General features: G+C 46.2%; 58 protein-coding genes, 2 tRNA genes and 1 pseudogene (1 of these 61 cut by a window edge). 39 read left to right on the top strand and 22 right to left on the bottom strand.

Translation table 11 applies throughout. The features are described 5' to 3' along the window. The 3 genes and pseudogenes from ileS to ARCVE_RS00280 form a co-directional block, all read left to right on the top strand. Positions 1-1530, top strand: partial view of an isoleucine--tRNA ligase gene (ileS, locus tag ARCVE_RS00290; RefSeq protein WP_013682777.1) — the 3' portion only. It extends 1611 nt beyond the left edge of the window; only the last 1530 of its 3141 coding nucleotides appear in the window; its start codon lies off the left edge, out of view; it ends in the stop codon at positions 1528-1530. Next, the gene (locus ARCVE_RS00285) at positions 1527-2132 is read left to right on the top strand and encodes a 6-hydroxymethylpterin diphosphokinase MptE-like protein (protein WP_013682776.1); all 606 of its coding nucleotides are present in this window, start codon (positions 1527-1529) and stop codon (positions 2130-2132) included. Before ileS ends, ARCVE_RS00285 begins: the two co-directional genes overlap by 4 nt. 273 nt (positions 2133-2405) lie before the next feature. Further along, positions 2406-3015 (top strand): annotated as a pseudogene (locus tag ARCVE_RS00280) (LysE family translocator). Positions 3016-3048: 33 nt separating this feature from the next. Here the strand turns inward: ARCVE_RS00280 and ARCVE_RS00275 are convergent. Next, positions 3049-3537 carry a VIT1/CCC1 transporter family protein gene (locus ARCVE_RS00275; RefSeq protein ID WP_013682775.1) on the bottom strand — a complete coding sequence of 163 codons (489 nt, stop codon included), beginning with the start codon at positions 3535-3537 and terminating at the stop codon, positions 3049-3051. Between the two features lie 141 nt (positions 3538-3678). Between ARCVE_RS00275 and ARCVE_RS00270 the strand changes: the two genes are divergently transcribed. From ARCVE_RS00270 to ARCVE_RS00255, 4 genes are all read left to right on the top strand, one after another. Then, complete coding sequence (locus ARCVE_RS00270) at positions 3679-4980, top strand: tryptophan--tRNA ligase (RefSeq protein ID WP_013682774.1); 1302 nt, start codon at positions 3679-3681, stop codon at positions 4978-4980. A gap of 55 nt (positions 4981-5035) precedes the next feature. Next, positions 5036-5356 carry a ribbon-helix-helix domain-containing protein gene (locus tag ARCVE_RS00265; RefSeq protein WP_013682773.1) on the top strand — a complete coding sequence of 107 codons (321 nt, stop codon included), beginning with the start codon at positions 5036-5038 and terminating at the stop codon, positions 5354-5356. Next, positions 5353-5742 (top strand): clan AA aspartic protease, encoded by a 390-nt coding sequence (locus tag ARCVE_RS00260; RefSeq protein ID WP_013682772.1) that lies wholly within the window; start codon positions 5353-5355, stop codon positions 5740-5742. The genes ARCVE_RS00265 and ARCVE_RS00260 overlap by 4 nt, the downstream gene beginning before the upstream one ends. A 468-nt stretch (positions 5743-6210) precedes the next feature. Then, positions 6211-6861 carry a hypothetical protein gene (locus tag ARCVE_RS00255; protein WP_013682771.1) on the top strand — a complete coding sequence of 217 codons (651 nt, stop codon included), beginning with the start codon at positions 6211-6213 and terminating at the stop codon, positions 6859-6861. Here the strand turns inward: ARCVE_RS00255 and ARCVE_RS00250 are convergent. Genes ARCVE_RS00250 through ARCVE_RS00240 form a run of 3 tightly spaced genes read right to left on the bottom strand, consistent with a single transcriptional unit; the run spans position 6848 to position 9980 of the window. Continuing rightward, on the bottom strand, positions 6848-8581 hold the full coding sequence (locus ARCVE_RS00250) for an aldehyde ferredoxin oxidoreductase family protein (RefSeq protein ID WP_013682770.1): 1734 nt from the start codon (positions 8579-8581) through the stop codon (positions 6848-6850). The two genes, ARCVE_RS00255 and ARCVE_RS00250, sit on opposite strands and share 14 nt — an antisense overlap. Beyond that, entirely contained in the window at positions 8575-9009 is a 435-nt protein-coding gene (locus tag ARCVE_RS00245) for a 4Fe-4S binding protein (RefSeq protein WP_013682769.1), read from the bottom strand. Before ARCVE_RS00245 ends, ARCVE_RS00250 begins: the two co-directional genes overlap by 7 nt. After that, a complete protein-coding gene (locus ARCVE_RS00240) occupies positions 9006-9980 on the bottom strand; it encodes a phosphoribulokinase (RefSeq protein ID WP_013682768.1) in 975 nt (324 codons plus the stop codon). The genes ARCVE_RS00245 and ARCVE_RS00240 overlap by 4 nt, the downstream gene beginning before the upstream one ends. A 261-nt stretch (positions 9981-10241) precedes the next feature. Here ARCVE_RS00240 and cbpB point away from each other — a divergent pair, with 261 nt between their 5' ends. Together cbpB and ARCVE_RS00230 are read left to right on the top strand one after the other, a co-directional pair. Beyond that, on the top strand, positions 10242-11507 hold the full coding sequence (gene cbpB, locus ARCVE_RS00235) for a peptide-modifying radical SAM enzyme CbpB (protein WP_013682767.1): 1266 nt from the start codon (positions 10242-10244) through the stop codon (positions 11505-11507). Between the two features lie 51 nt (positions 11508-11558). Next, positions 11559-12350 carry an HAD-IIA family hydrolase gene (locus tag ARCVE_RS00230; protein ID WP_013682766.1) on the top strand — a complete coding sequence of 264 codons (792 nt, stop codon included), beginning with the start codon at positions 11559-11561 and terminating at the stop codon, positions 12348-12350. Here ARCVE_RS00230 and ARCVE_RS00225 read toward each other — a convergent pair. The 3 genes from ARCVE_RS00225 to ARCVE_RS00215 all read right to left on the bottom strand — a co-directional run bounded on the left by ARCVE_RS00225 (position 12347) and on the right by ARCVE_RS00215 (position 15422). Next, on the bottom strand, positions 12347-12832 hold the full coding sequence (locus ARCVE_RS00225; RefSeq protein ID WP_013682765.1) for an Lrp/AsnC family transcriptional regulator: 486 nt from the start codon (positions 12830-12832) through the stop codon (positions 12347-12349). The genes ARCVE_RS00230 and ARCVE_RS00225 overlap by 4 nt on opposite strands. A gap of 87 nt (positions 12833-12919) precedes the next feature. After that, the gene (locus ARCVE_RS00220; RefSeq protein WP_013682764.1) at positions 12920-14203 is read right to left on the bottom strand and encodes an ABC transporter substrate-binding protein; all 1284 of its coding nucleotides are present in this window, start codon (positions 14201-14203) and stop codon (positions 12920-12922) included. Between the two features lies 1 nt (position 14204). Further along, entirely contained in the window at positions 14205-15422 is a 1218-nt protein-coding gene (locus tag ARCVE_RS00215; protein WP_232215807.1) for a phenylacetate--CoA ligase family protein, read from the bottom strand. 199 nt (positions 15423-15621) lie between these two features. Between ARCVE_RS00215 and ARCVE_RS00210 the strand changes: the two genes are divergently transcribed. From ARCVE_RS00210 to ARCVE_RS00195, 4 genes are all read left to right on the top strand, one after another. Continuing rightward, positions 15622-16143 carry an isochorismatase family protein gene (locus ARCVE_RS00210; protein WP_013682762.1) on the top strand — a complete coding sequence of 174 codons (522 nt, stop codon included), beginning with the start codon at positions 15622-15624 and terminating at the stop codon, positions 16141-16143. After that, positions 16140-17123 carry an amidohydrolase family protein gene (locus ARCVE_RS00205; protein ID WP_013682761.1) on the top strand — a complete coding sequence of 328 codons (984 nt, stop codon included), beginning with the start codon at positions 16140-16142 and terminating at the stop codon, positions 17121-17123. Before ARCVE_RS00210 ends, ARCVE_RS00205 begins: the two co-directional genes overlap by 4 nt. 61 nt (positions 17124-17184) lie before the next feature. Then, positions 17185-18024, top strand: coding sequence for a CBS domain-containing protein (locus tag ARCVE_RS00200; protein ID WP_052302940.1), 840 nt, complete (start codon positions 17185-17187; stop codon positions 18022-18024). An 8-nt stretch (positions 18025-18032) separates the two neighbouring features. Then, positions 18033-18656 carry a 5-formyltetrahydrofolate cyclo-ligase gene (locus ARCVE_RS00195; RefSeq protein WP_013682759.1) on the top strand — a complete coding sequence of 208 codons (624 nt, stop codon included), beginning with the start codon at positions 18033-18035 and terminating at the stop codon, positions 18654-18656. On the opposite strand, the gene tmk is transcribed toward ARCVE_RS00195, so the two are convergent. The 3 genes from tmk to ARCVE_RS00180 all read right to left on the bottom strand — a co-directional run bounded on the left by tmk (position 18631) and on the right by ARCVE_RS00180 (position 20949). Beyond that, entirely contained in the window at positions 18631-19203 is a 573-nt protein-coding gene (tmk, locus tag ARCVE_RS00190; RefSeq protein WP_013682758.1) for a dTMP kinase, read from the bottom strand. The two genes, ARCVE_RS00195 and tmk, sit on opposite strands and share 26 nt — an antisense overlap. Positions 19204-19312: 109 nt before the next feature. Continuing rightward, positions 19313-20470 (bottom strand): radical SAM/SPASM domain-containing protein, encoded by a 1158-nt coding sequence (locus ARCVE_RS00185; RefSeq protein WP_048085395.1) that lies wholly within the window; start codon positions 20468-20470, stop codon positions 19313-19315. Positions 20471-20844: 374 nt separating this feature from the next. Continuing rightward, positions 20845-20949, bottom strand: a tRNA-Asp gene (locus ARCVE_RS00180). Between the two features lie 81 nt (positions 20950-21030). Between ARCVE_RS00180 and ARCVE_RS00175 the strand changes: the two genes are divergently transcribed. After that, a complete protein-coding gene (locus ARCVE_RS00175) occupies positions 21031-22209 on the top strand; it encodes a DUF401 family protein (protein ID WP_013682756.1) in 1179 nt (392 codons plus the stop codon). On the opposite strand, the gene ARCVE_RS00170 is transcribed toward ARCVE_RS00175, so the two are convergent. Both ARCVE_RS00170 and ARCVE_RS00165 read right to left on the bottom strand, forming a co-directional pair. Next, positions 22181-24358, bottom strand: coding sequence for an efflux RND transporter permease subunit (locus ARCVE_RS00170; protein ID WP_013682755.1), 2178 nt, complete (start codon positions 24356-24358; stop codon positions 22181-22183). The genes ARCVE_RS00175 and ARCVE_RS00170 overlap by 29 nt on opposite strands. Further along, positions 24355-26199, bottom strand: a complete 1845-nt coding sequence (locus ARCVE_RS00165) for a COG1361 S-layer family protein (RefSeq protein ID WP_013682754.1) — start codon at positions 26197-26199, stop codon at positions 24355-24357. The genes ARCVE_RS00170 and ARCVE_RS00165 overlap by 4 nt, the downstream gene beginning before the upstream one ends. A gap of 69 nt (positions 26200-26268) precedes the next feature. Here ARCVE_RS00165 and ARCVE_RS00160 point away from each other — a divergent pair, with 69 nt between their 5' ends. Beyond that, complete coding sequence (locus tag ARCVE_RS00160; protein ID WP_013682753.1) at positions 26269-26937, top strand: TrmB family transcriptional regulator; 669 nt, start codon at positions 26269-26271, stop codon at positions 26935-26937. Here ARCVE_RS00160 and ARCVE_RS00155 read toward each other — a convergent pair. The 4 genes from ARCVE_RS00155 to ARCVE_RS00140 all read right to left on the bottom strand — a co-directional run bounded on the left by ARCVE_RS00155 (position 26934) and on the right by ARCVE_RS00140 (position 30952). Further along, positions 26934-27188, bottom strand: coding sequence for a hypothetical protein (locus ARCVE_RS00155; protein WP_013682752.1), 255 nt, complete (start codon positions 27186-27188; stop codon positions 26934-26936). The genes ARCVE_RS00160 and ARCVE_RS00155 overlap by 4 nt on opposite strands. A 37-nt stretch (positions 27189-27225) precedes the next feature. After that, the gene (locus tag ARCVE_RS00150; protein WP_013682751.1) at positions 27226-28758 is read right to left on the bottom strand and encodes a single-stranded-DNA-specific exonuclease RecJ; all 1533 of its coding nucleotides are present in this window, start codon (positions 28756-28758) and stop codon (positions 27226-27228) included. Positions 28759-28811: 53 nt separating this feature from the next. Next, positions 28812-29168 carry a hypothetical protein gene (locus tag ARCVE_RS00145; RefSeq protein WP_013682750.1) on the bottom strand — a complete coding sequence of 119 codons (357 nt, stop codon included), beginning with the start codon at positions 29166-29168 and terminating at the stop codon, positions 28812-28814. Between the two features lie 200 nt (positions 29169-29368). After that, positions 29369-30952, bottom strand: coding sequence for a vWA domain-containing protein (locus tag ARCVE_RS00140; protein WP_013682749.1), 1584 nt, complete (start codon positions 30950-30952; stop codon positions 29369-29371). A gap of 609 nt (positions 30953-31561) precedes the next feature. Between ARCVE_RS00140 and ARCVE_RS00135 the strand changes: the two genes are divergently transcribed. The 14 genes from ARCVE_RS00135 to ARCVE_RS00080 all read left to right on the top strand — a co-directional run bounded on the left by ARCVE_RS00135 (position 31562) and on the right by ARCVE_RS00080 (position 41746). After that, positions 31562-32308: an integrase gene (locus ARCVE_RS00135; protein WP_048085392.1), complete on the top strand. Its 747-nt coding sequence runs from the start codon at positions 31562-31564 to the stop codon at positions 32306-32308. 24 nt (positions 32309-32332) lie between these two features. Next, on the top strand, positions 32333-32590 hold the full coding sequence (locus tag ARCVE_RS00130; protein WP_013682748.1) for a type II toxin-antitoxin system CcdA family antitoxin: 258 nt from the start codon (positions 32333-32335) through the stop codon (positions 32588-32590). 322 nt (positions 32591-32912) lie between these two features. After that, complete coding sequence (locus ARCVE_RS00125; RefSeq protein WP_013682747.1) at positions 32913-33239, top strand: hypothetical protein; 327 nt, start codon at positions 32913-32915, stop codon at positions 33237-33239. A 6-nt stretch (positions 33240-33245) separates the two neighbouring features. Further along, positions 33246-33653: a hypothetical protein gene (locus ARCVE_RS00120; RefSeq protein WP_013682746.1), complete on the top strand. Its 408-nt coding sequence runs from the start codon at positions 33246-33248 to the stop codon at positions 33651-33653. Between the two features lie 55 nt (positions 33654-33708). Then, a complete protein-coding gene (locus tag ARCVE_RS00115; protein ID WP_048085390.1) occupies positions 33709-35526 on the top strand; it encodes a hypothetical protein in 1818 nt (605 codons plus the stop codon). Between the two features lie 37 nt (positions 35527-35563). Further along, on the top strand, positions 35564-37024 hold the full coding sequence (locus tag ARCVE_RS00110) for a hypothetical protein (RefSeq protein WP_013682744.1): 1461 nt from the start codon (positions 35564-35566) through the stop codon (positions 37022-37024). A 40-nt stretch (positions 37025-37064) separates the two neighbouring features. Further along, complete coding sequence (locus ARCVE_RS00105) at positions 37065-37445, top strand: hypothetical protein (RefSeq protein WP_013682743.1); 381 nt, start codon at positions 37065-37067, stop codon at positions 37443-37445. A gap of 41 nt (positions 37446-37486) precedes the next feature. Further along, positions 37487-39139: a hypothetical protein gene (locus ARCVE_RS11440; RefSeq protein WP_013682742.1), complete on the top strand. Its 1653-nt coding sequence runs from the start codon at positions 37487-37489 to the stop codon at positions 39137-39139. Further along, positions 39132-39506, top strand: a complete 375-nt coding sequence (locus ARCVE_RS00095; protein ID WP_013682741.1) for a hypothetical protein — start codon at positions 39132-39134, stop codon at positions 39504-39506. Before ARCVE_RS11440 ends, ARCVE_RS00095 begins: the two co-directional genes overlap by 8 nt. Next, positions 39490-40590, top strand: a complete 1101-nt coding sequence (locus ARCVE_RS00090) for a hypothetical protein (RefSeq protein ID WP_013682740.1) — start codon at positions 39490-39492, stop codon at positions 40588-40590. The genes ARCVE_RS00095 and ARCVE_RS00090 overlap by 17 nt, the downstream gene beginning before the upstream one ends. Positions 40591-40638: 48 nt before the next feature. Further along, complete coding sequence (locus tag ARCVE_RS11200; RefSeq protein WP_156785973.1) at positions 40639-40794, top strand: hypothetical protein; 156 nt, start codon at positions 40639-40641, stop codon at positions 40792-40794. Next, positions 40764-40937 carry a hypothetical protein gene (locus ARCVE_RS11195; protein ID WP_198002007.1) on the top strand — a complete coding sequence of 58 codons (174 nt, stop codon included), beginning with the start codon at positions 40764-40766 and terminating at the stop codon, positions 40935-40937. Before ARCVE_RS11200 ends, ARCVE_RS11195 begins: the two co-directional genes overlap by 31 nt. A 122-nt stretch (positions 40938-41059) precedes the next feature. Next, positions 41060-41317 carry a hypothetical protein gene (locus ARCVE_RS00085; RefSeq protein WP_013682738.1) on the top strand — a complete coding sequence of 86 codons (258 nt, stop codon included), beginning with the start codon at positions 41060-41062 and terminating at the stop codon, positions 41315-41317. 69 nt (positions 41318-41386) lie between these two features. Further along, a complete protein-coding gene (locus ARCVE_RS00080; RefSeq protein ID WP_013682737.1) occupies positions 41387-41746 on the top strand; it encodes a hypothetical protein in 360 nt (119 codons plus the stop codon). Positions 41747-41846: 100 nt separating this feature from the next. Here the strand turns inward: ARCVE_RS00080 and ARCVE_RS00075 are convergent, their stop codons facing one another. Then, entirely contained in the window at positions 41847-42491 is a 645-nt protein-coding gene (locus ARCVE_RS00075) for a type IV toxin-antitoxin system AbiEi family antitoxin domain-containing protein (protein ID WP_013682736.1), read from the bottom strand. Between the two features lie 405 nt (positions 42492-42896). On the opposite strand from ARCVE_RS00075, the gene ARCVE_RS11675 reads away from it, so the two are divergent. The 3 genes from ARCVE_RS11675 (at position 42897) to ARCVE_RS00060 (ending at position 45582) form a co-directional block, all read left to right on the top strand. After that, the gene (locus ARCVE_RS11675) at positions 42897-43028 is read left to right on the top strand and encodes a hypothetical protein (RefSeq protein WP_013682734.1); all 132 of its coding nucleotides are present in this window, start codon (positions 42897-42899) and stop codon (positions 43026-43028) included. 1140 nt (positions 43029-44168) lie between these two features. Further along, a complete protein-coding gene (locus ARCVE_RS00065; protein WP_013682732.1) occupies positions 44169-45137 on the top strand; it encodes a hypothetical protein in 969 nt (322 codons plus the stop codon). Between the two features lie 10 nt (positions 45138-45147). After that, a complete protein-coding gene (locus ARCVE_RS00060; RefSeq protein WP_156785971.1) occupies positions 45148-45582 on the top strand; it encodes a hypothetical protein in 435 nt (144 codons plus the stop codon). Between the two features lie 142 nt (positions 45583-45724). On the opposite strand, the gene ARCVE_RS00055 is transcribed toward ARCVE_RS00060, so the two are convergent. Continuing rightward, entirely contained in the window at positions 45725-46405 is a 681-nt protein-coding gene (locus tag ARCVE_RS00055; RefSeq protein WP_013682730.1) for a hypothetical protein, read from the bottom strand. A gap of 132 nt (positions 46406-46537) precedes the next feature. Here ARCVE_RS00055 and ARCVE_RS11750 point away from each other — a divergent pair, with 132 nt between their 5' ends. From ARCVE_RS11750 to ARCVE_RS00030, 6 genes are all read left to right on the top strand, one after another. Then, a complete protein-coding gene (locus tag ARCVE_RS11750) occupies positions 46538-46705 on the top strand; it encodes a ribbon-helix-helix protein, CopG family (protein WP_198002006.1) in 168 nt (55 codons plus the stop codon). Positions 46706-46707: 2 nt separating this feature from the next. Then, positions 46708-47208, top strand: a complete 501-nt coding sequence (locus ARCVE_RS00050; RefSeq protein WP_013682729.1) for a hypothetical protein — start codon at positions 46708-46710, stop codon at positions 47206-47208. Positions 47209-47213: 5 nt separating this feature from the next. Then, on the top strand, positions 47214-47669 hold the full coding sequence (locus ARCVE_RS00045; RefSeq protein WP_013682728.1) for a hypothetical protein: 456 nt from the start codon (positions 47214-47216) through the stop codon (positions 47667-47669). A gap of 449 nt (positions 47670-48118) precedes the next feature. Continuing rightward, entirely contained in the window at positions 48119-48520 is a 402-nt protein-coding gene (locus ARCVE_RS00040; RefSeq protein ID WP_013682727.1) for a hypothetical protein, read from the top strand. Further along, entirely contained in the window at positions 48521-48799 is a 279-nt protein-coding gene (locus tag ARCVE_RS00035) for a hypothetical protein (RefSeq protein WP_013682726.1), read from the top strand. Next, the gene (locus ARCVE_RS00030) at positions 48796-49143 is read left to right on the top strand and encodes a hypothetical protein (RefSeq protein ID WP_013682725.1); all 348 of its coding nucleotides are present in this window, start codon (positions 48796-48798) and stop codon (positions 49141-49143) included. Before ARCVE_RS00035 ends, ARCVE_RS00030 begins: the two co-directional genes overlap by 4 nt. A 223-nt stretch (positions 49144-49366) precedes the next feature. On the opposite strand, the gene ARCVE_RS00025 is transcribed toward ARCVE_RS00030, so the two are convergent. The 4 genes from ARCVE_RS00025 to ARCVE_RS00010 all read right to left on the bottom strand — a co-directional run bounded on the left by ARCVE_RS00025 (position 49367) and on the right by ARCVE_RS00010 (position 52228). Beyond that, positions 49367-49437 (bottom strand) — tRNA-Gly (locus ARCVE_RS00025). Positions 49438-49641: 204 nt separating this feature from the next. Continuing rightward, on the bottom strand, positions 49642-50565 hold the full coding sequence (locus ARCVE_RS00020; RefSeq protein WP_013682724.1) for an MBL fold metallo-hydrolase RNA specificity domain-containing protein: 924 nt from the start codon (positions 50563-50565) through the stop codon (positions 49642-49644). Between the two features lie 305 nt (positions 50566-50870). Beyond that, complete coding sequence (locus tag ARCVE_RS00015; protein ID WP_013682723.1) at positions 50871-51068, bottom strand: hypothetical protein; 198 nt, start codon at positions 51066-51068, stop codon at positions 50871-50873. 5 nt (positions 51069-51073) lie between these two features. Continuing rightward, positions 51074-52228 carry an ArsA family ATPase gene (locus ARCVE_RS00010; protein WP_013682722.1) on the bottom strand — a complete coding sequence of 385 codons (1155 nt, stop codon included), beginning with the start codon at positions 52226-52228 and terminating at the stop codon, positions 51074-51076. A gap of 133 nt (positions 52229-52361) precedes the next feature. On the opposite strand from ARCVE_RS00010, the gene ARCVE_RS11435 reads away from it, so the two are divergent. Beyond that, complete coding sequence (locus tag ARCVE_RS11435) at positions 52362-57470, top strand: LAGLIDADG family homing endonuclease (RefSeq protein WP_013682721.1); 5109 nt, start codon at positions 52362-52364, stop codon at positions 57468-57470. Positions 57471-57499: the final 29 nt, after the last annotated feature.

Raw genomic sequence — 57499 nt, 5'->3', positions numbered from 1 at the left:
CTATGGCCTGCGGACTTCATCACCGAAGGACACGATCAGACCAGAGGATGGTTCTACTCGCAGCTTGGAGCGAGTGTTGTGGCGTTCAACAGAGCTCCTTACAAAACCGTGCTGATGCACGGCTTCACGCTAGATGAGCAGGGCAGGAAGATGAGCAAGAGCCTCGGCAACGTCGTAGAACCTGAAGAAGTGGTCGAGAAGATTGGGGTCGATGCGTTCCGCCTTTACGTTCTCTCTTCCGCGCTGTGGGAGGATTTACGCTTCAGCTGGGAGGAGGCGAAGAACTACAACAGAATGCTGAACATATTCTGGAACGCTGTCAGATTCGCTTATATGTATATGAGCCTTGACAGGAAGGACTTCATTTCCAGCATTTTAGCAGATTTTGAATACGAGAAACATCAGACGGTGGAGGACAGGTGGATAATCTCGAAGCTTGAAAGTCTGAACAAGCTGGCTGTAGAGGCGCTTGAGAACTATCAGCTTCACAGGGTCGTAAGAGCTTTCTTCGATTTTATCGTTGAAGACTTCAGCCGCTGGTACGTTCAGTTAATAAGGCCGAGGGTCTGGGAGGAGAAGGATTCGCCGTCGAAGATTGCTGCGTATGCTACAATTCTCCGGGTTGTTGACAAAGTTACAAAGATTATTGCTCCATATGCTCCATTCCTTGCGGAGTGGATTTACCAGCACTTCATTAAGGAGTTTGAACAGGCAAGGGAGGTAATTGTTGGATCGAAGGCTGGGGAATCAATATTCTTCGAGACGTACCCTGAGCCGGAGGAGAACCTGATAGACCTGGAGCTTGAGAGGTCGATGGAGATTGCAAAGGAGATATTCGAGGCTGCGAGCAACGCAAGACAGAAGGCAAAGAGAAAGCTCAGGTGGCCATTGAGGCTACTTGTCGTTGAGGGCGACGAAGATGTTGAGAGAGCTGTGAAAGATCTTGAGAGCATAATCAAGTCCCAGTGCAACGTTAAAGAGGTCAAATACGTAAGAGAATTCGAGAAGGGTGTTGTAGCGAAGCCAAACTACAAAGCAATAGGGCCGCTGCTCAAGGATAAGGCGAAGGACTTCGCTGCTTACGTTTCAAAGCTTGGTAGCAGGGAAATAGATGAGATAATGAGAAGTGGAACAATTGAGTTTGAAGGCATGGAACTCAAGGCTGATGAAGTGCTGAATGTCGAGTACACCCTGCCGGAAGGCTATGTTGCTGCCGAACTTTCAAAAGGCAACGTTTACCTCTATACTGTCATCGACGAAGAACTCGAAAGGGAGTGCTACGCAAGAGAGGTAGTCAGGAGAATCCAGGAGATGCGCAAGGAGCTCGATCTGAATGTTGAGGAGTTCATCGACGTAACGGTGGACATGCCAGCAGAACTCGTGAGGGGATGGGAAGACTACATAAAGAGGGAAACGAGAGCAAGAAACCTTGAATTTAGAAAAGCTGAGGGATACGTCAAAGAGTGGGACATCGAAGGCAAGAAGGTGGCAATCGGTATAAAGAGGCTGGATACTGAAGGCGTGCAATGAAGCTTGAGGACTGGTTCAATTTTTACTCCCAAATACTTTCAGATTTTGGATTCTCAGCCGAGAAGGACGAGGAAGCAGCAAGGCTGATGCACAGCCTTGGTAGGGAAAAGCTCCTTGATTCCTCTGTTTTAAGGGAAAAAATAGAGGGGAAAAGCGTTGCAGTCATAGGATATGCCATAAATGAGGAAGAAATTGAGAACATTGGGGAGGAGGTCATAGTAACGGCGGGAAAGGCTGTGTTTCGCTGCAAGCTTACTCCAGACATCCACGTTACAGATATGGAGGAAAGCGTTGACACCCTTGTAGAGCTTGAAAAACAGGGCTGCATACTCATCCTTCATGCCCACGGGGACAACATGGACAGGATAAGGGATGTGGTGCCGAAGGTTGGGAGATTCATTGGAACAACGCAAAGCAAGCCGTTCAACCGAATCTACAACTTCGGTGGCTTCACAGACGGTGACAGAGCGGCAATTCTCGCGAAGGAGATGGGTGCCAGCAGAATAACTCTCTATGGTTTTGATTTTGATGATGCAGAAGGGCTTAAGAGAAAAAAACTCCGGTGGGCAAGGAGAATTCTTGAGTTTGAAGGACTGATATAACGGGACTTCTGAGTCTGAAAGGTGGAAATTTTAAATGTAGAGATGCGGTACTGGCTGCGGATATGTGGAAAACTTGCCAAAAAAAAGAAAGTAATGTTGGTCTAGACGTAACTGTCACCGCAATAGCCATCAATAAGGGCTGCGAGCAATCATTACGAGAAACAGGAAGCATTTTAGGTGGATTGGAGAAATTACCGACTTGAAGGCGGAGTTTTACTGCTGAATATTCCTGAAACCGAAACCGCTATGAAATTGCACTGCTGAGATGTTTAGATAGCAATTGATTTTCTGCTCAAAGGACTCGTCGTTGGTTTCTCAATTGCCGCACCTATTGGGCCAATCAGGTGTATTATGCATACGCCGTACACTGGCTGAAGGACGTATGTCCGGCCTCGCTTCAGGTTTAGGGGCTGCCACGGCTGATGCAGTATATGGCTGCATTGCAGCATTTGGGCTGACAGTCATTTCAAGCATCTTTGTCAGTCAGCAGATTTGGCTTCGCTTTGTTGGTGGGGTGTTTCTCTGCTATTTGGGTTTCAGGATATTCATGTCCAGACCTGCTGAACGGGGTATTTCAGCGAAAGGAAACAGTCTCATTGGTGCTTACACCTCAACGTTTTTTCTAACTATTACAAATCCAATGACGATTCTCTCTTTTGCAGCGATATTTGCTGGGCTGGGGCTGGCAAACTCAGAAAGCTACATCTCTGCAGGAATGCTTGTTTTGGGCGTGTTCACGGGCTCAGCCTTATGGTGGCTTATCCTGAGCAGCGCTGTCGGCATGTCTCGCAAAAAGTTCGATCATCACTGGGCTGCGATAAACAGAATATCTGGTATGGTCATTACGGGATTTGGTCTGCTTGCCCTGAGCTTGAGAGGATGAGGGTGCGGAGGTATGGGAACTACTACAATTGAATTAAAGTCCAATATTACCGAACACGGTTGAAATCCAGCTACCGACATAGTGTGTTACTGCGATAACCAGAACGACTATACCCAGATGTTCCAGAATAACCTTGTAGGCTTCAACGCTTTGCTGTTTGGCCAGATAATAGCTGAACACCGTTATCAGAGAAAGCCCCCATACCACGCTGACCACAATGGCGGTAAATAAATCGAAAAGCAGAACGGGGATGACAAAAGTCAGGGCAAAGAAGAATTTTGAGATGAACGTCGAAAAGGTGGATTCCCAGATTTCTCTTGCAGAATGCTTGTTTTCAGATTCTTCGGATATGTGAATGCCCACGGCGTCGGAGAATGCATCTGCTATGGCTATTGCAATTATACCTCCGATGACAGCAACCTTTGAGTGAGTACTGGCGTGCACACCCACCATCATGCCGAGAGTCGTGATTACGCCAGATGCGAGCCCAAAACTGAACCCCTTTCTTAGGGAAAGTTTCATGGCAGTATATTAAATATCAAATTTTAAATAATTTTCGTTGGTTATTATTTGGGCAGCCTAAATAGAATTAGCCTTGAGCTTTGTAATGTGAAGTACACGGGATAACAGAAAGATATTAAATCGCAAGCAAAAGCGGGGAGCATGGATAACATGCAAAGCAAGAACATGAAAGTCACTCCGTGGGAGGTCGAAGGTGTCATAGATTACGGCAGACTCATTAAAGAGTTCGGGATGCAACCCTTTGCGGAGTTGCTTGATAAAGTTCCTGAACCAAATCATCTTATGAGAAGAGGAATCATCTTCGGTCATCGCGATTATGATAGGATAATCGATGCAATTGTGAATAGAAAGCCCTGGGCCGTTATGTCCGGCTTTATGCCTTCAGGCCTTCCACACTTTGGCCACAAGATGACCATGGACGAGATAATCTGGCATCAGAATGCAGGCGGCTTTGCCCATGTTGCCATTGCCGACATGGAGGCTCATGTAGTCAGAAAGCTGCCATGGGAGAAAACCAGAGAAATTGGCATGATGTACATAAAGAGCATCATAGCCCTCGGACTGAAGCCAGATAACGCAATAATCTATTTCCAGTCTGCAAGCAACGCAGTGAAGGATTTGGCGTTCGAGTTAGCGACGGAAGTCAACTGGAGCGAACTCAAAGCCATATATGGATTTACCTCTGATGTACCTCTTGCGAAGATGTTCGTCACCTCTGTTCAGGCTGCAGACATCCTCCATCCCCAGCTCAAGGAGTTTGGTGGGCCCAAGCCTGTTGTAATCCCTGTTGGAGCCGATCAAGATCCGCACATCAGACTGACGAGAGATTTAGCTGCGAGGGTGAGCACATTCGCACTGGAGCCCATAGAGGGTGGAATGAGAATTAGGAGCAGGAAAGGCAGCGAATATCTCAGGAAATTATCTCCAAAGCTCGAGTTCGAGAAGAAAGTTTACGAGGAACACATCGATGCTTTTGGTGATAGAAAGAAAATCGAGGAGGTAGTAAGGAAAATAGAGCTTGAACTCGGTGGTTTTGCTTTCATCCCACCATCTTCAACATACCACCGTTTCATCACTGGCTTGACGGGAGGAAAGATGTCAAGCAGCAGGCCGGAAAGCTACATCTCTCTCTTTGACGAGCCAGAGGAGGCTGGAAAGAAGGTGATGAAGGCCATAACAGGTGGAAGAGGTAGTGCCGAAGAGCAGCGCAGGCTTGGTGGCGAACCCGAGAAGTGTTCAGTCTTCGAACTGTACATGATTCACCTGCTTTTAGATGATAGGGAGCTTGAAGAGTTGAGGAGTGAATGCAAAGGTGGGAAGTTACTCTGCGGACACTGCAAGAAGAGGGCTGCCGAACTCGTTAGCATGTTCTTGAAGGAGTTTCGGGAGAAGATACATGAAGCCGAGGGGAGGCTGGACGAGTACAGGATTGTGATGAATTAGAGTATTAGCTTATCGTTCGCTAAATTTAAATACAAAATACATACTAAATACATATATGGGAACGCTAACAATAGTTCTGAGCGATGAAATCGAAGAGATACTGAGAAATGTTGTCAGCAAGCTTTACGGTTCGAGTAAGGGCGCACTTTCTAAGGTAGTGGAAGATGCCTTGAGAAACTACTTGTTTTCACTGGAGAGTGGTCAGAGGAGAACGTTCAGGGCGTATAAAGGAGATGTGTTGGTTGGAGAAGCAGAATCCCTCGATGAGCTCGCAGCCTTATTAAAAGAGAAAAAGATTGATGTGCGCGGCTTGAAAATCGTTTCATCTGAGAAAATCAAGACTACTGTAAGGAGTGGCTACAGGGTAAGAACATGAATTACCTTCTTGATGGCGTGCCCGTACTGGAAATTGTGCTGGAAAATCCATTTGTACCAAAAAGATTTCCTGTAGAAGGAGCAGTTCTTGCAGTTTTTGATACGGGCTACGAAGGGTTTGCTTTAGTTCCCGAGAACGTTTTCAGGGAACTTCGCCTGCACGAGATGGAACTGCACGTAAGGGAACTCATACTACCCGATGGATCTATAGCTCGATCGTCTGGCACGTTCGGTAAGGTTAAAATTCTTGAACCGGGCATTTCGTGTGATGGGTTTATTGAAACGACCAAAAATGTTGATGAGATCGTTCTGGGCATAGATTTTGCAAAAGGCCTGAAGGTCATCCTTGACTACTGTCTGAAGAGGTTTGAGGTGCGCCAGTGTTAAAACTTGGGCTTCATCCTAAGAATAACGTATAAACTCTGAACTAACGGTGCCGAAGCTGGGTTTGTAGCGAATTTTGGACTTTGATCGTTTCTACCCGAATTTGCCACGGATATTCTCTTTTGTAGATAAAGTATGATGCAGCAGAATACAAACGAAATCTCCAACAAGATATATGCAGCTCTGAGGGCTGGAAGAGGAATGTCAGCATTGTACGCAAGTATCTTACTTTAGGAGTGGCTAATGGTGGAATGGTATTCTAAGAAAAAGTTTAAGCAAAAACTAAAGTAGAACTCGATATCGGGTAGCAGAGAGGCTATGAGTGGGTACGGTAGCTTTCCTTCTCTAATTTCATGCTTACCAACGAGCCATGCGAGCATGTAATGGGCGACGGGATTCATTTTTATACCCCAATATCTGTAGATCGGGTTTAGAAAGAATCTTTAATTTTTTCTAACAATACGAATCCCGATGTTCACCCAAATTGCATGGCTAATCAAAAACTTGAGAGGAGTTCTATACTTCAAAGAAGACCAAACTATCGTTGATTTCGTTGCCAAGAAATTCAGGTATAGAAACGTTGGAGTCCCTCGATGGCTTGCTGAGGAAATCGGGGAGAAAATCGAGAAAAAGCCCTTTGTAAAGATTGACTATCCCTTTGAAGACGTCAGGCAGTTCGTGGAATCCCTCAATCCTTCCCCAGAAGTCGAAACTATAGCCCTCGCATCATGCTATCTCTGTCCCGTTTTAACTTCCGCCAGAGATTACAGAGAACTGAAACCATTCGCCATAAATGAGGTCTACGTTGGAGAAATAGGCGACATCGGCGATAAAGACCTGAAGCTCCATCTGAGAATTGCCGACTACTCCGTCACGGACTTCTACGTCTGGGCAACAACAGCACTCTACGAGAGCGTAAAACACGGAAAGCTCGAGGAGCACATTAAGGAGAGGGCTGAGAGAATCAAAAAGGATAAAAAGAGGTACTGGAGAGTTGCCAAGGAAAGCGGAGACACTTTTATCGCTTACCTCGATCTATCCAGACTTTTAAGCAACATCTCTGAGATGCCGGAGATCGCCGCCTGCGCTTTTGGCATAGTCACAGCTGTTATACTTCGCTGACGATCTTTGCGTAGTAGTCGAGTGCTCTTCTGATGTAGTCTTCGCTCAGCTTTCCATGGGGTGTTTCAACTTCGAATATCCTCTTCGGTATCCTGAGTTTGCTCACGTCAAAGCCCATCTGCTTCTTCAGTCTCAGCTTTTCGAAGTAGATTTTTTCCCCTATCCTGTTCAGTTCGTCCTCACCTATTTCAATTCCGAGAGGCTTGAAGGCTTTGCATACAATATCTGCCGTATAAACACCTCTTGCAAAGAAGCACACCACGAGACTCGAAAGCACCTGTCTCCACTGCTCCTCTTTGATGAGCTTTCCGACGAGCTCTTCTGGCTCGGGATACTCCTTGAGCTTCTGATCCAGCGAGTAGCCCGCATTATCGAGATGGCTATGTCTCAGTCCAATGAGGTAGCCTATGTGTGCTGCATATCCCGTATGGTATCCGGGCATTTCGTTTTTACCGAAAGTTAGGGCGAACTCTTTTCCACCGTAAACCTTCGCTGCGTGCTCAACACCGTACGCCAAATTCTTGTAGAAGTCGTTTGGTTGTCTGACTATGTAGTCTATCGCCTTGATGTAGGCATCACAGTCTCCAAACTTCAAATCGACGATGGTATCTTCTTTGCTTATAATTCCTCTTTCAAGCGCCTCCGTTGCCCAAGCAAGGCACACTCCCGTACTCATGGCATCAAGTGTGTACGTTTCAACTCTGTGGATTAGCCTGAGCAGTCCCTCCTTCGAACCGATTCCAAGCATTGAGCCGAGGGAGTATATCAGTTCGTAGTCGTAGGAGATCATGATGGTCTTGTAGAAATACGGCTCGTTCTCGTACGGCAGCCTTAAAACAGCTATGTGAACGCACGCAACCGGGCAATGGCTGCACGCAACCCTTCTGCCTATCCTTTCTGCAAGACTCTCACCACTTATCTCCTCTGCATTCTCAAACCTCGTCTGTTTCAGGTTTTTAGTTGGCAAACCTCCAATCTCGTTGAGGGGGTTTACGTTGACGGCGGTGCCGATTAAATGGTATTTCTTCATGGCGTTGGATTCAATTGCCAGCCTGAATATCTCGTCGTAAATTTCTCTGTACGCCCTTCTATTCACGACCTTTCTGCTACCTCTCCCGTTGATGACGATGGCCTTGAGATTCTTGGAACCGAAGACGGCTCCCAGTCCAAGCCTACCGAAATGTCTGTAGGTCTCCGTCGTAACGCACGCGTATCTTACAAGCTTCTCTCCGCCCCCTCCTATCCTCATTACAGTCCTCGTACCTCTTCCGGGCTCTTTTTCTGCAATGATCCTTCCGACTATGAGTGAATCCTCAATTCCCCAGATAACTCTGGCGTCCCTGAAGTGCACCTTGCCGTTATCTATTACAACGTAAACGGGCTTCTTGCTTCTTCCCTTTATCACTATAGCTCCGTATCCGGCGTTTGCCATGCTTGTCGCAGTTCTCCCACCTGCATGGCTTTCACCAAGGTTTCCCGTTAGCGGACTCTTGAATAGAGCAACGGTTTTTGATGCAAGAGGATAGGCTGACGTTAATGGCCCTACAGCGAAAACTATGACGTTCTCCTCGCTTAACGGATCGGCGTTAACATCCATGTTCTCCTTTAAAAGCTGAACTGCAACACCCACGCCGCCCAACCATTCCTCAAAGAGGTCTCTTCTGTCGTCAATGCTGTATGTATAGCTGGAGAGGTCTATTGTTAGCACCCTAGTCAGCATGCTTCCACCTCCTCCGTTACCACTTTTCCTGCAGTTATTTCCTCAAAGCCGAGAACGCCGTGTGGGCAGTAGTTCGCGCAGTAGCCGCAGTGTATGCAGACTGCCGGTTTTCCGTCACTTCTTCTGAATATCGCTCCGATCGTGCAGGCATTTATGCAGTTACCACATGCTATGCAGTCCTTCTCGTTGTAAACGACCCCTCCACCCTTTCTTGGTCTTAAAGCATTCGTAGGGCATACCTGTACGCATGGGGGCTCGATGCATGCTCTGCAAAAGATGACAGTTGCACCCCTCTCAAAACCGCTAAGGCTTACAGCGAGAATGCCAGATGAGTCTATACCTGCCTCACCTTTTCGCCTCGAGCAGGCGTACATACACATTCCACAACCAACACACTTCTCTATGTCTTTTATAATTAGCCTCTTCATAATTCCGCCTCCAGTCTGAATTTTATGAGTTCGAGAAATCTCCAGCAGACAAGGAGCTTGGCAACCTCTATTGCGTTCACGTATGTATTCATCTTCCACTCCACGTCCGCTCCAACTTCCTTCTTCAGAATGTCCAGCAACGTCGAGAAAAGTTCAACGTTCATCAGGCCGTCGATGTCTATGAAGCTTGCGGGCTTCTCGTAGTAGTAGTCGGAGAAGAAGCCAAGAGCGAAATCCTTCTCGCTCGCCCTTACAAATGCTGATAGGTCTATATCAAGCTTTATTGGCTCGGTCGGCACAAAATCTCCACTCTTGAGAATCAGCCTAACCTTGTACAGTTCGGGCGGCGCTTCGGTGAGGTATGTTATGCGCTCAACGCTCTGCAAAGCTGTAGGAAATATCTTGATTACAACATCGGCGTATATCTTCTGGAAGTCTATGTACCGCTTGTAGTCAGATTCTCTCCTGATTATCTCTTCAACGACTTTCTGCCTGTTGTAGCCTCTCTCCTCGACATCTCTCTTTATCTTCCACCTGCGTTTTATGTAGCGGGCAGGATCAACGAAAATCCTGAAGTCGAGGTAATTGCGAAGACCATCGTATAGAGTATGCAAACCCTCGACGATAACGACTGGAGTTGGCGTGAAATCCTCCCACTCACCAAAAGTGCCAGTGCTGTGGTCGTAGGTTGGCTTTCTTATCGTTTCCCCCTTCTTTAACAGCATGAGGTGGGTTTCAACGAGCTTGAGGTTGTTGGCTTCGGGATGCAGAGGTGTTATGTTGAGCTTCCATCTCGTCTGCCTGTCGTAAACGTGGTAGTCGTCGAGAGTTATACTCGAAACGATGTCGTTGCCAAGCAAATTCCTTATGGCGTTTGCAAAAGTCGTCTTTCCCGAACCGCTATCGCCGGCGATGCCGACGAGGAATGTTTTACCTGATTCTTTCAGTCTTTCTTTCAGGTTACTGGTCATCGTGAATGCCCCCGAGTTCATTATAATTATTATAGGAAGACTACACTGCACTTTTAAATAGATTGCGGTGTATGATATCTGTAATTAAGCAGAAAAACCTTTGCTTCTACTGAAAGACAGTTAAGTTTCGGCAATTCTATGTATAGCATGAAGAAGAAAGTCCGGGCGTACAGACTGGAGTGCGATAGTGAGGATGGGGGGCTGACGCACTATGTTATGCAGGGGGAGAAATCCCCCTTCTAATTTTTGGAGGTGGCCAAAATGCTCAATATGATTAACTTTAACGATTTTTCAGTGTTCATCGATCCAGAATCCGTCTTCTGGGCAACCTCAACGGAGCAGGAACTTCCTGAAAATGTGGAAAGGTTGTGGCTCGAGAACAGAGAGATATTACAGCAGGAGATGGCTCGCTACAGATCGGAAGTTTCAATCAGAACCGTTTACATCAACGTAACCGATTCCTGTAACGCCTCATGCCCCTACTGCTACATCCCTCCAGAAGTCAAACGAAGAGGACAAACGATGGACTACGAGGAGATGGGCGAGATCCTCGACGTGCTGAAAAAAGCGGGAGTTGAGTGGATCATCTTCCACGGAGCGGAACCTCTGCTTGCCAAAGACGTAATTTTCAGGGTTATCGAGGAAAATAGACAGTTCAACTATGGGATTCAGACGAATGGATTTCTTCTGAACGACGAAGATATGGAGTTTATAATGGAGAGAGAAGTCAACCTTGGCATCTCGTTTGACTCGCCGGACATAAAAACAAACGATTTTCTGAGGGGTGAGGGGCACTTCAACGCTGTTAGCAGGATTTTAGGGGTAATGCGAGGGTACAAACACCTTAACGTTATCACAACGATTAACCGCTACAACTATACCCAGCTTCCCGAAATGGTGGATTTCCTCGCCGGGAAGGTTGAAGTATGCCTAATGAACCCCGTGAGAGGCACGAGTGCAGGTGGCAGAAAACTTAGACCGCCAGTCGATGCTGCTGCGGAGTACTTCATAAAGGCGGTGGACAGGGCAATAGAGTTAACAGAGAGTGGGGAGAGAATCGTCATTGGAGATTTTGCCAACATTCTGTTGGGAATCGTCGCCCCTACATCAAGGGTGCTGCAGTGCGACATCTCGCCGTGTGGAGCGGGACGCAGATTTTTCGCCATCACACCGGATATGAAGGTATATCCTTGCGGGGAGTTCATAGGCTTCCATGAATTTTCGGCGGAGCTTAAAGATGTGCTGGACGATGGAAGAATCAATACAAACGTCTGCCCGTTCAAAGAGGTTAGAGGCAGAGTGGTGGAGAAAATCGAGGAGTGCCGGATTTGTCCTTACAGGCACATATGTGGAGCACCCTGTCCAGCAGAGGTGTATGCTGAGAACGGCAGTATGTTTGAAAAGAGCCCCTACTGCGATTTCTACAGGAAGGTGATAGACCACGCGTTCAGAGTGATTGCTGAAGGAAAAGCGAGGTACGGTATAAGGGAGGGAGTAATGAAGACGAAGTATCGCATTGAGCTTTAGCATAGAGCTTTAGAGCGAACAAAATTTAAAGAATGATCTCGTAACGGCAGCATGCATCCGCTACTCGAAAAGAAAGGCTTCATTCTCGACATCGATGGCGTGATAGGCAGGGGTGAGACGCCAATTCCTGAAGGCGTTGAGGCTGTTAAGAAACTACGGGAATTTGGAAAAAAGCTCGTTTTTGTGTCGAACAATTCCACGAGAAGCAGGACGATAATGATCGACCGTTTTCAGCGTTTCGGATTGGATGTTCACGAGGATGAAATGCTCCTCGCAACCTTCGCCACCGCCCGCTATTTGAAGAGAGAAGCCGGGAAAGCGAAAATCTTCACAACCGGCGAGAAGGGGCTGATAGAAGAACTCGAGCTTGCTGGCCACGAAATCGTTGATTACAGAGATGCCGAATATCTTGTTGTTGGCTCGAACAGGGGAATAAACTTTGAGATAATGACTAAAGCTCTGCGATGCTGCCTTGCAGGCACGAGGTACATTGCGACAAACCCCGACAGGATTTTTCCCGCTGAAGATGGCCCGATTCCCGGAACTGGAATGATTATAGGATCGCTTTACTGGATGACTGGCAGGATGCCTGACGTTGTTATAGGAAAGCCGTCGAAGGTGATAATGGAAGAGGCGCTCGACATCCTCGGCCTTAAAGCTGATGAAGTCGTGGTGGTTGGCGATCAGATCGACATCGATGTGAAAGCGGGGAAGGCAATCGGGGCGACGACGCTCCTCGTCCTGTCGGGAGTTACAACGAAGGAAAATCTGGAACAAATGATTGAAAGGCATGGAGAAAAGCCTGATTACGTGCTTGACCACCTTGGAAAGCTTTTTGACTAATCCACCTTCAACTCCCCCTCCATCAATTTGGCAAGGTTTATGCTGTGAGTTTCCTTCACAACATTGAGGACGAGCATTGTGTATGTCTTTTTAACGTGCTCCAAGCCAGCAATCCGCTTGACGAAGGCGTTTAGGGATTCTCTATCCTTGAATTTTGCAACGGTTATGACGTCGAACTCGCCAGTCACATCGTATACTGCGGTAACGTTTGGCTCATTTGCGAGCATCTCTTCAACTTCGATTAGATGCCCACCTTCAGCCGTAACGCCTATTACTGCTATGAGATCAAATCCGAGCTTGGAGTAATCTATTATCGGAATGAACTTCTGAATGACGCCCATTCTTTTCATCTTGTTTATACGGTTGTAAACTGTCCCTTCTGCAACGCCAAGCTTTTCGGCGATCTCTCTCAGACTTTTTCTCGCGTCCTCCTGCAGCTCGACGAGAACTCTGATGTCGAGAGCATCGATTTTGTCGGGCATGTGAGAATGTGAAGAATTTGCAATATTTCTACTTTTCCCATAAACTATGCAGAATCAAAATAAAAGAGTTGATGAAAAATTATCAGTTTATTCGATCCACTCTGGCTGTACGTATTCTCCGGTTGCTACGTTTTCAGGCCAGATTATGACGACCTTGCCGTCCTGCCACTGGCAAATCCAGTTTCTGATGTATTCATCGCCCCACATTGGGTCATGGTACTTTGTGAACGCAAGCTTACCCCTGACACACTCAAACGGATTGTCCGCATTAAACTTCTCTATGTACTCCACGACAACATCCGGGTCGTTCGGATCTTTTCCATCCTTCGCCGCCTGCTCCACTGCAGCCTTGTAAATGAACAGCGCGTCGTACATGTCGTATGCCGTATTCGCATCCGGCAGGCTGCCGTACTTCTCCTTCCACGCCTCTATAAACTTCTCTGCCCTCTCGTTAACGGGAATGTGTATCGCTCCTCCCGTGGCTATAAACACCTCTCCCTCTATTTTTCCGTTGCTCGACTCCCATGCAGTCGGGTATATTGCTGAGAGGTCGTGACCTATTATCTGGAGCGGTATGCGCATCTCACTCCACTGTTTTACGAGCGGTATACCGTTTACGTGGGCGAGAAGGGTAACGATTACGTCAGCCTTGTCCTTTGCCTCGTAGAGGATCGAGGAGAAGTCTTCGGTGCCTTTTGGCACCTTTGCATCCATTACTATTTCGTATCCATTGGACTCCAGCATCGGGCGAAGAGCGGCCATCACACCTTCTGTCCAGACCGCATCGTCTCTGATTACTGCAACCTTCTTCCAGTTCTTACCGAGCTTGCCATTGTAGTAGTTGTGCAGGGCATCAAATATGTCATACGCAAAAGTTGTTCCGTTCAGCGTTCCAGCCCTGAAGAAGTACTTGTAGTGCTCGTAGTCCTCCTTAACCTTCTCGGTGAGCTTTGGAGATGAGCCGTCAGCAAGCCATACAGTTTTGGTTTCTGCCATAACCTCCTGCATCGAGAGCGAAACACCACTTGCAAAACCGCCAATGATTACACTGCACTCCTCATCAACGAGCCTCCTGAATTCAGAGGTTGCCGTGTTCGGGTTGAGCTTTGTGTCCGCAACGATTACCTCCACCTTTTTGCCGAGAATGCCGCCCTCAGCATTTATCTGTTCGGCAGCGAGTTCAACAGCTTTTTTCTCTGCTATGCCAAACGGAAGATCCATGGGGCCTATAACTCCAACTTTTATGACCTCCTGCTTAGCTTCCTGCTTCGTTTCCTCCTGAGGAGTTTGCTTTACCTCCTGCTGGGCACATCCAGCAAAGAGGCAGACGATAAGAATGAGAATTGCCAGCTTTTTAATTCCGCCTGTCATATCAATCCACCCTCACAAGTCTTTTCGCCTTACCTTCAAACCTCTCAAGGCTTCCTGCTGGAAGAGCCTCGAGTTTCGGCCTGAATCCGAGAAACTCCTTTATATCTCTCTCAACGAGCCTCGCAACGTCCTCGCTACCCTCAAACTTGACGACGATGCCGTTCCCAACCTCTATCTTGTAGTGCTTTACACCGTAAGTGGCGAGAATCGATTCAATGTCCGAGGGATAGAACTTAACACCCTTGTAGATCACCATGTCGTCGGTTCTGCCCCTTATTCTCTTGATCGTCATGTGCTCTATTCCGCACTCACATTTCTCCCTGCTAATAACAGCGCTGACCTCTCCACTCCTGTATCTGATTAGAGGCATCGCTTCTCTGTTAAGTGACGTATAGACGAGTTCGCCCTCTTCTCCATCTGCAACGGGCTCGCCGGTCTCGGGATCAACCACTTCGACTATGTAGTTGTCTTCCCACATGTGCAAACCATGACGCATCGGGCATTCGAAACCAACAGTCCCGACGCCGCCCATCTCCGTAAGACCGGGAATGTCATAGGCTATGGCGTCGAAAGTTTCCTCAATTTGCTTCCTCATCTCATCACTCCATGGCTCAGCACCAAGCAACATCTTGCTCAAAGGCAGCTCCCTGACGTCGATACTCATCTCTTCCGCTACTTCGGCGATGCGCAGCGGGTAGCTTGCCGTAGCGCATAGAACGGTCGTTCCGAAGTCCTTCATGAACCTTATCTGGTTTCTCGTATTTCCTGCTCCTATCGGAATAACAAAGGCGTTTATGGCATCTGCAGCAAAGTGGAAACCAAAACCGCCGTTCCAGAGCCCGAAGGCAGGAGTTATCTGTATGATGTCTTTGCTCGTTATGTTCGCAATGTAAAACGCTCGCATCATCATCTCTTTCCACTGCTCGACATCTTTACGGGTGTAGGGAATTATTACAGGCTGGCCTGTCGTTCCACCGCTCATCTGAATCCTGACAATCTCTTCTTTTGGTACGCAGCACATTCCAAGTGGGTACGCATCTCTCAAATCCTGTTTGAGAGTCAGAGGCAATTTCGTTATATCCTCAACACTCTTTATTGAGTCGATGTCTACGCCTGCCTCCTTGAACCTCCTGCGGTAGAAAGGACTGCGCCAGAAGGAGTACTTCACGATGGCTCTGAACCTTTTCTCTTTAATTTCTTCAATCTCTTTTCTCGACATTTTTACTCCTTTCTCTGCAAATTCCATCATAGCCATCCCTGCCCTGTGCTGCGAGCTAACTCGTATGTATTTAAACTTTTCCTATTTTGAGTGCATGATCGCATTTTAAGAGAATAGACCCATCTACTCACATTGATTAAAGTCTAATTATATTTATATTTGACGAAAAAGTTTTTCACATGTCTGCAGAATTTGAGGCATGCACCTCGTAGTAATCGACATGCAGGAGAGGCTTGCTCCTCACGTAAGTGAAATTGAAGACGTAACCCTGAACGTCGTGAAGCTAGTGAAAGCATTTCGAATCCTTGGCCTGAAAATCACAGTTACGGAGCAACAAAAGCTTGGTGAGACAGTTGAAGACGTAAAGAACGCTGCTGGCAGCTTTGAGGTTGTGAAGAAGACGAGCTTTAGCTGCATGGGTGAACAGTCTTTTTTGAATGAGATTATGGGCAGCAGGAAGTTTCTGCTTGCCGGAATTGAGACGCATATCTGCGTCCTTCAAACGGCCCTCGACATGTTAAAGTATGGCTTTGAAGTCCATGTTGCCGTAGATGCGACGGGTTCGAGGAAAGATGTGGACAAGCAGGCTGCAGTGATGAGAATGATGCAGGAAGGAGTAAAAATAACAACAACCGAAGCAGCAATCTACGAGTGCTTGAAGGATGCGAAGCACGAGAGGTTTAAAGATATACTCGAAGTAGTCAAGATGTCGAAACCATGAACTACGCGTGCGAGTTCGTAACTCCTGAAAGAACGGTTAGAGGGGTTTTGATAGCAGGAGAGGAGCTTATTTTCGAGGAGAGAGACGTTCAGCCTGAGTACATAGTCTGCCCCTCTTTCTTCAATGCTCACACACACCTCGGAGACTCCGTTGCAAAAGACCCGCCATTTGGAGGTATTGATATCGTCGCCCCTAACGGCTACAAGTTCAGGATGCTTGAGAGATTCAAAGACGAATGCACCGAAGCGATGGCCGAGTCTATAGACCTCGCATTCAAATCGGGCTGCACAGGAGTCATGGATTTTAGAGAAGGCGGCGTTGAAGGTATTGAGATGCTCAAAAAAGCGGACAAAAGAGGTATTTGTGTCGGTCTTTCAAGACCCTCCTCGCTGGAAGAAGCGGAGAAACTCGTAGACATATCGGATGGATTTGGAATTAGCAGTGTGAGAGATGTAGGAAAAGCATTTGCAGAGGAGTTGCGGGAAATAGCTGCAAAGAAGGGTAAAATTTTTGCAATACATGCAGGAGAAGTAGATTCTCAGGATGTTGATGATGCTCTCGCGTTAGAGCCGGATATCCTCGTCCACATGAACATGGCAACCGCTGAACAGCTCAGGAGGGCAATGGATGAGGGAATACCTATTGTCTCGTGCGTGAGGTCAAACGCGTTCTTCAACGTACTTAATCCCAAGAATTACGAAATCCTCGCCAGCTACGATAGATGGCTGGTAGGTACGGACAACGTGATGCTTGCAACGCCATCCATTCTCGACGAGTTAAGCTTTGCATCCTACGTTCTGAAAAACGACGAAGCACTTTTCCGGGCTGCAACGAGGAAGCCTTTCAGCAGAACAGGCGTGGTTGTGTTCCATAAGAAGCTGAACCTCGCAAGAGTAAGGAACCCTCTTGCGTCCATAGTCAGGAGAGCATGTATGGCTGACATCGAAGCAGTCCTTGCTGGCAGTTTGAACTTCGAGTGAGGTTGAAACTTCGAACCCCGTATGGAAAAATATTTATCAGATCAAATCTCTGCCATGCAACGTGAAGGCAAAGGACGTGATGAATAAAAATGTGATCTACGCCACCCTTCCAGGCACGAGAGAGAATGTACTGGAACTTTTCAAAAAATACGAAATATCTGCGGTTCCCGTAATGAAGAACGACGAACTCGTTGGGATTGTCACGAGAAAAGACATTCTGAGAAAGATTGAGGAGGATCAGCTTGCCCTCTTAATGACACCTGACCCAGTCACCGTGCAGGCTTCGGACTCAATAAATAAGGTCGTCGAGATACTATCAACAACACCATTTCGCAGGCTGCCCGTCCTCGACGGAAAGAAGCTCGTCGGAATTATAACTGTTAGAGATATAATCGCCAAAATAGCCGAGATGAACATAGAAATGCCAGTTAAAGATTTCGTAACGCCCCGTGTTGTATGTGTTTGGGACGAAACACCCCTTAGCATCGTCGGAGAAGTAATGAGACTCAGCAATTCCGAACTCTGTCCGGTTCTCGACAGTAGTGCGAGTGTTGTGGGAGTTGTGGATGAGAAGATCATGCTTACAGAGACGCTCATTGAGGACTTTATAGAGCAGACTCAGTATTCCTCATCCAGCGATACAGACGATGCGTGGACATGGGATGCTATAAGGGATATTACGATAAAGTATTTCGAGGTCAGCGTCGTGAAGCTTCCAAAGGAGCCCGTGAAGAACTTCATGAAGAAGGCGGTTTTCGTTTATCCACAAACTCCCGTTTCCAAGTGTGCGAGAGAGATGGTCAGGAACGATATAGATCACATGCCAGTGCTCGATGCTGAGAACAGGTTGATGGGCCTCGTACACGACAAGGATATCATAAAGGTGCTGCTGAAGAAATAGCACGCAGAATGGTAGCGTTCAGGTCGAAGCAGGAAGTTAGAGAGTACGTCTGGGAGAGAATAAAGCCGTACTCGACGTTTCCACCTCCTCACGGTAGAATACCGAATTTTGCCGGAGCTAGCAACGCGTGTGAGAGACTCAGGCTGCTTGACGAATACAGAAAATCAAACGCCGTATTCTGCGCTCCAGATTCTCCGTTAAGGAGGGCAAGGGAAATCGCGCTGGAGGATGGGAAAGTCCTCGTTGCGGCAAAGCCACACCTGACTGGCTTTTTAATGCTGAGGAGTAGAAGCAGAGAACTTGCACCAAAAATGGCTACGATAAAGGGAATGATGAGGTATGGAGATGAGGTAAGGCCTGAAGACCTGAACGTTCGCATAGGCGTGTTTATTCAGGGCTGTGTCGCCATCGACAGAATTGGAAATAGGATCGGGAAGGGGAGTGGATACGGCGACAGAGAATACAGAATCCTCGAGGAGAACGGACAGCTTTCGGAAGACTGTATTTACGTTGTTGTAGCTCATCCCATCCAGATTTTCGACGATTTGAGTTATCTCGTAGAGAAGCACGATGTCAGAGCTGACGTCATTCTCACCCCGGAAGAAATCATATACGTTCGAGAACGATCCTGAGAACGTCTTTCTTAACTTCATCGATGCTCTTGCTTGCATCAACAATAACGACGTTATCCTTTAGACTTTTGAAGATCTCTCTCACCTTTTTCAGGTATTCTGGGTCTTCAAAGCTATTTGGAATCTCTCCTCTCTCCATTATTCTCTCGAGACATATTTCAGGAGGGGCGTCGAGCAGAATAACGATGTCCGGCCTGGGGGCAATTTCTTCGTTTATCCTTTTTATCCTCTCCGCATCAAGCCCCCTTGCAGCCTGATAGGCTATGTTCGAGTAGTAGTAGCGATCCATTATGACTATTTTGCCCTGTTTGAGTGCCGGGAGTATATTATGTTCCACATTATATTTTCTGTCAAGGATGAAGAGTTCCAGTTCCTCTTCAGCAGACAGGCGTTTGTTGAGGGATGCTTTTATTTTCCTTCCCCACTCGCTGTTGGTGGGCTCTTTCAGGAGAACTACCTCGTAGCCCCTTTTTTCCAGCTCTTCCTTGAGGAATTTAGCTATCGTCGTTTTTCCAACGCCATCTATGCCCTCGATAGCAATGAGCATCTATTGAATTAGGTGCCCTGACGAATTAAGAGTTTTCGATGTGAAAGTATAGTGCCTTTCAACTTTTTTGTCACTGTCTTTAACCCATTTTACAAAAGCAATAGGCCCATTAAATCAAACATCTGGCGATTCCAGCGCTGTAAAGACACTCGCTGCACGACGGAGAGTTGCCGTAACAGTCCAGAGCTTCCTCAACGAACCAGCACCCGACAGCAAACTGACAATCCCCACACCATGGGAACTCCTCAACCAATCTTTTCTTCATTTCCATAAACTCCATATCAAAGCTCGAGATGTTGCCGATGATGTATTCATTTACGATCTTCTTGTGCCCGTTGATGTACAGCGGATGAGTATACGCGAACTCCATGCAAGGTGTAATTTTCCCATCAGACCTTATGAAGATGGTATCCTCATACGGACAAGCTCTTTTGCTCTCATCTGCAAAAACGTTTGGCAAATCAAGTTTTATCTGGTAGCTCTTTGCAATTTTTCTTGCTTCTTCGAATATTTTCTCCACTTCTCTTGCCAGCTTTATCCTGTGCTGATTCTCAATAATCGCAGGCAGGTTCAAATGGTAGTTTTCTGATCTGACCTTCTGCCAGAGTTCGTTGTAGGCATTGATGCCATCGTGAGAATAGCTCGTAACACTCTTCAAAAGTTCATTCATTCGGTTGTAGTCTGTACCCAGTACTTTCTCGCAGATCTCTACTGGGGTTTTGCTCAGCTCAACAAACAGCACCTTGTCGTACATTTCTTTGCAGTATGGAACGAGATTCGTTGCAGCAACATCAGCGCTTATTTCTCCAGCCCACTTAACAAATTCAACAAATTCACCAATGTTATCTTTTGTTAAAACGACCTCTAATTCTACCTCGGTTCTCTTTATGGCATACTCAATATTATCTCGAATTATTTTCCAACTTGAACCCTTCCTTATGCTCTCCAGAACACCCGGAATTAAAGTATCAATTGAGATGCCCAGATGATCGACCTTATCCACGACTTTATCCAGTTTTATGCTACCATTTGTAGTAAGCAGCACTTCTGACTTTGATTTTGCCAGATCCAGCATTTCAACGATATTTTTGTGAATTAGGGGCTCTCCAAAACCATAAAGGATGAGTCTCTCAACTTCATCAAAACTATCGAGAATTTTCCTGAACATGGTTAAGTCCATATCAAGCAGATCAGCTTTCCAGTAGTTCCTTATGCAGTATTTACATCTGAAATTGCATCTATTTGTTACCTCTATCTGGATTTTCACCGATTTCGCCTCCCCCGTGGTAAGGCATCGCGCTATTTTTAAAGCTACTCCTGGAAATAAATCTAAAGCCTGACTGGGATAATCCCTGGTTTTTGAAAGAATAAACAGTCTATACTGCGGGTTCTGGACTCTTTCCATCCTCTACTGTGCTTTGATGTTTTGACTGTAGTTGATACTCAATTGCAAAGATAGTAACTTGGGATTCGGTATATGCAGCAGTCCTGACAACGAAGGAGAGATAGACGCAAAATATCGCCATAGGCTTAACAATTCGAACAACTATAAGTCGTCTATTAATGCCACTATTTTCGTTGAATGGCCTTATTTCGGCAAATACAGGTGACTACGATTTCGTTTTTGGAATGAAAAAGGAGCGCCCGGGTCGGGATTTGAACCCGAGTCGCGGGCTTTCTGCGGATGCTGCCGAACACAACACCCGCGACAGGCCCGCATGATAGGCCGGGCTACACCACCCGGGCTTTGGGTAGTCCAGCCTTAGCAATGCATCATTTAAACTTTGCGCTCGGCAAGCTTTTTTATCCCTCCTCGAACTTCACGCTATGGATACATCTATTGCCCTCTTCATCTCAATCCTGCTGATCCTTCTGCTTATAAGGGCAAAAATCAACATCAGTCTGTCCATCTTCGCCGGGGCAATCACCCTCGGCCTTCTTTCTGTCGGTCTCGAGACCTTTGAAGTAGTCATAAGATCCTCGACGTCTCCTTCAACTCTCCGCCTGCTTATCCTTGTGACTGCTGCATTTACTCTCGGCTACTCCATGGAGTACCTAAAACTCCTTGAAAACCTCCAGCATGTCGTTGAGAGAATGACTGGAAAGTTCAGCGTTGCCGTTCTTCCCTTAATCGTTGGTCTGCTCCCGATGCCCGGCGGAGCTTTGATTTCAGCTGTAATGATAAGGGACCTCGTGAAGAAGTATGGCATCACTGTCGAGGAAGCGACGTACATAAACTACTGGTTCAGACACGTCTGGGTTACCGTCTGGCCCCTCTACCCGAATCTGATAATTGCTTCCGCTGTTGTAGAAACAAGCGTTCTGAAACTAGTCCTCGCGACGTACCCTATAGGGCTAGCAGCCTTCTTTTTCGCCCTGCTATCTGCACGGAATCTTGGTTTCAAGTGGAACTTTAGCCTTAAGGACTTTTTCGCACTCATCGCGTCTGCCTACCCCATACTGCTCGTCGCCCTGCTTGCAATTGCTCTGAGAATTGATATGCTGGTAACTCTTCTTCTGTCGCTCGCCATCCTCTACATTCACAAGAGGGTAAAGCCGAGGGATATAGTTTCAATTCTGAGGAGAACTGTTGACGTGAAAATAATCCTGCTGATATTTGCAGTTATGGCCTATAAGGATCTTATAGTTTACACAAACTCCGCTGAGGTCTTCTTCAGCCATCTGAGGGAGCTGAACTTCCCGCCATCCATTGCTGTTTTTGCAGTCTCATTCCTCGTCGGCTTCGCAACGGGTATTGAACTTAGCTATTCCTCGGTAGCTCTTCCTCTCCTCGTCGCCTTTACTGGTGTGGGCGATGGCCTGATTGCGAAGAACCTCATGCTCGCCATAGCCGGCGGATTTCTCGGCGTTATGGTATCACCAATGCATCTATGTTTTGCTCTCACATGCGAGTACTTCAGGGCGGACGTTGAAGGAGTTTACAGGCTCCTGATACCCTCCGTCATAGGTGTTGCTGTTATTGTTGCTGCATTCTTTTTGCTCTGAGTGACTCGATAAAAACGAGGAAGGCTGGAACGACGGTTAGAGCTGCGATGAGACTGAAGATTATTGAAATAACGCTTACGAAGCCAAAATCCCTCATTATCGGGAATGGAGAAACCATCATGGCTGCAAAGCCACCGGCCATCGTCAGGCCGGATGTTATTATCGCTCTGCCGGTATTGCTGACCGTAATCGCCACGGCATCCTCTGGACTCATTCCCATTCTCCGCTCCTCTAAGTACCTCTCCATGATGTGAATGGAGAAGTCGATACCAAGACCTATCGTCAGCGAGTTGAGGCTCGCGGAAACGAGCGTCCTGTTTATTCCGAGGAGGTACATTACACCTCCCACAACCGCTATGACTGTTGTTATGGGTAACAACGGTACAACGGCCTTGCTGAAACTTCTGTAGACGAAGAGGAGCAGGAGAAATACGAGAGCGTAGCTCGCGAGAGTCATCTTGTTCTGGCCGTTGATTATGAGGTCTGCGACGAACATCTTGAGAACGACGTCTCCTGTCAGGTAGTAACCCTGTCCGAGCCCGTAGAAGTTTATTTCCTCTTTAACTCTCTCATAGAGGTCTTTGAACTCCAGCCAGTCCATAGGCGCAACGGTGAAGTAGGCTGCAAGCTCGCCTCCACTTACGTACTTCTTTTTCTGCACGTCGGGAAGCCTATCGAGGACGTTTTCGAGCTGGTAATCGTTTTTTGGCATGCCGTACATCGACAGCAGCGTTGCTATGTTGCTGTAGTCCGTTACCTGGGGCTCTGAAGAAGCAACGTATCTGCACATGGCATCGAACTTCTCGATTGTGTCCATGTCTACTCCATCTGTCTCCATTACGAGGATAACTCTGTCCTGGCTGCCCACGAGGCTCTTCAGCTCGTTCATTTTTCTGATTGCTGGCAAATCCTGCGGAATGTACTTGTAGAAGTCTGTCTGAATTCCTACGTTGCTGTAGCCGTAGAATCCGGCAGTGACAAGGACTACCGTTAGAATTAGAACCAGATTGCTTCTCCTTGCAACGCCTCTCGCAAAGGTTTCGAGATTTTTCGCCTTTTTCTCTTTAACTTCTCCAACTCTGCCGGATAGAAGAACGAGGACAGCTGGCAAAAACGTGAGACTCAGGAGGTAGGCTATTATCAGGCCAATCGCCGAAAGAAAACCGAACCAGCTTAATGAGGGAACGCCGGAGAAGACCATTGAAAGGAAGCCGATAACAGTCGTAATCATCGCAAGACTTAAAGCCGTTCCAACACTGAATATAGCCTTCTCAGCAGCATCGAACGCGCTACGTCCTTTTCTCATCTCCTCCTCGAATCTCGACTGGAACTGGGCAGCATACTCTATGCTGAGTCCTATTAGAACTGGGAAGAAGGCGTTGGTAACTTCGGTTAGGGGTATGCCGAGTACTGGCATAAGGCCATAGGCCATTACGGCGGTAAACACCGAGATAACGAGGGGGAGCATGAGGAACCTCTTTTGACTCACAACTCCCCTGAAAACGAGGCCGAGTATGACGACCATTAGAAGAACTGCGGCCATTCCCATCGATTTCATGCTCCCCGATATGGCCTGGTTAACCTGGTATCTCACCAGTGGATTGCCGGTGGCTTCAACAACGACTCCTGTGGGCTTTGGAACGAGCTGTAGCTTTCTCTCGATCTCCTTGGCAATGACGTTGTACTTATCCTGCGATGCTGTAATTTCTATTTCCATCAGTGCGAAGCTCCTCTTTGGAATGTAGAATTGTGCGAGCTTGTAAGCGTAGCTTTCGAGAGTTTTTTCGTCCTGGGGCAGGTAGCCGAGCCTGTTGACAATGGAGTGGGCTGGTGACTTGATTTCCCCAACTCCGTCTATGGTCGATAGAACATCTCCGAGTTTCAGCATGTACTCGAAAGTTTCGTAGTTTACGACGTCGTCTCCTTTGACAAAAACGTAGGCTGAGGCTATCGAAGTCCCGAAGTCTTTGGTGAAGAGCTTGTACTGCTTGTACTCCTTGTGCTCCTTGCTGAAGTACGTATCAAAGCCCTGAGCGTACTCGACCTGCTGGCTCAGTTCCATGGCCAGGAAGAATAGAAGGAGCACTAAGGCGATTATCGCGACTGGCTGCCTCCTTACGGCCTGTGAAAAAATTGAGAATAGCTTCATGCTTTTTCTACGCTTTTTCTCTTTCTGTAAACGTAGCTCGCTACGGCGATTGCTGCCACCACGATCACACCTATTGCAGCCTTGGGGATGCCCTTGGACTCAACGACTTTTACTGGCATCTTAACAGGCTCACTGATGACCCATTCGTCGGAAGGGTCCTTGTACTTAACTTCGAGGTTCAGAGCGTAGAGCTTCGGCGTTGCATCCTTGTCTGCCTTAAGTTTGAAGCTAACATTCGTTTCCTCTCCCGGCTTCAGGCTGCCGATGTACGCCGTATCGTCTGTTGTGGAGAATGGATCAACGACAGTAATGCGGGCAGTGGCATCTTTAACTTCAAAACTACCGAGGTTCTTTACCTTGACAGTCACAATTGCCTCTTCTCCTGCGGGAACAACACCCATACCTTCTACGCCAAACTTCATGCGCTCGTGAACGGCAACGCCGATATCAACTTCCTTGCTTGCCTCTTTGTCGCCTATCTTGTACGTTAGCTTTAGCTTCGCTGGATAGACTGCTGCTTCTGCGTCCCGTGAAGCCTTCAACTTGAAAAGGGCCTTGCATTCTCCACTAACATCTCCGAGGTAGTACTCGCTGACTATCGCCGAAAGCGGAGGATTGGCAGAGATGCTGAGCTTCGCATCCTCAACGGGCATGCTTATCTTAAGTGTAACTTCCAGCTCACCCTTGCTTCCTGCGTATATCGAGGAGTTCGTGCTCAGAACTTCGACCTCTGGTCCCTCTTCGAGCCAGACACCAAATGCGGTGTTGGGTGTCTGCTTTACTTCTCCATACTCGTCAACGTAAACACCCTTGAGCTGGAACGGATAGTAGCCTGCCTCGTCAGTTGAGATGTCAACGACGAAGGTAACGTTTGCCGTGCTGTTGGGTGGCAAATCCCCAACGAAGTACGTGCCCTTAGCAAGTACTGCTGTTATCTCTTCGGGGATTTTGAACTGTGGAATCTGTATCTGCCCCATGGCCATTGGTGAGAGCATGCTGAGCAAGCCCTGAAGGGTCTGGGCAGGAACCTCTGTGGGCGGCTTTGTGAGGGTGGAGAAGGACGTAAAGCCGGAAGGTGTGGTGAGCATAACGAACAGATCTTTTGCCGTCTTCTCCCCGGCATTTCTAATTGTGACGGTTAACTTCCCCTTGCCCCCAGCAACGAAGTTCTCGGCCTTAACACCAACCACTTCAAGCTTTACGTCCTCCTCCTCGACGACCACACGTAACTCTATGGTCTGTTCCTTCTTCTTGAACTTGTACTTTATCCAGTCAAACCACTGCTTTGGCAGAACAGTCTCGTTTATCACGGTGGTTTTCGTCAGGGTGCCGGTATCATTGTACTCCTTCTGGATCTGGCTCGTAACGGAACTTGGGGTTGGCTGGTAGTAGTTGGAGTCGAGGAACACGTAGTCAATGACCTCGTAGCTTATCTTGAGCTTTAGTGTGTATTCTCCGGCTTTGATTCCTTCCTTAACCTTGATGCTGATGGGGAGCTGAACAGGCTTCATTGCTGGAAAGGCTGCGAAGTACTGACCGGGTGTGCGAACCTCTATTCCATCACAGCCCTCAAAACTAAGGCTCACGTTGTAGGCAGTCGTTAGCATGTTTGTATTTGAACTTATAAACGCATACTCTGTGTAATCATTGTACGTTACTTCTCGAAGAATGGCGTTATTCGTAACAACGACTGTAAGCTGCGATTCACCTTTCCCAACGTGATCACTGCCTGCTATGTATGCTGTAAAGTACGGTTCATCTTTGTAATCGAGAGCAAAGCTCTTTCCAGCGAGCAGAATCAACGCGACGACGGCGATGACTGTATACCTCACACGCTTCATGCATATCACCTGTCGTAGTTGGGACTACAACAGGCAAGAGTTATATAATGTTTGCCCTCCCTTAAGTTTGTGGAGAAACTCGTCGATGCGCTCCGCTCATTTGGACTGAGTGAGTACGAGGCTAAAGTATTGCTTTCTCTCATTGCTGAGGGAGAGCTTACAGCCAAGCAGATTGCCGAGCTAAGCGGAGTTCCACGTACTTCTGTTTACGAGGTTGTAAAAGGGTTGATGGCGAAAGGACTCGTCCAGGCAGGCGGAAAGCCGATGAAATTCAGAGCTCTACCATCAGACGAGCTGATGAACTTATTTTCGAGAAGGCTGAAGGAGAATATAGAGTTTCTGAAGAGGGAGCTGCCGAGTGTTGAGAGTTCAAAAAGGGAAGAGGTTGTGAGGATATACACTGGAGAAGTTGCTATCAATGCCCTTAAAGAGAGCATTGAAGGTGCAAGACGGGAAATAATCGTCGCAACCACACACTTTGACGACATGATGAAGGAACTGCTGAAGAACGCGAAGTGCAAAGTTACGGTTATGGCTCCAAACGTCAGTGGTAGCCTCAGACTTGACGTCGAGAGTATCGAAGGTGTTTGTCATGGAATGCTGCTCATAGACGACAGAGCAGCGATATACCTGCAACAGGGTAACAATTTCTGGCTTATGATTGGCTCGGGCAGTTTCGCCCGCTTTTACCAGGAGTTTCTTGAAACCTTCATAAAGCAGAAGGTGAAAAAAGGTTAACCCGCTTCAAGTAGTTCTATTCCATCGTCCGTCAGCTTCAATATGCCGTCCTCCTCAATAACAAATCCCTGGCTTATAAGCCAGTCAAGGTTGAATTTGAGCTGGAAGTCGCTTAGTTCGAGCTCTTTTTTAACTTCCTCTCTCGTTTTGCCCTGGATGCCAATACACGCGACTATTTTTCTTCGGATGGGATTCATGGATGCTTTGAAGAGCCTTTCGTGGTGTTCTCTATCTCTTATTTTCTCACCCATACTTTTTACTCTGCGCGAAAACTAATTAACTCTTTTGTCAGCTTCTGCACTTTGCAAGCTGCCCGCCTATTATTCTATCAAGTTCCCTCAAGAACTCTTTCTCGCAGCCAGCTGGTATCAGAGCTCCGGCTGCAATGCTGTGCCCGCCTCCCTTTCCACCTACCTTTTCTGCAGCGATGCGAAGCGCGTTTGCCAGATGGACGCCCATTTCTACGAGTCTTTGTGTCGCTCTTGCAGAAACCTTAACGCCCTCGCTATTGTTGGCGAAGGCTATAATTGGCTTTCTCAGGTTCGCCTTGCTGAAGCACATTCCAGCAACTATGCCGACGATGGTGTCCAGTATTTTATCCTCCGCATGGAAGTACTGAATGTTATCAAGTTCGACGATTCCTATTTCGTCGACGAGTTTCAGTCCTTCGGAAAGGTTCCTGCGGTGGTTCTGGAGGAGTGTTCTGGCCCTTCTCAACGCTTCACCTCTATCACCAAGACAAACTTTCAGGCCAACGTCTTCGTGACCGTACCTCGCGGTAGCGTTGAGGAGAGTTGAATATTCCATCGCGTCCCTTAGCTCCGTTCCTTCTTCCTCATGCAGCATAATGTACGTTTCGCCGACGAGCCTCTTTATTGTGCTAACAGGGTAGCCAGCCTCCATGCAAAGCTTGACAAGTTCTGAAGTTAGAGCGACCTTTTCCTCGTAGCTTAAATCGATCCAGCGCCTCCAGAATTCGCCGTCTTTGGGTGATATGCCGAGGCTTTCAAGAAGTTCTAAGGCGGCCTTCTCGTTTCCGCTGATCCCCGGCAGGTAGGGGTCGAATGTGTACTCGAGCATCTTGTATACGGGTCTCGTCTGCTTTCCGAAGAGCCTCAGATCGCGGAAGGCGGAGATAAAATTCCCCTCTACTCCCTCCTGGAGAACGAGTCTGTTAAGACCGATAAGTTTTCCGTGTCTTGAGTCCTGAAGGTCGCCAACAGCCCCAACAATTGCCAGACTTACGAGGTCGTAGTTCAGCCCCATGCTCTTTGCCACGAGGTATGTTGTTGGGGCCCCTCCAAGCTCGTGTGCACCATCAACGCCAAAGTCGTTGGGGTTGAGCTGGAGCCTGTAGTGCCCTTGGGGGACATGGTGGTCTGTGATGACACATTCTATTTTCTTTTCCGCAATCAGATCGAGTTGCCCGCTGCCCAAATCCGTAAACCATGTGAAAACGTTCCTGTCGGCAACCTGCTCAATCGTCGAGGGGTCGAGCTGTTTGACAAAGAGGATGTTGCCTTCAATTCCTGCCCTTTCGAGGGCCTGCAGGGCTATGGAGCCGGATGTGATTCCATCAGCGTCAACGTGGGTGACGACAAGGACTTCCTCCTGTTTCTTTAGCATTAAGGCAACTTCGTAGGCTTTTCTCAGCATCTCCTTATATTTTGCCAAGTCCACGTCAATCAATCTCCTTACTAAAAAATAAAGCTTGCGAGTGGTGCGAAAGTGAAGTAGGGGTTGCATTAGAAACAGAGGATGCATATCTCCTATGAGAACGGAATGAATTACTATTATTAAAGCCAAAATATTTTTTGTCATCTGAGTTAGAGTACGTGTGACTGCAAAATACTCTCGTTCTTATGTATTTTTCACTATTCTCTTGGCTCTCTTTTTTCCATCATGCGTTTTAATTCATCTGCGAACCTGCCTGAGACCTCGAAGCCTTCATACTCATGATCAACGTCATTTGGCTCACAGGAAATTTCATCAGTTAGCTTTCCATCTCTAATCTTTATCCAGCATCTCACGAACTCACCGCATCCTTCGCATATTGTCTGTATTTCTATTTCTCCATCGTAGATGACTAATCCATCTGAGATTATCTGTTCTCCGACTTTGGTACTGTAGAGCAGGTTGTGCAAAGCGTCAGTCTGCCACTCATACTCTTCCTCCTCGTACCCGCAGTAAGGGCACTCGAATGGAGCGATTATGTAGTCGTATGTTTCCATATTTTACTTGATGACGTCAACGTAGATAGATTTAACTCATGACTTATGCTTTCTACATAAACTTAATTCTTTTTAATTTGCTATCTTTATTTGGAATGCATTTCTATCGACTATTGCTCCAAAAATTAGACGAGTTATAATCGTAGTCTGAGGTTCAGTAAAGCATTAAAAAATTAAAAATAGTTTATATTAGTATTCCCTCAACAAAGTCCCTGTGCAAACTTTATTGCAAGCTGAGCGTGTTTCCATGCGAGCTTGAAGTGGTCTATGGCTTTGTCAGGATTATCTGCTCCGAGCGCTTGATAAGCCTTGGCCAATTCTTCTTCAGCCTTAGCTATTTCTTGTTCAACCTTCTTTTCAAACTTAGGATCGACGATCTCTGCATTCTTTGCATCAGTAATTGCAATCAATGCAAGCAATTCATCTGCCTTTGTTATCTTGTCTATAACAGTTTTTACCTCATCTACTATTGCCGCATCTGCATGCTTCCCTCTTTCCTCTACTATCTTGAGCAGCTCCTTGACGGCATGCTTCTCCCTATCGAATACCTTGTGCCCATGCTTTGGATCCAGGCGTGAATCATCTACCCATAGTGCTGGGTTGAGAGATTCTTTTATCAATTTGATAGCCTTGTTTATGTCGTGCTGAGCCTGTTTGCTTGTAGTGTTTATGGCTTCAAGTTCAGCGATTGCATCTTGCTTTAACCATCTTGCGCTCTTAACATCGATCTTTGCTTGAGGGATAAGTACTGATCCACCATCTGCATCATTTGAATCTTTGTAATTAACCTTTGCTTTTCCGTAAACATCGACATCCAAATTCATTCCACTTTTGCTTGACTTTGCTTTAAAACTTAAGGTAACTATTTCATCAGCGGATAAATCTGGGTCACCATCGCCACTGAGTAGTCCAATATTGTTCCAAACGATGGTAGTCTCTCCGGTTACCTGGTCTGTGCTAACGTTATCTGGTGCTACATTGAAGGAACTTTCATCTATGATGTAACTTTGTGTAACTTCTAAAACATCTACGTAATGAGGTATTGTGCTAGTCACCACTTCTTTATATATGTCGTTGAAGACTGCGTCGAGATTTGTTGCATTGGGGGATGAATAGTATTTACCTCCAGTTGTGTTGGCTATGTCCTTTAAGTTACTCTCAGCCGTACTGCCTGGAGATATGGCTAATCCGATCGTGTAAACTGTATAACCCTTATTGGCTGCTACGACTGCAGTTGAGTGAGAATAAGTCCCTTGTCCATTGCTGAGGAAGATAATCACCCAAGATGAATTCGCTTGCTTTCCAGTGTCAAGAAGACTTATAGCGGCGTTCAAACCAACATTAAGATCTGTGCCTCCCGAGCTATCTACAGCATCGATCTTTGATTTCACTAAGGAGAAGTTATTTGTTAGAGTCTGGGTAAAATCTATGTTATTATCCCAGCTAACAACACCAGCCTGATCAGTTGTAGAATTCAATTTATCAACAAAGCTTTTTGCTGCAGTTTTACGCAAACCACTTGGATCATTCCAGCCCATACTTCCAGAACTGTCCAGTGCAAATACTACATCTATTGGTACAGAGGTTGTCCATTCGCTTCCAGTTCCCTGAATAGTTAAGGTTATGGTTGTTTCTTCAGTTAATAGTACTATATCCGTTGGATTTACAGTCTTAGAGACAGTAGGTGGAGCAATCTGTGCGGTAGCTCCTGTCGGCACTATCGCCAAGGCCAATATCGTTATCGCCGCAAACAAAATCGCTGCAAACTCTTTTCGTCCATTCATTTTATTTTCACCTCCTTTTTATTTCTTACAATGTAATATAGCAAATAAGTAATATAAGAAACTTGTGTTATTAAAATACAATAGAATACTTAATTTGGTAAAATATCTACTGTGAAACAGTCCTTTTCAGTTCAGAGCGGAATGGGTCCTGATATACTAACCCTCCAATAACTATCTCGAAAAGCGCTCGTTCTACTGTCGTGTAATTCACTCCTATTTGCTTTCTGAGAGTTTCAACTGACAATAGCTGTTAAGTTTTTTCAATAATAGGATTATAGATCTTGTAGGTTAGAAGAAAGGAAAAGAGGGATTATACAAGCTTGCAGGAGAGAAAAATCGTTAAAGTAAGGGTGAGGTCAAAATAGAGGCGGTTGGGATTCTGAAGAGACGTTCGAGCAGGACTTCATCTCAAATCCAAGTCCCTATAATTGTTTGACAGAACTGCCATTCTAAAAAATACAAAGTGCGGCCGCCGGGATTCGAACCCGGGCGACGGGCTCGGGAGGATTGCCAGATTACAGTAAATTCAGGACTGAATTTTCATCATGGCTTTACAATAAAATTTCTGAGGAAACAGCGAACAAATATATTTCACTGCTCGATAACTATTTGAATGGTAAGAAAATCAAAAACGTACAGGAATTAGCGGCGATTTACGACAGCGTAGAGAAGAGCAAAAACAATTTCTCGAAAGCAGTAAGGAATTTCCTCAATTTCCTCGTAGAAAGAGATCTCATCGACGAGGGTGTTGCTATAAAGTTCAAGAGAGTACTTCCGCTCAAAAAGAGCAAGAGCGATAAGCAGCATTTAGACAATAAAGAGGTGAAGGAAGCCTTCGAGCACTTCTCAAAGACACTCACCTACGACGAGTACCTCGTTGCTCTATTGCTACTCTTTAGCGGGATGAGATTGCGGCAGATCCTTAGGGCTTTAACAACATTCGACAAGTCAAAGCTCTACGTTGTCAACGAGCTCATCGCAAGGTACAGAATCGACGACATTAGTGAAGGCAACAAAGAGGGATTATTCATTTACATGCCGCGCTGGCTTGCAGAAAAGCTCTATAGGGTTGAACTCAACGAGAATTCTGTCAAGGAGCACATAAACTACAAAACAGCAAGCGGAAGAACCGTTTCGGCAAAGTACATCCGGAAGTGGCTAAACAACCTCATGGTTCGCTTGAAGATCGAAAAAGACATCAGGAACTTTATTTTAGGGCGCGTCGGTGAATTACAGAAAGATGTTGAAGCAGACGACTATATAGAATTGACATTGCATGCTGACGAAGAGTACACCCGATTGCTTGAGAACTTCCCGATTGCCGTGCCCTCTCCACGAGGTCGTGGAGAAGGATGATGTTGTTAAGGAGGGTGATATGGTTTGAGATACAAGTATCGTGAAGTTTGCGAATCCAGGCGCAATGGGAGAAAAGAGCGCATTTCAATCACCCTTGACAGCGATCTTCTCACACGTATACACAGGCTCGGTGTTTCAAACATATCACAATTCATCAATGACGTGTTGAGTGAGAAGCTCGAAGAAATTGAGAGCGTCATCGAGAATGAAGAAGACAGAAACATGATCAAAGAGCTGCTGAAGTACCCATATCGCGCTGCACTCGAGCTAATCAGAAATTAACGCTGATTTTCCTTTTTTCCCGGGAAGCGAATTTTATAAGGCTTTTTATTTTTTCGTCTGAGCACGTCGAGTTTATACAGACGTGCTGTAATATACCTTCTCCATCTCGGGCTTGTCACACGAATTTTACAAAAGAATCGATAAAAATCCTGAGAGCTTTTTTAGAAAGCAGCGTCATGATGTACCTTCTCGCAATTTCGAGCTTTTCTCTCAGCAAATTATCATGATAATTTTTAGCTGAATCATACTAAGTATGATGAAATGACACTAAATAACATTTTATCATAGCAAGATATTTATAATTGAAGCGAAATTTGAATATGTGAAGCGGCAGCACCGTGACACAGTACTACTTTTCGCAGCGTTCGTCGTTGCTGAGCTATTGCTCGACGCAGTAGCGGGCGATTGGCTGAAGAGCCTCGTAGCGAGCTACGTTGGTACTATTCCCGCTTTCATCGGGCTTATCGCGGTGCTGCTGCTCGTGTGGGTGAGGGTGGAGAAGTACGAAGCCCTCACCAGCGCTGGCAAAAAGCGCGTAGGAGGTGTTGCGAAATCGTCGAGGAAAGTTGGAAAGAAGAGTATTGTGGAGAAGAAGTCGGGAAAGAAGGTGTCTGGAAAGAAGGAGGTTGGTAAAAGGAGTAGGAGGTGAAATAAAGTGAAGGCGCATGTGAGAAGAACAGGTAGATTTGTGAAAGAGCGATACGGCGGCTACTATGGCGGAAAATGGAGGCACGGGCGCTTTGGCTTCCTCGAAGCGTGCGCGTACACATTGTACGTGCTCGCAGCTGCCACAGCCTGCGGCTTGGGCGGCGATGCACTGAGCTGGTTCGCGCCTGTGAGCTGGCTCGTCGTACTGAGCACCATGGCAATTCTGCTGTTCCAGAAGTCTAAGGTAGAGGTAACAGGAGTCGAAATCGCAGCAGCGCTTGTCGCTATATGCATACCGCTGATGGGGCTTGGAATAATCCCAATCGAAGCTGCCACAATGCTCGTTCTGCAGAACGGCTTCATCTGCTTTGTGATTTCAGTGCTTGCAGCAATCACCGTGGCTTATCAAGACTAAACGCGTGAGGGGGTGGTGGTTGAATATGTTTAATTTTAATTTTGAGAAAATAAAAATGAAGGGGTTTGCTGCCGTACTGCTGATAGTGCTGCTCCTATCTACAGCCACAGCTAGCGCTACTACGATTAAGACGATTCCAGAGCAGATTATAAACCCCGCGGCAGAGAGTATATCTGAGACTTGGAGCAACAGCGACGTAAACGCCCTTTCTGAGCAAGTGAAGCTGTATCGCGGGAATAACGTGCAGGGCGCGGAGCTTGCAGCTCAAGATGGAAACACTTGGGTAAGCACGTGGGCTACCATAATTGCTGCTGAGAACGCTGCAAAGGCTCTGAACGACGGTTATGGTACTGCAACTGCTGCAACCGCAGCTCAGAGTGCTGTTGCTGCATACAGAACCACGCTCGTGCAGTCTTACTTGGGCGCGTACGGTGAAATGCTCAACCAGATAACTAGTATCATCCCGGGCAACTACTTCCTTGGCACTCCAGCAACGATAACTGATTCGATCGATCTGAGCACTGTCGATTCGCTCATGCAGGGTGTATATCCCGTTACTGTCAACTATAACGCAAGCTCAGGGCTTTTCGAGAACACAATCACAATAACAGATACGAGCTACTTCGTGCACCCTGTGCTTGAGATGTCTGATACAATCGATTTGAGCTATGTCAACACTACATGGCTTACAGGGCTATACGGTATAGCTCTGCCGCTCGACACGTACAACAACGACTTTGAAGCGGAATTCAACATCACTGATCCGACGTACTTCGTCGATCCGTTGAACACATCGTACGCCGATCTGTACATCGTTATGAGTTCTCCAGATGCAACGTCGTACACAATCAGCTATACAATCAACTACCTTGGAGTTGACTACTATGGTACTGTTACAGTGCCCGTAAACTCACCGTACGTGAGCAAGACACCCTCTGCAACGCTGCACATCGTTCTTGACAACACATCAGTTATTACCGCCACGCTGAGCCTGAACGGAGAGAACTACACTGAGTATGTAGTTGACGCAAGCTACAGCGTCGATTACACAGTTGTAACATCATTCACCGTGACAGGTTATGCTTACCCGAGCTCATACTCTGCTGTGAGCGCGATAGAAATCGATGACTCTGCTAACACTCCAGTCTTCACATACAACATTGCTAGCGTGGAGAACAACGCTGCAGCGCTCGCCGGAAAAGCAACTGTTGATTGCAACACAATAGCTGCAGAGGTTGGTACAGATTATAACGTGTACATGACGTATTACATTGATCCCGACGAGCTCATCAACGTAATCAAACAGCTGAGCGATCAGGACAAAGCAAACGCCTTCGCCGCGCTGCTCGGCGCGATGTACACGCCGCTGGGCGAACACATCACGCTGAACCTCGACGCTGAGAAAAGACTTGACGACGCCGTAATAGTCTTTAATACACCGACTACGCCGCCACAGACGTTCTTAGTTGGATCTACATACTCTCTGCCGGCTGACAGCTTCATTTACGGCTTCGACGGTAGCAACTTCGTAAGAGTAGAAGAAGGCACACACACGATAACAATAATCGCATGCAGCGACAGCAACGGTAACCCATCAGATAGTCTCACCCTCGCTGAAGCCCTCGACGCTACTAACGTCACCAAGCTCCTTGAAGACGTACACAACCTCTTCGTCGACGTGCAGTACATTATTCCTGCTCCCGTTGCTGCTGAGCCTGTCGAAACGCCTTCCGACATCCAGGGCTCTCCAGTCAACTTCGATTTATGGTATGTCTTCCTCGGCGGCGGATACACAATAGCAATCGTACTCGCGCTGATCGGGCTGTTCGCAGTAGCATACCTGCTCGACAACAAGAAGCACAAGAAGCACTGAAGATTTTACTAATTTTTATTTTTTCGAGGTGATAACAATGACTGATAAAAAAGATATAGCAAGAACTGTGCTCGTACTGTTGCTTGTAGCGAATATATTTGCAGCACAAGCGATATCACCGGTTCTGATCGCGCTCATCGTCGGAGCAGGCGGCGGAGCAGTATTGGGCTACCTTGCAGGGCACCATCTGGGCTACGAGGAAGCAAAAGAACAGTACGAGGTTGTTCTAAGCACGTTAAAATCAGCGAACGATTTAGAGATCAAAAAATCGTTGTTAAGCAACAAATACAGCACAGAACAGTACTACGCGCTCGCGAGAGATTATGCAAACTTTACTGCCGACTCGGCATGGAATTCAGCAGTTATAGCGGGAGTAAAAGCCGCAAAGGCGGGAGAAGATCCGATCTCGGCAGCAGTCGACGTGCTTGTGAACTACTACTACAATGTTACTAATGTCAGCGTAATGAAATATAATGTACATCAAGAAATGATTGCTTCATACCTCAACGAGCATGCTGAAAAGGCAGGAGTCAGCGTGATTAAGTTTGAAGCAGAAGAAGTCGATGGCTTCTTCTATGAATCCTTCGAGTACGTGCCCGATACGGCAGAATGGAAACACTGCTACGGTTTAACGTGTTCTCTCACTGACGACAGCAACGTAGAGTTCTACGTCAAGCCCTACAAAACCGTGAGCGCGTGCGGCTTTACTTTCCAGTTGTACGCTGTTTACGTCTCTGTTGCGGGCACAGAATATCGTATAACTACCGACGTCGAGTATGGCGACGTAGATGTGAGTATTAACGAATCACTGCTGATTGAGACGCTCAACGCGCTCGACTTCCAATACCATCGCATCTTTGACAACTTCGAGACAGTGATGCAGCAGATCGCCGCACAGGCAGGAACCCTTGACGTTGAAGATCTGATTACGCCGCTGACGCTCGCTAGCACCGCTGCAACCGATGCACAGAGCACAGGGTACTATGCATATGCCGCCGCAGCCCTTGTATCGCTTGGGCTGCCTTTGGCAGGCGGAATCAACACAACGATGGAGATTCAGCTCGACGACGGCACACAGATGGCAGGAATGCTCTTTACGACGTGGGATATCACGTACGAAGTCGGCGAGACGTACACGGTGCCTTCAGGAGAGCTCGTTTACTTCTTAGACGAAAGTGGGTTGCTTTACAAGCTCGATCCAGGCAGTACGTTCACGATCACAAAGATCAAAGATTTCAGAGGTAACGAACTGCAGAGTACAACCGTGAACAAGTACGTGAGACAGGTAAACGTCGACGAGGTCGCCCAGCAGCTCGAAGAAATCAGAACGCTGCAGAAGCAGTGGGAAGAGATCCAGGTGCCCGCAATCGGCGCGGGAGCTACTCAGGGAACTATCGTTGCGTGGTTGTACAAGCTCTTTGGTGCAAATTGGCAGCTTTGGGTAGCTGGAATTGCAATATTCGTGCTAGCGCTTGCAGTACTGTCGTCGAGAAAATGATTGCTTTTATTTTTCTTAGCAAAGAGGTGGTGGTTTAGTCGTGGCAAAGGGGAAGTCTGCTAAGAGATCTGCAAAAAATGTTGTAAGAAATCGACAGAAAAAGAACAAACAGCCGCATGGGAAGAACAAGCAGCAGAAAAAGAGAGGATTGTTCGCTCCAGCGAAAAACAAGACTGCGTCAAAGAATATCAGCATAGAATCTCCTTCAAAAGCGAGAAAGAGCGTGGCATGGTTAAGAAAACAGATCAGGAACCACCGTCTGAGCATTACCAAAGCCGTGCAGTACGCAAACTGCGCCGCGAACAGGGCTAAAGCGATGCTAAAACGCAAGAACCTGTCGAGAAAAGAGCGAAAAGAGCTGAAAGAGGTTCATAGTATCTACAGAAGATTTGTTGAAAAGAACAAAAAGAGTAAAAGTTAGTTTTCATTTTTTTATAATTCCTGTGTTTAAAAAATCAGGAGGTGGCACGTATCGGGAAGGCTATAAGCGAATTGAATAAAAATGTTGAAAAGGTCTTTAGCAAATTGAGGTGGTTTACAGCTTTAGCAGTTATCACTCTCGTCGCATTTAGCTGTATAGTTGAAAATGTAAGCGCTGCAGACGTAAACAACAGTGCTAACACCGTAGTGTTGAAAAAAACACCGATCCCGGCGATCACACCAATTGCCACACCAACACTTACGCCGACTCCTACGCCTTCACCTACTCCTACACCATCGCCTACGCCGGCGCCAAAGAACGAAAACACGGTCGACCTCGGCACGTTTGGCGCTAAGCAGCAGAATATTCACTACTGGAGCAAAGAAACGCAGCAATACTTCGTAAATCTCAACTCAAAGGTGCAGATCGACAATTTCACGTACGTCAAGGATTACGATTTGTTTGCAGATCCAGCATGGGTAATCATCCACAGCGACAGAACACAGCTTATCTGCGTCGTCGACGTCTTTTCAGGGCAGTGGAAACGAACAGTAATCCACAGAGGAGACACAAGATTAAACCTTTCGGATGTTGGAGAATATGCGGGGCTTAGAATTATAAGTATCAGTACTGTCGCGGGCTTCGGGCTGCTCAAAGCGAAGAGAGAACCTCTGAGCTTTGAAGATTATCCCGTAGCAATCCTGAAGAGCGAGATGGCTAAATGGGGATGGCAAAGAGCTGCCGCTGCAGCTGCAATTGCCGCCGCGGGAGCAGCATACGCCGCATTTTTGCGAACAGAACTGCTCATAAGAGGTAGAAGGCGTGAAATCCTGTATGCGCTGTTCCCGGTAATGCTCATATTATTCGTCTTGGGATTCAGCTATCACACCACTACCGTACATGAGGTCGTGCAGGGAAACACCACGATAACAAAAACAGTGCCCGCCCTGGAGTGGGATCGCTATAATATCAAAGATATGTGGAACTGGGCTTTCGCGTGCTTTTTCGTCGCCGGGTACTTTGCCGGGTTGAAGGTAACAGAGCCTTCGTACTTTACACTGATACGCCCACTCTTATCCCGTATAGAAGTCGTGAGACTGCCGATTAACCGTAAAGGCATCGTGAGAGACGAATCAGGAGATTTAGCCGTGTTGGAGTTTGATCACGCGGGATATCTCGATATCGCTGTCGATGGGCTTGAAGACAGCGCTTTGATTGAAATAGACAGGAATGAGTACGAGCTCGAAAAAACAATCTACAAAGCCGACAAACGCTTCACCGCAGCAATGGCGCTTGCTGTTGCGGCTATTTGCGTTGTTGCTAACTATATAGACGTATTCAAGATTGATTTAGTGAGTACATTGACTTTAGCAGCTGCTGCAGCTTTCCTGTACAATATATCAGTGTTATTCACGCTGAAACAGCCCAAGAAAGTGATTAAGGTTATCTCGACGGAGATGCTCGACAATCAGACGTATGCACAGGAGCTCGTTGCAAGAGCTGACAGGAAACTGAAGCTCATTGCTAAGAAGTACAACCAGCTAATCGACGAGCTCGTTAAGGTACAGACAGAATCTGTTGCAGAGGTCACGAAGAGATTACTGAACCTTGCAGAGTTGCTCGAACCACAGACTCCGACGAGCTCGTCGAGAGCGTACGACGAAGACTTCGACGAGGTGGGCGACGATGAGTAGAAAGCGTCTGAGCAAGGGCGGCGTCGAGATAGAAGCTGAGGAACCTCTGAAAAAGCTACAACGCCTTAAAACGCAGCGATTCATTAAACAGAGACAGCTTTCCCCTCATTTTCTTGATCCGCTTGGAGAGCACGTTTACTTAGTGCTACACACCGCAGAAGCACGCTTTGGGATTGAAGCACGCAAAAAGCTCGAAAGTATCCTCTATCCCGCTCAAAACGTTAGAATCTTACGGGAATTAAAGAAAGCAGGGCTTTACACAAAGCTCGACTTGTTAACGCCTGATGGGGTTGATTGTGAAGAAACTAAGAAGGAAAAAAGAGTAAAAAGAGTTTTGGAGGTGGAGGAGGATGATTGGGAAGAATAGAAACAGTATATTTGACAGAATCGAAGAAGCGATTGAAAGCGATGGATTTTTACTGCTCGGAGTTACTGGTGATAAAGGGCGTGGAAAGAGTGTTTTAGCGCTCAATATTGCGTACGAAGTGTTGCAAGAGTGGAACAGCGTTCTAAGGCATACAATCTTTACAATCGAAGACTTCTACAACCTTGAATACAGAAAAGACGTCGAGCGCGCTGCCGATGGGAGGGTAAAAATCGCGGTTTGGGATGACTTTGCACTGCATACAAGCTCGTACGGCTTCTTGAAAGGAGATGGAGAGCGCATAGCGAATTTCATTGAAGAATTCGAGGTTGTAAGGGAAAACGTCGCCGTGCTCGTGATTACTGCCGCGACGTGGGATATGGTGCCGCCGAAACTCCGCAACGCTCCGCACGTGCTGATTAATATGTACGCACGTGGAAAAGGGCTGATTTTCGAGAGAGATGAGAGTTCTCCGTTTGCCTTCCTCAGAAAAATCTTCAGAGTCGGCGGGAAAATCAAATCAGAGCCTATTCCCGATGAGATCTATCGAAAATACAGGATGTTGAAGCGCAACGCCATTCTGGTTAAGAGAAGACAGGCAGAATTGCGATTAGAAAAATACGCTGCCTTTCTGGCAGACAAAATGCTCGATGGCGACTGGAAAGACGAAATTACGCTCAAAGCAAGGGGATTGTTAGATTTACACGGGAATTTGACGAAGTTTGGTGAAATGGTTCTCCTGATGTGGATAAACGCACACGGAAGAGCTCCGAAGTATTTACCTAATACAATTAATAACATACCTGGTGCAGCTATTGTACAAAATGATACAGAAGCAAGCATTCTGAAAAAGACAATTGAAAAAAGGCTTACGACACGAGCTCTCGCTACTATCCTAAGGAACCACGGCGTACGCATAAATCAAGGGCAGGTTTGCACAGTCAGGCGTGCTCTTCTCGATTTGCTTCTCAACAGCGGGAATGGAAACGGCAACGGGAAGCACCCTGTCACAGCTACTCCACCCGCACCTGTCGACGAGGTCGTGGAGAGTTCCATGGAAGAGGTCGTCGGGGAGAGTGGTGTATAATTGTCATTTAATTTTTTGAAATAAAAAAAAGAAAAGGAAGTGATAGGTTTGGGGTTTTGGTTGAAGGCTGCAAAATGGTTGTACGCAAAATCGAAAGATGGAAAGCTCTTGATTGACGTGCAGAAGGGAATACTCGTCGAGATAGCTGTGTTTGGCGTGGTGACGGCTGCGGTTTGGAGCATGGGGTGTTTGAGCGGCTTTTAGCAGGGATTGCAACGGGAATTATGTTCTTCGGAGCGCTGTATAAGGTGTACAGTACTGCAAAACAACACAAAGACGAGCTCGACATCGTTTTCGATTCAATCGAAGAAGCTGTGCTCGCTGAAGGAAAATACTACGAGGGGTAAAAGCATGAGCTGGGGCGACATGGAGCTCGTGTTTCTGCTCGCCGTCAGCGTCATGCTGGGCATGCTCGCGAGAGACGTCGTGCTCGCTGCAATCAGAAAATTAAGCTCGAGGAGGTGAGCGGGTGAGCGGGGAAATCGTGCTGCTCGTCGGTTTATTCCTCGCAGCGTGGTTCTTTAACAGCAAACTGCTAAAATTAGCAACGCTTGCAGTGTTTTTCTTTATTCCCGTCGTGGTGGGCGCCGTACAGTTCGATCTGAGCTCTGCCTATGTTTCAAGCGTTGTGGCGTGGTGGTTACAGGATTTAACGCAGCTCATAGTGCAGCAAGCATTGCAGCAGATCCAGAACAGCCTTACGAGTGTGCTCCCGGGCTTGACTTAACACACGATTGACAATACCACCCACCCATGAACTTGAATTTCTAAACACGTGACAAGGGGGCTACAGCGCGTGTTGGAGAGAAGTTGCGAACTTAATGAGTTAAAACAGCTGTATGAAGCTGTAGTTGCAGTGGGTTTACCAAAGCCGCTCCAGAATCCTGTAAAAGCGAGGGGGAGAAAAGCATTCAATCGCTTTCTTTTGTTGAGTATAATCGTGTACGGGATTCAACGCGGCTGGAGCTACCGCGACATGGAACGTTTTGCGAAAGAACACCTCGATGAGTTAAAAGAGCTCGATCCGGGATTGAGAAAAGCTCCTGATCACTCGAGCTTCTACGTCGTGGCTTCAAAGTTAAAAGTGACTGATATACTTCGCATCTACGCGAAACTGAAGGAGCAAAGAGGAGAAGTGCCTGTGTTGTGGTATTAAACATATATACATACTACCACCCCGGGAGTTAACTTCTGGGGTGGTAGTAGTTAAAACTTATTTTTTCATTAAAAAAGTTGAAGTGTGGAGATTTCGAATACTAAAAGAATCCGGCATTCTTCACCACGCTCTCAACGCTCTTCGGATAATGGTCGAGGTACTCCTCGAGTTTGTCTTTGCTTACTTTGCCTCTGTACTCCCTGAGGATCGAGATTATTCTCTTCTCTGGAACGGAACGGTACCTGTAGAGATAAACTGTGTCGAGCAACGTCTTCTCTAGGTCTGAGTACTTCAATCCGTTCCTCTCAACGACTCCGAAGCCGAAGAGGTCTTTCTTGAGCTTTACGAACTTTACTCTGTCTTCGTTCACACTCACGTCTTTAGGGCGGTAAATTGAGTCGCTGAGCACGTGAATCACTGCTGAATACTCGTGCGTTAATCCGTTCAGTCTCAGCGCCGTATGTAGACCGAAGTACCACCCGACGCCGAGCTTCTCCATGCCGAGTGAGATTATTTTAAGCGTGTCAATTCTCTTTCCTTTCTTGAACTCCTCGATAGATTTAACGTAGTACAGCCCGCGGAGGATCCTGATGAAGTAGCCGTAGGTTGTCATGTAGTTTATCGTACTGCTGGCATCCTTTCTGAACCTCTTGAAAACATTTTCCAGTTCTTCTCTTTTCACGACTTTTCTACCGTATTCTGATAGGATGTATGTTGTGAGCTTTTTCATTGTTGTTATTTTCATTGTTGTTATTTGTGTAACAAAACTTAAAAAAATTTATGGTTGTTACATAACCCTGAGTGTAGATTTCGAATACTATTTCTTACATGAAGTTGTGGAGTTAGTTAATGTATCTGACAATAGTAAAAAACGGATATTGGTTAGCGCCTGCTGTGGAGCTCGCGATTAAGCTAAATCAATATTTTAAATGCGAATTGTACGAAACGGAAGATAGTATAGTTTTCGTTTGCCCAAAAAAGCTTTGGGGAGAGTTAGCTAACGTTTTAAGAGCACTGAGTGAGGTCGATTGGCAAGAAATCCCTTCAGACTGGAGCCCGCCGCCGACATGGAAAAGGTTGTATCCATAACCCTCTCGACGACCTCGTGGAGAGTGTGTGACTTAAATACTCTTATGTTTTATTTGATAATATGTGTAAGAATAGCCCAAACGAGCTCGTAAAAGCGCTCAAGGGCGAAAAATTCGCGGAAACGACGGTAGAGGAGTTTCACGCCGAACGCGGGAAGATTCTCGAAGAGTTCGTGAGGAATTTTAGATCTTAATTCTACCTCTCTGACTCTTTTTCGGGATTTCGGGAAGAACCGCGTTAGATTTTAATTCCAATCTCCTTTAGATCTTAATTCTATCTCCCCCTCTCGAAGAGGTCGTGGAGCACTTTAGATCTTAATTCCATGTCTTTTTTTAAGGTGAATTGTATAAAATTAAAAACAGCTCGGATTATCACGTATTTCTTGTTTCGGGCGATGAGAAACGTTTTCGTGTTTTTTAGATCTTAATTCCATCCCTTTGTTAGATCTTAATTCCAACTCTTTTTTTGGAGTGGGTTGTATAAAATTAGAAACAGCTCATATAATCCCGTAATTGTAATTTAGAGCGACGTGAGTGTTTTTCGGGATTTTTACATCTTAATTCCACGTCTCCTTTAGATCTTAATTCCATGTCTGATTCGTACCATTTCGGTACGATGTTGTGTGTAGATTTCGAGTACTAAGCTGAAGCAAAGTATTTTACAGACGCGAGCGAGGTAGGATTATGCCAGGAAAGAAGCCGGAAAGAGAAATCGAGAGAGATCCGATCTTCAACATAATCGGGAGCTTCGAGACAAAAGAAGGGAACTGGAGCGAGAGGAAAGACTGGAGGATGTAGTGTATATCTTAATTCAACCTCTCTGACTCTTTTCGGGATTTTGAAAAGAATCCTGTTGGATCTTAATTCTACCTCTCTCTCGACGAGGTTGTGGAGCACTTTAGATCTTAATTCCATGTCTCCTTTAGATCTTAATTCCAACTCTTTTTCGGCGGTGAATTGTATAAAAATTATTGGTGTTAATCCAATGCAAGTTGTTTTGGCGTTCTTCTTTTTTGCCATGTTTTTGTGTTGAAAAGAAGGCTATCAACCCTCAGCAAAGGATTTTAGCAGTTGTGCGTTTTTGCTTTGTTTTAGATCTTAATTCCATGTGTACCGAGACTACTTTAGATCTTAATTCCACCTCTCTTTTTACATCTTAATTCCAACTCCCCCTCTCGACGAGGTCGTGGAGAATGTTGTTACATCTTAATTCTACCTCTGTGCAGATTTCGACTACTAAATATCCCGAAGTTTTCTCAAGAAAGCAGTCGTAGCATATAATGCATTAATGACAAATGTTTTATATAGGATGGAAACCGTAGAACATTCAAGCTATGACACTTAAAAGCTGGGAGACTGAAAGAGAAGCTGTAAAGCTAATTTTAGCCCTTCTTGATGAGCAGCTATCTGAAATGGATTTTGACAAGACGTACCTCAACAAGGTGAAGGTGCACAAGATACTCTACAACACAATAGAAGAGTTGGATTTGGATATAACGAGATCCTGGTACAAAAGGGGGTGCTTTGTCTGGAGCTGCCGGGGGCTGGATGCTCTGTTCCTTCAGGCTAGATTTACGCTCGACATGATCAATCCCGATATAATTTCAATTATGCCTCCAAAAGACGAAATAATCAGAGCCATAAAGAGCTCCCTCCAGAAGTACCGAATTCTGTTTAGGAGACTACACGCGTACCTCGAAGAGCTCTACGAAAAAGATGCTCCTGAAGAGTTTCGGGAAATATACACTTCCAACTTAGCATTTAAGGAAAGGTACAAAGAGTTCATCGAAGAAGCGAGGAGCAAGTTCGGCGTCTCTCTGGAGACGTTTCTCGGTGAAATAGCGCCGCCAGTAACCTCTGAGTACGTCTCCTCTGCGATAACCAAGCTGCACCTCGCTCTGAGCAGTGTGGAATCCGTTGCGGATGTAGTTATCGACTATACCATGCTCTTTGAAGAGCTGCTAATTGGAGTTGAAGAGAAACTAAAGAAGAATGAGCTCAGCCCTGAACACGTTGATTTCATCGAAAAGATGTTTGAGTACTACGACAACAAGGTTTGGGAGCTTCCGGCGAAAATAATCACAGATAAAACGATAAAGGGAGCGAACAAAGAAGTGATCCTGAAAAAGTTGAATGCAAAGTTTCCAAACCTTGTTGAGGAGGTAGAATTCAAGAGAGAAGAGTTTGAAACCAAAGCCCTGGAAATGGATCTCTTCCCCTCCGAGAGTTATCTGGCTGAAAGAATTGACGTGAATGATGCTGCAAAGGCATATTCACGGTTCATGACAAAACATACTATTTGAGGAGGGCTACTTGGTGGAGTACTTCGTGGATACGTGCGTAGTAGTGTGCCATGCCTCTAACTTTGGCGGGGTTGAGAAATACGGCGACGATTGTGATGAATTCTTCGAAAGAGATTTTGATAGGATAACTTCGAAGAACGTTAAGGAAGAGCTCAAGTGTGTGGAAAAGCGAAGACTAAAACTGTACGCCTCTATTATTGATGTTCTCAATAAAGGAGGTGACCTGTCAGAAGTAGAAGCTGATGAAAAAGTCAGAAAGCACCTTCAGGCGATAGTTGAGGCAGTAGAAAATGGTAGAATTGAAGCCAGCGTTCAAAATTTCAGGAACATAGAGATATTTTTCAGAAATCGCCTTTATTACGAATTTTCAAATTTTATTACTTTCATTAACACCTCACAAATTCTTCGAGGTTTACATTTGTTTAACAGAGTATTTTTCGTTTAACAGAATCTTCCTGGAAAGATATCAGTACGTTATTTCGTTTGTCAAACGTAATAGTGTTTGTCAAACGAAATCGCTATAATAATATCTTCTATTAGGTTCTGTTAAACGAATTGATTTTGTTAAACAAAAAAGAGTGTAGATTTCAACTAATATACTCTAATAAATTTTCAAGGTCTTCTTTGCTCATATTTCTCAACTTTAGAATCACAGGATAGTATATACTATGTGTTGAAAGTGCTTCTAAAATTGAAAAGAAGTGGCTGTATTTTTTGCGACGCTCTTCATATTCTTTCTCATATATGGCAATCTTTATAATTTTAACTATTACATCCTCGTTGGAATTAATTATCTTGAGTAATTCAGCAATCACATCTTTGAGGTGTTTTCCAACGACAAATTCTGCGCCACGGAATAACTTCTCGCAGAATTTAAAGAGCGTTATAGCTTCACCGAGCGCGTAAAAGCCATCCTCATTGGTATATTCTAACAGATATTCACCTATCAGATATTTTTTTCTTTCTTCATCAAAATAATTATCCAAAAATATTTTATTCAATTTAAAGAAATGTATAATTGGATGTTTTAAAGCGGCGCAAACAGACTCGCCGAGCTGAGTGAGATCGTATTCTTTCTTTTTGAAATCTCCAGTTTCACCTCTTATCTCGATATATTTTCCTCTAAGGCTGTTTAGGTGTTTTGCGAGTGCAGGTTGTGATATATTTATGTGTTTTTGCATATCGTTGAAATAAGTGTGTTTTCTAAAGACACAAATATAGAAAATAATTTTTTGCTTCGGTTCGTTTAGTTCAGGTTCACCTAACATAACATGACATACTAAGTAGCAATATATATTATTTTGCAAAGTTTGGTGCACTTATACATACTTAGACAAGAAAAAGTTTAAATAACTTAACTGATATTAAGTTATGTACGTACAGGAGGTGGTAGTATAAGGGTGCCTGTAGAGGTATCGTTGTACCCTGTGCACCTCGAAAGGCTCGAGGTGTTGCAGAAGAGGTTGCGAAAGAATAGGTCTGAGTTGCTTAGAGATTTAATTGATACAGCGTACAACTGCTATAAACACAGCAAAAAGTGCAGCAACTGCCCATTGATGAATGGGTGACTATGCCCAGAGAACTAAAATTCGGAGAGCCAACAGTGAACATAGGAATCAGAGTACCAGTGTCTTGGAAGAGATTAATCGAAGATGTACATGGAAGTCCTACAGAATACATTCGTTCTTTGATTGAACAAGATCTTCTAAAAAACATGGATCCAGAGAGACTAGAGATCAGGGTAAGGATGGAGCTCAGTGAAGTTAAAAAGAGACTCGAAGAATTAGAACTTGAGAGACTAAAACTCGAAGAAAGAAAGTCAGAGCTTGAGAGGCAGCTCGAGGAAATAGGGAACAAAAGAATTCTTACAGTCTCAGAAGAAGAAAGGAAGACAATTTTAGAGAGATTCAGTGGAATAAGGCGTGAGAGAAAAATAGTGTTGAAAGTGTTGTCAGTGTTTGCAAGAGATTATGGTTATGACATTATCACAGCAAAGAAGAAAGTACTAGCAGTTCTTCCAGAGCTCAGTGAGTATCTCGATGCGGGTGTAGTTGCGATGATTCACAGGTGATTGCAGTGAAGTGCGAGCGGTGTTCTATTGAAAATACTCTTAGAAAGGCTTTGGGAGAATTTAGAGGTTCAAAGATAGCAATTTACGACATTGACTACTTGGTAGAAATCGAAAAGAGGATCGTGAACATGACAGAAGAGAAAAAGCTAAGAAAAAATGGTAGAAGGCTTCTTCCAGCTTTTGAAGCGGTTCCAGCGCTAAGGATTGCAAGAGTATTTGGTAGTGACTATACAGTGCTTTTCAGCGATGCAAAAAACGACTACTACGAGCTCTACAAGCTCGAAAGAACACCACTCTACGTCAAATACATCGATTTACAGATCTACGGGGAGCTTATAGTTGCAGGAGATCTCGGAGACCTTAGAAAGGCGTACTTTGATCTGTATTTTAAAGACTACTACAAAAAGCACCGCGACGACTTGATGAAGCTCGATACAGACTTGGTTTTAAGTGTTATTTGATTTTATGATATTTTCACGCTCCTGCGATGATACGAGCAGACTTTCCTGTTAGCTCTTTCGAGACAACTCACCCCCAACCCCCCCGACTCCAGGGTGGTTCAAGCTGCCCTGGAGCGGGCAAGGGGGCGCGGGGGCGCCCCGGAAAGGAGGTGAGAAAATAGAGGTTGAAAAGCTGATAGAACAGCTGCAGAACAGCAAGGGGGGTTGGAATAACTTAGCAGTTTCGTGCATAAGTGTTTCTACAAACGCAGACGCAGAAAAGTCACTCATTGAGCTGATAAAGCAAGTATACAGAAATTCGCTGCAGAGGGTATGGATTTACAAAAACAACAACGAGCTCTTTCTGATTGCAGGTTACGAGAAACTGTTCAATCTCCTTAAAAAACTGAATTAGGGGTGAGAAAACGGGTAAGGAGGTTGTTATAAGGGCAGAAGATGGAAAAACAATCGTGCTGGGTGGAGAAAAGAGCGAAAAAACAGCAAAACAGAGCTTTCTCGAAGATTTCGTAGACGAAGGCGGGCTTTTCGACGAGCCCGCCGACAGCGATTTTTCAATGCTACTGAATGACACAGTAGAGATAGGCGGGCTACACTACAATGATCTTGCGAGAATACAGCGCGAATGGTGCAAGAACAGGCATTGGAAGCTCGTGGAGTTTACACCGGCTTCAGATGGATATCATTTCATTGCAGTGCTTAAAATGACGACAAGGCACCCTCTCAAAAAGCTCAGAGTACGATTGATGAGAGCATTGAGGGAGAAAAGTATTGCACGAGAACAACTCATAGAGTTGTTGGATGAACACGCATTTGTCGACGAGGTCTTGGAGATAAAAGGGGTGGTTCAGTAGATGAGGGTTGTTGAAGGAGTAGAGTGTGTTTTCGTAGAGCAAAAACACAAGTACAAAGTCTTCGGAAAACCACGGATTTCGCAGCAAGTCGGTGAATACATTCAGTTCGACGTAATAACTCCTCAGGGAGGTATAGTTCCAGTCGTGATGACTCTCAAACAAGCGAGAAAGCTCGCGAAGGAAATTCAGGAGTATATCGAGCAAAAGAAAGAGCTTGAAGAAGCCTCTGCACTGAAAGCGTTCAGAGAGTTATTTTCTAATTCAGAGGTGATAGAGTGAGCTACTCATATAAAAACTACCAATGGAATAATTTAAGGCATAGAGAACTATACAACATTTACAACTACGAAGATCTCCCGCTGCTGATTGAGAGTGAGAAAAAGCACGTACGTTACGTTCTTTATTTCGTAATAGATCTTTTAAACAAGTGTAGCGCTGCAAACTGTGAAACAAAAGATCTGCTACTTAGTTTTGCGAGGAAATACTTCATAACGATCTCAGCAGACATATTGAATCCGATACTCTACGAATTGATCAAAAAGAAGCTTGAAGAGCTCGATCCAGTCGCACGAGATATTCTCGACGAAGTCGTCGACGAACCCGTGGAGGTGACGGGCGCATGAGCGAGGGTGCTGTGAAAAGCGAAACGAACATGTTACGAACAATAACGCCCGTGGATATGGCAAAAGTCGACGTACACCTTACCATACGCAAAGACTTAAGAGAACTCGTAGAGCGTTTTGAGCTGAACATGAGCGAACTCTTAGAACAAGCGATAATTCAGCGCTGCAGAGAACTGCTTTTGCTGAAATACGGCTTGACGCTGGAAAAAGAAATAGACATTGATGCGGCCGCCGGGATTCGAACCCGGGCAACGGGCTCGGGAGGCCCGTGTCCTACCGCTAGACTACGACCGCTTGATGAGCTGTTCGATGTAGTATTGCTGACCTCTAAATATATCCATTTCGGTGCATGCTGTGTAACTCTGATAAGGCTGAGGAGGCCATATAACGTGATTGCAAGCAGAAAAGCTGAAACTGCTGCGAGCAGTGCGAAGGCAATGTAGTCAGGAAAGAGGAGTTTCCCGTGGATGTCATGTTTCTATGTTACACTTATAGGACTTAGCTTTTCCGCCTTACTTTCACTTTCTCAAGCTCGTGGAGAAGTGTGACCTCGTATCCCATAGATTCCAGCTCCTGAATCAGGCACTCTGAGGGATTTCCGTGGTAGAATATCACGTGCTCAGGATTGCAGTGTTCAACCATGCGGAGAATGCCCTCGTAATCCAGATGATCGCTCAGAACTATGCGGGGAAAGCTGTAGAAGTTCTGTGCTGTGAGCACGTACCTCCTTCCACTCCTCCGGACGTACGGAAGTTCTCTCGGAGGGACGAGAAATACTTCACCGTCGTCCGCATCCACTTCAATGCCCAGACACATGCATATCCTCGAGATTTTGTTGCACGCTGCAACACTGTATCCTGCATTGGTCAGGATTTCTGCAACTCTCTGAGCCTTCCCTACGGGATACGCGCCAAGAACGGAATTTGGCGCCTCCTCCACGAGCCTTTCAACTTCATCTTCGAATATGTGCTCTGGACTGCCATACGTTGCCTCTGCGATGAGCACACTGCACTTCGGCAACCCTCTGTAATCCTTTACGTCCCCAGTTACGAGAACACCATTATCAAAATAGAAAGCCGTAGAGCCGTGCATGTGCCCTGTGTGGTAAGTTTTGACCTTTACTTCACCAAACCTGAGGGTTTTGCCAACGCTGAAAGTCCGGCCAGAGAACGCTTTGCCCGTTGAAGCTGATAGGATGGCTGCCGTTTCGTGACTGGCAACTGCATTGGGGTTATCCATATTTTTCTGGCCGTGATGGTCGGAGTGGGCGTGCGTAATCAGGTTGAAGTCGTCTCCTTTTGAGGAATCAATGTGAAAATCGACATCACCAATTCTCATGGAGAAATGTGGACTCACCCCTCTGCCCCTTAAGCGCCTGTACGGAAAAAAGCCGAAGAATTCGGCAAAATCGAGAGAGTGCATACATTCGCCTCTACTCTTACTTCTCCTTTTTCCTGAAGCAGATCATGCAGTCCTTGCACTTCTCCCGCATCTTTTTCATGCTGTGTAGAACACTCTATCCATATATAGGCTCTTCGGTTAAACTTCGGTTAAGTTACTGCTGAGCGCCCTGCTTTCAAGACTGCTGAGCCCTCCTGCAGTTAGGAGGGTTCTTATTGAGGTCAGACTCTGCATGTAAGGTGGAAGTAAAAAGGGCATTCTACGAACTGAGAAGCGAAGCTACAAATAAAACGAAGCTGACATACGTGTATTGAGGCAATTATACACTACTCTATCTCTATCTTCTGTATCTCCTTCTTGCCCTCGCTGCGTTTCTGCATTTCTTCAACCTTTTTGACGTGCTCGTCAACGAGACTCTTGAAAGCGAGCAAAAGCTCCCTGTAGGCGTTCAGCATGTGTTTTTTAAACTCTTCAGGTACAACCTCGTCCGGTGTGGGTACTTTGATTTTAACTTCTTTTGGCATAACGCTCACCTGAACTTAATTCTGAGTTCTCCGTTCTTAAAGCTTGCTCCCACCGGCTCCCTTATGGCGAGGCTTTGTGGAAGGAAGATTATGCGCTTCCATTGTCCCGCAACGACGACGAGCTCTTCTCCTCTCTTGAAGAGTTTGAGCTGTTCTTTTTCAACGAATGGTGCCTTTATCGCGAGAACGAAATCTTCGCCCTCCTTTTCAACGCTCATGGGCTTCTCTCTGTGGAATACTTCGATGGGATCTCTTTCTCCATAGAGCTCCTCTGCGATCTCGTTCAGCAGTTCTCCCGAAACCTCAGTCGACTTGAAGGGAATGCGGAGTATCGGCAGCGGGAACTTCTCTTCTATCTCTTTCAGGTAGCTCTCCTGAATCTCCAGCCACCTTGCGAAGTACTCACCCGCCTGTCTGGGGAATATCTTGTTCACCACGACGCAGTCAACGCGGTAACCGAAGAGGTTCAGATACGTGAACGCCCTCTCAGACTCTCTTATGACCATTCTTTCTGGATTCATGACGATTCTAACAGTCGTGGCCTCGCTTTCGAGTATATCTTTGAGCTTGCTTATACGAGTGTAAAGCTCCTGAATTTTGTCCAGAACTTCATCGCTGGGCAGCGGAACGTCTATAATCGGCTCGGCAATGGGCTTGACAAGTTTCAGAACTTTTCTCTCTATGCCGAAGAAACGGTTCATGTACCACTTTGCTACCTCTGGTACGCTGAGCAAGCGCAATGTCTCACCCGTTGGCGCACAGTCAAGGATTATTGCGTCGTACTCTTTCTTCTCGTAAAATCGGAGGAGGTGTAGCAGGCTCGCAAGTTCGTCGAAGCCGGGGAATATGGCAAGTTCCTCTGCAACGACGTCCTCTATGCCCTGTGACTTGAAGAAGAGTGTGAGATACTCCTTTATCGTATTCCAGTGTCTTTCCAGCTCGTATTCTACGTTAACCTCCATTCCGTACAGGTTCTCGTTGATTTTGGTTGGGTAGGGATTGAGTGTGCACGCAAAGGAGTCTGCAAGGCTATGAGCAGGGTCAGTTGAGATTACGAGGGTTTTGTAGCCGAGTTTTGCTGCCTTGATGGCTGTAGCAGCCGCGACTGTCGTCTTTCCAACCCCGCCCTTGCCAGTGAAAAGGATAATCCTCGGTTCCATTGTTGAACCTTGTTCGTGAGGTTAAAAACAGTATCGACCAAATATCCTTTAAATAAAAGGCCACAAATGCTCCACAGGATGCACTTTCGCTGTACCCCAAAAGGATTTTTGACTTACGCACATCCCAAACTTGATGCTCAGCAGCCCCGAAACTTGGAAGGAATTTTTCGAAATTTACTACCGAGACGAGCTAAACAAGCTTGCAGACAGCGTTGAGCTTAACGGCTCGCGCTCTCTTTACGTTAACTTCCTGAAGGATCTGGCCATATTCAGAGAAGGCAGACTCGCGGAAGAGCTACTTGACATGCCCGATGTGGTGATGAGGCACGCGAACGAAGGATTAGCAATTGCTGAAAACATCCACGACGTAAGCCTCGAAGGATGCGTTGCTCGCTTCACGAACCTTCCTCTTTCCCGCAGAATTCTCATCAGAGATCTCAGGAGTGAGCACATTGCGAAGTTCGTTGCAATCGAAGGCATCGTGAGAAAAGTTACGGAAGTGAGACCGAAGGTAGTAAGAGCAGCATTCGCGTGCAGCAGTTGCGGAAAGGTTGTTCACGTCGATCAGGAAGATGCTCAGCTCAAACCGCCGTTTGAATGCAGAGCATGTAAAGGTAAGAGGTTTGTTTTCCTGCCTGAGGAGAGCATTTCCATAGACAGCCAGCGCATACGTATCCAGGAGTATCCGGAGAATTTGAGGGGAGGAGAACAACCCCAGCAGATAGACGTGATGCTTGAGGGCGATTTGACTGGCAGGGTCAATCCAGGAGATAGGGTCATCATTAACGGAATCGTGAGAGCGAAGCCGAGGCTAATAGGGCAAAGGAAACTTGCGCACATGGACATACACCTTGAGGGTAACTCCATAGAGATTCTGCAGCAGGAATACGAGGAGTTCGAGATTACCGAAGAAGACAGAAAACGCATAATCGAACTGAGCGAAGATCCGAGGATATACGAAAAGATTGTGGCGTCCATCGCTCCATCCATCTACGGTCACGAGGACATAAAGCTCGCCATAGCTCTGCAGCTCTTTGGTGGTGTGCCGAAAAAATTGCCTGATGGAACTGAAATCAGGGGAGATATTCACGTTCTGCTCGTTGGAGACCCTGGAGTCGCCAAATGTGTTGACTACAACACGGAGGTCCTGCTTTCAGATGGAAGTCTTGTAAAGATTGGGGATCTCGTCAACAGCGAGTTGAGAAACGGAAAAATCAGGAAGATAGACGATGGAGTTTATGCTGAGACGAATCTCGACATAATTTCGCTCGATTCTCGCTTTCTGAAATCAAGAATATGTAGAGCAGACATCGTCTGGAAGAGGAAAGCTCCTGAGACAATGTATAAAATAAGGACTAAAACTGGTAGAATGATCAGGGTTACGCCCACTCATCCCTTCTTTACGATAAAGAACGGTAGGTTCGTTACTGTCAGAGCTAAAGACTTGAATAAGGGCGACTTAATCGCAGCTCCAAGGACGATTCCCGTGTTTGGCTCTCCACAACCACTGCCAAACTCTTTTGAGAAATCTAAATCAAACAACGCCGTAAGGCTAAAGCTCCCGGAAAAGACATCCCCAGAGTTCTGGAGGTTCATAGCGCTATTTATTGCCGAGGGATATGCTCAGAAATCGGAAAGTGGCTGCGCGACTGTATTCTTCACAAACAACGACGAGAAGCTCCTCAGCGAGTTTTTAATGTATGCTAAGAAGCTCGGCTTGAATCCGAATGTGAGAAACCCACATAAAGGTAAGAGTGCAAGAGAGGTCATAGTTCCGGGAGTTGAACTTTATAACTTCTTTGAACTCCTCGGTATTGTTGGCAAGTCGAGGGAGAAGAGAGTCCCCGATTTACTCTTTAAGTGCAGTAGGGATGAGATTAGGGCATTTTTATCGGCTTTCTTCGATGCAGAAGCGAGCGTGGACAGAAAAAAGCCGAAAATCACTGTGACTTCCGCTTCGCAGGAGCTTCTCAGACAGATACAGCACCTTCTGCTGAGGTTCGGTATAATCTCTCAGCTACATGAAACTCAGAGCAGGGCGACAAACTCACGAACTCCGGAAATGAGAACATATTTCAGGCTTACAATTACGGGAGAGAATGCTCTGAAGTTCGTCAGAGAAATAGGATTCACGGTGGATTGCAAGAGGTCGCTCTGCGTGTGGCAGACTAAAAAGACAAATCCCAATTTAGATGTCGTGCCGGACCTCTCGGTGCTCCTTAGAGAGACGAGGAGGTTACTTGGCCTTACACAATCAGAATGTGGTGTGGAGCGCACAACATACCAGCACTTGGAGAGGGGAGATAGGAAGCCTTCGAGAGACACTCTTACAAAAGTTGTTAAGGCGTTCAGAAAGAGGGTTGATGAGAACGGGCACGATGTCCGGGCCGAGTTCAACGTCAAGTTTCTCGAACTGCTTGCAGACTCGGACATATTTTGGGACGAAGTCGTCGAGATTACAACCTACAGGCCTGAACATCCGTACGTTTACGACCTACAGGTTTTGGAACATCACAACTTCATAGCAAACGACATATTCGTCCATAACAGCCAGATACTCCGCTACGTGCACCGTATTGCTCCAAGGAGCGTATACACAACAGGTAAGGGTACAACCACTGCAGGTTTGACTGCCACAGCAACTCGCGACGAATACGATGGCCGCTGGACGCTTGAAGCCGGAGCCTTAGTGCTGGCTGATAAGGGAGTAGCCCTTGTTGACGAGATTGACAAGATGAGGAGTGAAGACAGAAGCGCTTTGCATGAGGCGATGGAGCAGCAGAGCTACCACCCCTCGTTCGAGATAACACTTGCAGATGGCTCCAAACACAAGATTGGTGAGTTTGTAGATAGGCTTTTCGAGAAATTCCCCGAAAGAAAAGTAAAAGGCATTGACTGCGAAATTCTGAGAACCGACGATTTGGGGATAGAGATACTTACGACGGACTTCGGCGGAGTATTTAAGACAAGAGTAGATAGGGTCAGCAGGCATAAAGCACCGGACTACTTTGTGAGGATAAAGTACTCCAACGGGAGGGAAATTCTGGTTACTCCGGAACACCCGGTCTTTGTGTTCAGAGATGGAAAGATAACGACCGTTGAAGCTTCAAAGGTTAAGGCAGGCGATTTTGCTCCAGCTGTGATAAGTTGTGAGTTTGAAGGTCGTAGTGAGTTACAGAAACACGTATCAAGAGGTAGAAAAGAAGTTACCCTTCCAGATAGCGTCGATGAATGCTTCGCTACATTCTTAGGCTTCTTTGCATCCGAGGGTTACAGCTTCGCAGGATCATCTATGGAGGTTGGGTTGTCCAATACTAACTCGGCAGTCATACTGGAAATGAAAGAAGCCATGCAAAAGTCCTTTGGAGTTGAACCAATCGACTACACGGGTGTGAACAGGACGTTGAGGCTCGTTTCAAAACCCGTTTACGAGTTCATGCACATCAATTTCCCAGAACTCATGAGAAAAAGTAAGAGAAAGAGAATTCCGGCAAGTATTTTGTCTGCCGATTTGGATACCAGAGTTGCTTTTTTGAGAGCAGCATTTATGGGCGATGGTAGCGTTGAAAGCGAAGCTTTGTGCTACAGAACCTCGTCAAGGGGGTTGGCAGAAGACTACCAGGATTTGCTCCTAACTCTGGGCATCCATTCGAGGATAGTAGTTGATAGTTCAACAAACTCCTACAAGGTGTATATTACAGGAGATTGTCTTGAAAGGTTTGTTGAGATGGTTCTTAAGGAGATTAAAGGACAGAACGAGAAAGTAAAATGGCTCATCGAAAGGAGCAAAAGAAACCTGAGAAAACGTGAACTTCGTTCACGGTCGTTAACTTCGTTAACGAAACACGACGTTTTACCGCCATACGTTGGAGAACTGATTAAGGCTTGTCTGAAAAAGCTCGGGATGAAGTATGATGGATACTTCCACGAGCACTTGATTGGCAACTACGGTGTAAACAGGATTATCGTAGAGAGATATATAGAGGCAATTGAAAGGCGAATTGAGGAAGTTGAGGGCAGTTTAGATGCACAATCTCTTAGAGAGTTGCGAGAAAAGCTAGGCTACTCCCAGCAGAGGGTAGCAGAGCTGATAGGCGTCACGAGAAGCACAATTGATTACGCTGAGAGAGGAGGTTATTCTGAAGAGAAAAGAAAGACCTTACTTCAGAAGTTGAGAATAGGAATCAAACAGGTAATTTCCGAGGTCAGAGAAAGCTTGGAGAAAGTCAAAGCGATGGAAAAGTTCAGATGGCTGAGAATAAAAGAAGTCGAGATTGTTCCCAACGAGGGTGAATACAGAACTGATTGGGTATACGATGTTACCGTGGAGCCGACACACACTTTCATAAGCCACGGGCTGGTATTGCACAACACTGTTAGCGTAGCAAAGGCAGGAATAAACGCAGTTCTGAGAGCGAGATGTGCCCTGCTTGGAGCAGCAAATCCGAAGTACGGCAGGTTCGACCGTTATGCCCCCATTGCAGAGCAGATTGATCTCTCGCCAACGCTGCTTTCCCGTTTTGACCTCATATTTGTACTAACGGATGATCCGGACGAGGTGCGAGACAGAATGCTTGCAGAACACATTCTGAAGACGCACGAGCTGGGTGAGAAGCTTGAGAAGCTGAAGAACATAGTTTCGACGGAATACACGAAGGAGGAACTTGAGGCGCAGGCAGAAGAAATAACACCAGCCATAGATCCCGAGCTGCTGCGAAAGTACATAGCTTACTCGAAGCGCACGGTGTTTCCCGTTTTGACTGAAGAGGCAAAGGAGAGAATAATTGATTTCTACGTATCGCTGCGTTCGAAGGCAAAGGATAATTCAGCAGTTCCTGTAACGGCAAGACAGCTCGAGGCGCTGATAAGACTTGCTGAAGCCTCTGCAAGGCTCAGACTGAGCGACTACGTAACGGCTGAAGATGTGGAGAGGGTGATCAGGATAGTCAGGAAGAGTCTCGAGCAGATAGCCATCGACCCGGAGACAGGCGAGATAGACATAGACTACGCGTTCACAGGCACGTCGAAGAGTCAGAGAGACAAAATCATGATCATAAGAAAGATCGTTGAGGAACTTGAGTCGATGCATGAGAAGGGCGCTCCTGAAGAGGAAATTCTGAGGATGGCCGAAGAGGAGGGCATAAATCCCCACAAAGCCAAAGAGATCCTGAGCAAGATGAAGGAGAGGGGTGACATCTACAGCCCGCGTATTGGATACTACCGGGTTGTGAGGAGGGATTGATCTCTCATTTATCTTCTTCCTTCGCTGGC

The sequence above is a fragment of the Archaeoglobus veneficus SNP6 genome (genome assembly GCF_000194625.1).
In the GTDB taxonomy this organism is placed as follows: Archaea; Halobacteriota; Archaeoglobi; order Archaeoglobales; family Archaeoglobaceae; genus Archaeoglobus_C; species Archaeoglobus_C veneficus.
This window is presented reverse-complemented; position numbering and strand designations above follow the sequence as displayed.

Bases quoted from the DNA above. Each gene is read 5' to 3' on its own strand.
- ARCVE_RS00285 (WP_013682776.1), top strand. From the start codon at position 1,527: ATGAAGCTTGAGGACTGGTTCAATTTTTACTCCCAAATACTTTCAGAT.
- ARCVE_RS00275 (WP_013682775.1), bottom strand. From the start codon at position 3,537: ATGAAACTTTCCCTAAGAAAGGGGTTCAGTTTTGGGCTCGCATCTGGC.
- ARCVE_RS00270 (WP_013682774.1), top strand. From the start codon at position 3,679: ATGGATAACATGCAAAGCAAGAACATGAAAGTCACTCCGTGGGAGGTC.
- ARCVE_RS00265 (WP_013682773.1), top strand. From the start codon at position 5,036: ATGGGAACGCTAACAATAGTTCTGAGCGATGAAATCGAAGAGATACTG.
- ARCVE_RS00260 (WP_013682772.1), top strand. From the start codon at position 5,353: ATGAATTACCTTCTTGATGGCGTGCCCGTACTGGAAATTGTGCTGGAA.
- ARCVE_RS00255 (WP_013682771.1), top strand. From the start codon at position 6,211: ATGTTCACCCAAATTGCATGGCTAATCAAAAACTTGAGAGGAGTTCTA.
- ARCVE_RS00250 (WP_013682770.1), bottom strand. From the start codon at position 8,581: ATGCTGACTAGGGTGCTAACAATAGACCTCTCCAGCTATACATACAGC.
- ARCVE_RS00245 (WP_013682769.1), bottom strand. From the start codon at position 9,009: ATGAAGAGGCTAATTATAAAAGACATAGAGAAGTGTGTTGGTTGTGGA.
- ARCVE_RS00240 (WP_013682768.1), bottom strand. From the start codon at position 9,980: ATGACCAGTAACCTGAAAGAAAGACTGAAAGAATCAGGTAAAACATTC.
- cbpB (WP_013682767.1), top strand. From the start codon at position 10,242: ATGCTCAATATGATTAACTTTAACGATTTTTCAGTGTTCATCGATCCA.
- ARCVE_RS00230 (WP_013682766.1), top strand. From the start codon at position 11,559: ATGCATCCGCTACTCGAAAAGAAAGGCTTCATTCTCGACATCGATGGC.
- ARCVE_RS00225 (WP_013682765.1), bottom strand. From the start codon at position 12,832: ATGCCCGACAAAATCGATGCTCTCGACATCAGAGTTCTCGTCGAGCTG.
- ARCVE_RS00220 (WP_013682764.1), bottom strand. From the start codon at position 14,203: ATGACAGGCGGAATTAAAAAGCTGGCAATTCTCATTCTTATCGTCTGC.
- ARCVE_RS00215 (WP_232215807.1), bottom strand. From the start codon at position 15,422: ATGTCGAGAAAAGAGATTGAAGAAATTAAAGAGAAAAGGTTCAGAGCC.
- ARCVE_RS00210 (WP_013682762.1), top strand. From the start codon at position 15,622: ATGCACCTCGTAGTAATCGACATGCAGGAGAGGCTTGCTCCTCACGTA.
- ARCVE_RS00205 (WP_013682761.1), top strand. From the start codon at position 16,140: ATGAACTACGCGTGCGAGTTCGTAACTCCTGAAAGAACGGTTAGAGGG.
- ARCVE_RS00195 (WP_013682759.1), top strand. From the start codon at position 18,033: ATGGTAGCGTTCAGGTCGAAGCAGGAAGTTAGAGAGTACGTCTGGGAG.
- tmk (WP_013682758.1), bottom strand. From the start codon at position 19,203: ATGCTCATTGCTATCGAGGGCATAGATGGCGTTGGAAAAACGACGATA.
- ARCVE_RS00175 (WP_013682756.1), top strand. From the start codon at position 21,031: ATGGATACATCTATTGCCCTCTTCATCTCAATCCTGCTGATCCTTCTG.
- ARCVE_RS00170 (WP_013682755.1), bottom strand. From the start codon at position 24,358: ATGAAGCTATTCTCAATTTTTTCACAGGCCGTAAGGAGGCAGCCAGTC.
- ARCVE_RS00165 (WP_013682754.1), bottom strand. From the start codon at position 26,199: ATGAAGCGTGTGAGGTATACAGTCATCGCCGTCGTCGCGTTGATTCTG.
- ARCVE_RS00155 (WP_013682752.1), bottom strand. From the start codon at position 27,188: ATGGGTGAGAAAATAAGAGATAGAGAACACCACGAAAGGCTCTTCAAA.
- ARCVE_RS00150 (WP_013682751.1), bottom strand. From the start codon at position 28,758: ATGACAAAAAATATTTTGGCTTTAATAATAGTAATTCATTCCGTTCTC.
- ARCVE_RS00145 (WP_013682750.1), bottom strand. From the start codon at position 29,168: ATGGAAACATACGACTACATAATCGCTCCATTCGAGTGCCCTTACTGC.
- ARCVE_RS00140 (WP_013682749.1), bottom strand. From the start codon at position 30,952: ATGAATGGACGAAAAGAGTTTGCAGCGATTTTGTTTGCGGCGATAACG.
- ARCVE_RS00115 (WP_048085390.1), top strand. From the start codon at position 33,709: ATGAAGGGGTTTGCTGCCGTACTGCTGATAGTGCTGCTCCTATCTACA.
- ARCVE_RS00110 (WP_013682744.1), top strand. From the start codon at position 35,564: ATGACTGATAAAAAAGATATAGCAAGAACTGTGCTCGTACTGTTGCTT.
- ARCVE_RS00095 (WP_013682741.1), top strand. From the start codon at position 39,132: ATGAGTAGAAAGCGTCTGAGCAAGGGCGGCGTCGAGATAGAAGCTGAG.
- ARCVE_RS00090 (WP_013682740.1), top strand. From the start codon at position 39,490: ATGATTGGGAAGAATAGAAACAGTATATTTGACAGAATCGAAGAAGCG.
- ARCVE_RS00075 (WP_013682736.1), bottom strand. From the start codon at position 42,491: ATGAAAATAACAACAATGAAAAAGCTCACAACATACATCCTATCAGAA.
- ARCVE_RS11675 (WP_013682734.1), top strand. From the start codon at position 42,897: ATGTGTAAGAATAGCCCAAACGAGCTCGTAAAAGCGCTCAAGGGCGAA.
- ARCVE_RS00065 (WP_013682732.1), top strand. From the start codon at position 44,169: ATGACACTTAAAAGCTGGGAGACTGAAAGAGAAGCTGTAAAGCTAATT.
- ARCVE_RS00055 (WP_013682730.1), bottom strand. From the start codon at position 46,405: ATGTTAGGTGAACCTGAACTAAACGAACCGAAGCAAAAAATTATTTTC.
- ARCVE_RS00050 (WP_013682729.1), top strand. From the start codon at position 46,708: ATGCCCAGAGAACTAAAATTCGGAGAGCCAACAGTGAACATAGGAATC.
- ARCVE_RS00035 (WP_013682726.1), top strand. From the start codon at position 48,521: ATGAGGGTTGTTGAAGGAGTAGAGTGTGTTTTCGTAGAGCAAAAACAC.
- ARCVE_RS00020 (WP_013682724.1), bottom strand. From the start codon at position 50,565: ATGCACTCTCTCGATTTTGCCGAATTCTTCGGCTTTTTTCCGTACAGG.
- ARCVE_RS00015 (WP_013682723.1), bottom strand. From the start codon at position 51,068: ATGCCAAAAGAAGTTAAAATCAAAGTACCCACACCGGACGAGGTTGTA.
- ARCVE_RS00010 (WP_013682722.1), bottom strand. From the start codon at position 52,228: ATGGAACCGAGGATTATCCTTTTCACTGGCAAGGGCGGGGTTGGAAAG.
- ARCVE_RS11435 (WP_013682721.1), top strand. From the start codon at position 52,362: ATGCTCAGCAGCCCCGAAACTTGGAAGGAATTTTTCGAAATTTACTAC.